Origin of the sequence: Butyrivibrio sp. ob235 (assembly GCF_900109475.1) — a bacterium.
Taxonomy (GTDB): Bacteria; Bacillota; Clostridia; order Lachnospirales; family Lachnospiraceae; genus Butyrivibrio.
On record NZ_FOBE01000023.1, the window covers coordinates 1 to 57,671 of the forward strand.

Consider the following 57,671-nt stretch of genomic DNA (forward strand, 5'->3'; position numbering starts at 1 on the left):
CATATCCATACTTTTAGCAATAACCGGTGTTTTCCTGTTAACAACACATGGTGATCTAAAGCACATCTCATTACCACTTCCTGCACTTATTGCCGGTATCGGCAGTGCTTTCTGCGTAATGATATACAACGTACTTGCACCGAAGATTACAAATATCATTCCTGTCATCGTGGCTCAGGGATGGTCATTTTTACTTGGCGGTGCACTCTTGGGGATAGCTTTTAGAACCTGGAAAATACACTACATTCCAAACCTTATGGGAATATTGGGAATACTCTTTGTTGTCGTTATCGGTAATATTTGTGCATTTACCCTATACATAAGCGGAGTCTCAAAGATCGGTCCGCAAAAGGCTATTCTTTACAGTTTTGCTGAACCAATAACAGCCGCCCTTATCTCAACATTTGTTTTAAAGAGTAGATTCACCATCTACGATGCCATAGGTTTTGGACTCATCTTTATGATGTTATTCTTCATTACCTTTGGTTCAAAAGAAAATACCGTTACATCAAAAGAGACTGCGAAGAATGCTGTATAAGCATTCTTCACAGTCTTTCTTTAAATTCCGGTATAATGTTCATTCCAACAAACTGGAACTGTTAGCACTCTGTCTTATTGCACCGGAGGCATAAAGCATAAAATGCAATCGCCAGAAACTGTGATACCACAGACACAGTGACAAGATACACAGGATTCAAATCATACAGGGCACCGAGAAGCCAACTTCCCAGAAACCACGCAATACCAAATCCTGTCTCAAATATTCCGAAACCGGTGCTTCGCATGGAACGCGGGACGATTCCGCTGACAGCTGCTTTCATAATACTTTCCTGCGCACCCATTCCAATCCCCCACAGAATTATCCCAGCTCCGATCAACCAGGCATTTCCAGTCATAAAAACAAAACATGAGAAGAATGTGCTGCATAGTGTGGAAATGATCAGAGCCTTCAGCCCGACCTTATCATAAAGCCAGCCAAAGAATAGTGCAGCAAAGGCATCCACAGCCATTGCCCCAGCATATAGCAGGCTGAGCATGGATTCATTAAATGCTCCGGTATTAGCCGAATGAAGTGTGATCAGGGTGAAGTCTGCAAAGCCAAAAGCAAAAAAGCAGATGGCCGCCATGAACAGAACAAATGACTTCCTGAATTCAAAGCTTGCCGGTTTATCTTCCTGCTTTTCAAAGATCTCCGGATCAGGGTATCTTATCTTTGCTGTCAAAACAAGAGCTATGGTGATCATTGCAGGAACAAGCAGTATCGCAAAAGAGATCCTATATGTTGTAAAAAGGTCGTCTGTACCTTTTACAAGAGCTGTTACAAAAAGCAGTACCGGTCCGAGAAACGCGCCAAGCTGATCCAGAAACTCCTGATAGGCAAAGCCTTTTCCGGTTCCGATCTCGCTTGCCGCAAAGCTTACCAATGTGTTTTTGGCAGGCTTTTTTATCGCTTTTCCGATACGCTCCAGGATCACAAGACCGCAGGCCCAAACCCAGCCATGTTCAGGTACGATTGCCAGTGCAGGAATCGCCAGAACCTGTATTACATAGCCTGTGATAACAAATGTCCAGTATTTCTTCGTTTTATCTGCTATAAATCCGGATATGAGCCTTAGTGAATACCCACACAATTCTCCTATACCGGACACAAATCCGATGGTTGCAGCGGATGCCCCTGCGAGGTTCAGATATTCGCCCAATATGCTTCTGGCGCCTTCATGAGTCATGTCCGAAAACAGACTTACGATTCCCATCAGGGTTATAAATGTTATGGCGCCAGACAAAGCCCTTTTTTTATCCATGTTCTACTCCACTAATCCCGATTTGCTTATTTCATTATCCTGAAATTCAAAGTTTTATTATCGTCGCAAGTTTCTTCCCGCATAGAATTCCAAATATGCAGCAACAACAACTCAGTGCCACATATAATCCGCCATTCATATATTGTTTCTTCTCAAACAAATTAAAAGCTTCAAGGGAAAATGTAGAGAATGTGGTAAACCCTCCACACACCCCTGTCTTCCAGAAAAGAATGGTATTATCAGATACACTTTCTCGGTTACTGGTAATTCCAACAACGAATCCAATTAGTATGGCACCGAGGATATTTGTAATCAGAGTTAATATCGGAAAATAAGTCTTAACAGGAATCAGACTTATTGCATATCGCGCTACTGCACCCAAGGCACCACCAAGTGCTACAAATAGAAAATTCATATCAACCTCTCTATTGTCATATATCCTACTGGAATTTTATCGTAATACTATCGCTTTTCTTTGTGCGCAGTTATAATTGTGTAACTGCTGGCATTCACAGTAATAATACAGCCTTCGACACAAATGTACCAATTCTTTCCCTGCCTACTTATCTCTGCCTTTTCCGACATTATTTTAGATTTACACCAATCTACAACATCAACTTCATCGAGCGAAAGATTTTTCTTTATACGGTCCGCTCCCATGTCAGTTGTATGTATCCTATCCATGTTATCAAAAAGAATCTGCTTATCCATTTTGTTCCTCGACATACTGTAAAAATTCAGGTGTTTTTGACCAGTACTTAATACCCCAGTTTTCGAAATTCCATTCTTCCATGTAGTCATTACACTCATAGTCGATATAGAAAATCTCGCCATCATTAACAACAAAATTTGTTGGAAAATAGTCGATATTGGTCTTTGCCGGATACAGTAATTTACACATTGCTTTTACCTGTTCCAAATAGTCCGCTTGCATCTTGTCCTGAAGAACAAGGTCATAAATAGTATCCCCATCAACAAACTCTTTAACGATACGTTCATTTTCAATATCCACATCCAGCATGATAGGCATCTTGATTCCTATAGCAGACAATCTCTTATAGTCGTTTATTTCAGACTGAATCTTGTTTCCAAACTGATAATACGAACATGGTTCATGATGAATCTGCTTCAACACATATTGCCTGCCATCTTTTTCTGCCAAATAAGAATAACCACCTTTGCCCTTTCCCAAGAGCTTCCTGATTTCATATTCTGTTCCATTTACGCTTAGCTTTTGTATTTTAGTATTCCCCATTGATATCAATCTCCTTAGGAACCATTACAGAAATCCATTCTTATAAGTGCCTTCCCGTTTGGCAATTTCTCTTCCAAACGCAAGATTTCTTTATACCCGATTCCCTTCATGGCTATAGCTAATTCAGCTTCTTCCATCTGATGATGGATACTATCAAGACCATCAAATGCATGAATGTATGGTGAATCCGAAACCCACTGCCTATCATCTGTATTAATCTGGATGACGCATGATACAAACTTAGGTTTTACATGGCATATCGACCTTTGAAAAGCCTGATATCCAATGTATTCAATCAGCAGATTTGCTATTATCAGCTCTGTCTTAGGCAATCTATCTACTTCTGTGAGCAAATCTATTCGCACAAATTGTAATACTTCAGATAACTTTGCATATCGTTCTGAAGCTGCTTTTAGGTATCCTTCATTTATATCTATACCATAAACTGCCTGATACTTTTCTTGTCTCACATGTTCAAGGCCATTTCCTCCGGCAACACCAAATACCATTGCTGTTTTTACCGGATATGCCTCAAACTGCTCTTTCATGATCTTGTTCATAGCCTGAAGTTGTCTTACAGAATCTAGCTTCATATGATTCTCATAGTCTTCAAGGCTTATCTCTTCCCACGGATTATTCATTTGAAATAGTTCTCCATCAGTCTTTCAACAATTCTATTACCCATTCCTAATCCCCAAACATGTTCGCTAAAACCTGATATTATTATAACTTCAAAGAACCATTCTTGTTCCTCATACACTTATTTTATCCCATTATTCACATATATATGTAAAAAACGCAGGTACCATATGTCGGTATCTGCGCTCTATATGTGAGAAAAATGAAGAATTCTTAGGCTCCTCTTTCCTGCCTTCTTTCAAGGATCTGCTTCCTCTTATCTGCCTTTTCAAACTCGGTAATTTCCTTCATGTTTGAAGTAAGCACCTTATATATAGGATTTGGCGTTACTCCATCCTTTTGGTATTTGGGGAATGTACTTGCAAAAGGAACACAATTTGATCCTGTAAATATAAGCCCCTGTCCTGCAGGAGCAGATGTTATCACATCTATCTGCGAGGCTGAAAGATTAAGCAGATCCGCTAGCTTCTCCCTGTCATTTGGTGCCTGATTAAGCATCATTACAAAATTACAGTTAGAAAGCATCTTTCTTGCGGTATCTGACTCCAAAAGATCTTCTACGTTCTGAGTAAGACCAGTCGGGACTCCGCCATACTTTCTTGCTCTTTTATACAGCATATTTAAAAATGCTGCACTTCGCTCATCCGCAAACAAAAGATAAATCTCATCTACCCAGAACCAAGTGTTTTTACCTTTTCTTCTGTTCTCCATGAGCCTGTTAAGAATACTGTCAAGGATAATGAGCATCGCTATCGGCTTTAGTTTATCTCCGATATCCTTTATGTTATAAACGATGAATCTGTCATGAAGATTTACGTTTGACCTAAATCCAAAGGTATTTAGTGATCCTTTTCCTGTATACAGCTTTAAGGCAATGGCAAGCTCCTTTGCTTCCATTTCCGGTCTTTCTGCAAGTGCTATCTGAAGATCAGTAAGTGTAGGCATATCTTCAGGTGGAATTTTCATGAGCCTTCCCCTGCTGTCGATGAAGGGTTCATATAGCTTATGGACGCATTCATCGATTATGGTCTCCTGTACAGAATTCATTCCAAATGGTGATTTTACAATAACTTCCATCAGCTTCAGAATGAAATCCGCCTTTGCTAATATAGGATTTGTCTCCTCTGTATCATCCTCATTAGTCCACTGATAAGATGAGTTTATTTCCATGGGATTGATATGCCATCTGCCGCCCGGCTCAATTTTAATAGTCTCTCCGCCTACAAGCTTTGAAAGAGCAAGGTATTCCGCTTCTGGATCTATTACTATAAGGTCGGAATTACTACCCAATAGGACATTAAGCATCTCAACCTTTGCCTGAAGACTCTTTCCGGATCCCGGTGTTCCCAAAATGAACCCGTTGTAGTTCTGTGTAAGAAGTCTATTATAAAGGATAAGACTTCTTGTATGCAGATTTTGGGAATAATTTATGCCGTCCTTATCATTTAGTTCGAGATTCGAAAATGGCAGCGCCATTGTTGCAACAGAAGTGGATTTTAACGTCCTTCTTCTGTGATAAGGAATCTCGACATCAAGAAGTGGCATTGTTGTATTAAATCCCTCTTCCTGATAGTCATACATTATCTCGCAGCCTACTACATCACCTTGACAATTGGATATTATCTCTTCTGTATACTGTGAAAGTTCTTCCATTGAGTCAGCATAAAACATGAGCGTATAGGTAGTTTTGAAGAGTTTTTCATCTTCGTTGATCATGTCGGACCTAAGATCCATAGCCCTGTCTACCTGTTCCCTGATCCCAAGAGGAACAAATTCTTCTGACAAGTTCTCACCTGCAAGTGCCTTAAGGGAATCTCTTTTTGCACTCTGTGCAAGAGTTAGGTTCTTTGTCACAAGGGCACTTGCTTCCTTGTTCTGCATTGGTCTTATGTTTATGGTAGTAACCATGTTGAAGCTTACATCTGTAAGCCGTACAAAAAACTCATCAGAGAGCATGTTTGGAAGTTCTGAGATTCTCATTACTCTTACATACTTCCTGCCAAGTCTCATGTATTTAGGAAAAAACTGCATAGATGAAGGTGCTATCAGGTCCTTAATTCCTATTCCCATGCCACGTATGTTTTCAAAATCAATGCTAAGCGACCGATTTTCATCTGCCCCAAAGGATCTTCTCCTTTTTGAAAGAAGCTGACCCTGCTTCCCGGGATTATACATATCAAACAGGATGGAAAGTCTTTCTCCTATAGGTGTTACCCTTGCATCAGACTGTATCTTTCGCATTCCTTGTGATATTTCCCTATCGAGACGGTTAAAAGAAGCGAAGGCCTTGGAAAGATCCTTGGTGTGAAGACCCACGGTCATATATTTCTTTTTCTCAATACCATTTTTACCTTCCTGAATCCTGTCAATAGTAATGCCATTTAGCTCACTTCTAAGATAGTCCAGGCTGTCACCCATCTCCTTTTTCAGGACACTCTCCCTGAAATCCGCCATATTTATATTCTTGTTGTGTATGGTAATGGCAAATTCGCAGTTTGTGCCTATGGAGTTTATAAAGCTCCTCCATTTTTTAAGCATGCTATCCTGCAACTCCATGGTCTCTGTCTGATAGTTGTTCTCGGTTATATAGTATTGTCTTGTAAAAAATCCCGGATATGTCTCTATGAGATTTTCCTTTTCATGAACAGCAAAGATTGGTACAGAATCCTGCGCTGTTATCTTGCAGGAACTGACCTTCGCTGCATAAGGATCATTTTTGATGATCCCATTTAATATTTTTAAAGATGTCCCTTCTTTTTTCTGTTTCATCCCACTTTTTCCACTTTAAAATTGAAGACGATTCTGCCTTCATAATTTCCATCCCCAGGAATAGTAATCCTTGCCGTTCCTGTTGCTCCAGAATATGTGCCATTACCTATAGGAAGTGCATCCCTGTAAATGCTGTATGGAATACCGGCTTCTTTATGAGATACGCTTTTATCGGCCCATAAATCGCCTTTTTGTGATACATAACCATTAATTTTTCTGTTCCCGGAAGCCACTAAGAACTGTTTATCCGGTCTTACCTTTACCACATAACCCTTGGCAAGTTTCCCATCAACACTTACATTGTACTTTCCCTCATAATTGTTTTTTCCAATCCATTCAAGTGTTAAATAAGGGTCAAGCACCACTTTATAGTCAGTGGTTATTATTCTCTCCCCTTCAACTTTTGCTGGAATTGTAGCATAGCCATCTCCCATATACTCTTTGGCACTAACACTCGTAGGGATGATAAGTGCAGCTGCAAAAACTGCACATAATCCCAATAATCTTTTTTTCATCAGATATCCTTATCATCAACAAGCTTAAATGTATATAAAACTGTTCCTTCGTAAGCAGCTGGCTCATTAACCCGTACAGAAAGTATCGCTTTTGTATTAGATCCCTGTTCAGAGAGAGTCATTTCGCCAAGCTCAGACGCTCTTGAATTGTACGGAGATTTAAAGCTTACTGCGTACTGAGATATTTTCCCCTTTACTGTCTTATTTGGATTCTCAGTATTTCTAAACTGAATGTCGCAAGTATACTCATCAGTATCTAAAGTTTTCAAATATCCGTTCTGAATACTTTCCACCATTTCATCAGCTTGTGCTTTAGCTTCATCTGTTAATATGCCATTCTTCATCTCTCCATCAGTCGGAACAACAAGCAGTCTTTTATTCCCAGGTATATTTCCACTTGCTCCTACCCATGCTTCTGCCTTAAAGGTGTTATCTCCGGCATCCTCAAGCGAAAGAGCCGCCGGAAGCTTTACTGTATAATTACTATCAACCTGGCATGTGACCTTGATAGCCGCAACGCCATCCTGTGTAAACTCCTGATCTGCAGCAAATGTCGTGATAGGCATAGAAAGTGCCATAACCATTGCCATTAATCCTGTAAAAACTCTCTTTTTCATTGTATTTTGTTCTCCTCTTCCTTATAAAACTGTAAATACTACTTCATTATTTGCCTGTGTCAGCTGCACATATCCTGTCTCAGACTCATCCCATTTAAAATATGGTGTCTCATTGAAAATAAGTGTATGCTCACCCTTTGGAAGGATAAGTGAAGGTTCCCACTCTACATGTTCTCCAGCAGGAATAAGATCTGTGACCTCATAAATATCACCGGTCTCCTTATCAATGATCTTATAAACCATGTAGATATCCTCATTTTCCGGTGCATTCTCAAGATAAACTACTGTGTTTTCATTTACGCTTGAATCTTCGATTCCGGAAAAATAAACCTGTCTGTCCTTTAAGACTTCATTAAGTGATGTCCTGTCTTTGGACGTTGTCGCTCTCGTATCAAGATTTAAATAGCTTGCTGCTTCAGTCTGCTTTTCCAGACTTTTCTTTGCTGCATGTTCGCATGCAAACAGTATTACATTCGCAAGTATTGCTATAACAACCGCTACAAAAATCCTCTTTTTTGACATTACATTCTTCATTTGTTCTGCTCCTTTTTGTCCGTTTCAATCTTCCATATATGAAATACCAACGTATTTCTGTTTTTTAAAAATTTTGAAAATTATTTTATGGATTTTTTGTCACTAAGATTTTTTCTCTTGTTTACTGCCCTCTGGTCCCGGATCCTTTTTAGTGAAAATCCCTGTTTTGACCCTTTTCTCAAATCCGCATAGCCTCTGTTAAGAAGGGCTACATACCTGTTCTTTGTCCTTATTGTCCTTTTGTCATTTTTATAAACTGATCTTTCAAGTCTTTTTTTCAGGATTTCCTCCGCTGGTCTTCCATAATCATCCTTTCGTGACATGTAGCCAAGGATCGTAGCAAAGGGTAGTGAAAAGATCACCATGAGCATCACATCTCTGAAGAAGATGTACATGCAAAGCGCTATAGTTCCTCCTATCAGAAGACACACAAGCTGCCTCATGTTGAAATCCCTGAATACCTTATGTTCTACTTCAATTTCACTCTCTATCGGATTACTAAGCATACTTCCACCTCTATAAACACAATTTATATCTACTTAATACGGTCGGATGCGGATACCGTAACCGACCAAAATACGGTCGCTAACGGTAACCAGCTTCTTTTAGATACTGCAGACAATGCTTCTTGCTATCTGCTGCGATCTGGTTACCAGCGCCACCCTTGCAAACGAAACAACTACCATGCCGAAAATTGAATCCGTGATCTGTTTCATTGTGCTGCTTTGTCCTACCACGATATTTGAAAACAGATTCAGTATTATCTGATTTGTAGCAAGCATGGAAAATACTATGATTGCCCCCGATATGGAAAGCGCCACCATGTTTTTAATAAAATGTAGTCCTGCACCGGATACTGGATTATTTACATCCGGTGTTTCAGCAAATCCAAGCGGCGAAAATGCTGCAAGTATCATCACTTCTAAGGCTCTTCCCCAGATAACTATTGAAACCACGAGCCTTGCAATCTTTAATAACAGCCATGGAAAAATAAGCTCAGCCATGTAGGACATGCTCATTCCAATGTTTTCCATCTGGGTTTCAAACCAGTCGAATCCTCCTGTAAAACCGTCGCCTCCATGATCGTAATTTGCTATATGTGTGTCATCCCATATCTTGGACTGTATCTTGTCCACTATATCTGCATTCGTTGCATTCTGAATGCCGGTTCCAACATTTGCGATCTTCCCCGCCATTTGCGATCCAATATTTGCAATAGTAAAACACCAGGTCATAGCATAAAAAATGCACACCATACCGAAAATGAACATGATAAACCGCCTAAGCAGTTCTTCATCCATCTGTTCCCTAGCCCTTATGGATAAAAGCCCAAGAAGAAATGTTATTATGAGGAACAGCAGCGCAAGTCCCTTACACATATCGTTTACTGATTTGATCACTACTCCAAGATTCTGGATATTCTGACCGCCAATCTTTATGTTACTTGCGGTATTGTCATACGTTACCTGTACCTGCTTAGCTACTTCCCCTGTATCATCTCCTCTGAATATGTCATTTATCATAGAAAAGGTGACATTGTTGATATGCCCGGGACTTTCTTTCCAGTCAGATGGTTTTGTTTTTGGAGCCTTTGCAAATACCGATATCCCTGTAAACAAGATCACTGTGATAGCGAAAAGCACCATATATAATTTTCTGTTATACCTGATGGCTGCCCCGGTATTCTTTATTGCATCCATAAACAGATTTTCTTCTGATTTCTTAATAGGCATGAAAGCCTCCTTCTAAATAATGGGCAGCTCTTCGCTGCCCATGACTAATGTATTTTTAAGGAGAGTATTTGTTTTTAGAAAAATGATCCTACAAATGTTGATGGTGTCTGTCCTGTAAGAACCTTAAATACCGGTACAGGTGCCATCATGATAATTCCAGCAATAAGCTGTCCCTTTCCTTTTGAAACTGCTTGTGAATCCGGTCCTGATCCATCGTCCTGGACTCCTTTGGCAATACCTCTGATTCCTGTAATTGCTCCGATTACTCCACCGAATACCAAAACGCCAAACACAAGATTAAGGGCATTGGTGATTACCGTCTTTATATCAAGATCTGTTCCGGCTGCGTAACATGTACTTGTCATTGCATATGTGCATCCAACATACGCTGTAGCTAAAGCTACATCCTTTTTTTCTTTTAACTTTTTAATTAGTGTCATTGTTATATACTCCTCCGTTTTATCTTTTTCTCTCCTTCACATATGAAATACCACCAGATTTCAGTATTTCTAAAATCTGGTGGTATTTTTTCCAAGTTTTATTGATGTCCTGATAAGATATTCAGAACCAGTTCTCCTTCATATGTATCCAGGTTGTCAAAGCTATCCGGGTAAGCTATAAGATTTATTTCTCCTGTGGAATCATCTCCGCTGTACCATCTCTCTTTATCCTTATTAACAATCACACTAATTGTGTCACCTGCGCCATTTAGCTCCATGTCATATCCCGTAGTAACAAACACAACATCTCCTTCTACAAAGTTAGTTGTATCAACCCTTATCGGGATTGTTCCTTCCAAATATGAGTCTTTATAGTCTAGTGATACCATGGCCGGTACCACTACCTTAAATGATCCAACTATAGGCAGCATTCTTTGACTATTTCTCCAATCATATGTCTTAAAGACTTCATTACTGCTCTCTACATATGTCTTAATTGGTATAGCCGAATATGCTATGGTTGCGAAAAATGCATTATCATCCAAGTCAGTGATATTATCTCCACCTGTTATGGTCGTAAGATCATTACAATTCTGAAAAGCTGTACTTCTTACAATCTTCAGACTGTCAGGGAAATGAATGCTTGTTATCTTTTTACATCCGCTAAAAGCCTGGGTGTATATCGCAGTTACTCCCTCCGGGATTTCAGTAATCTCAATATTTTCACAATCTGTAAAGGCTCCAAAACCAACTTCCGTTAGGTTACTGGGCAGATCCTTTAAACGGAGATTCTTACAATTAAAGAATGTATACATCTCTATCTCTTTCAAGCTATCTGGGAGATGCTCAAGCTGCATATTGTAGCAGTCATAAAAGGCATTATATTTTATAGTTGTTATTGAATCCGGAAGGCTCTTTGTTGTAAGTCCGGTACAGTATTCAAATGCGTGATATTTGATAACCGTTAGGTCACTTCCAAATTCAGGATCTATAGATGCACACCCTGAGAATGCATAATCACCGACTGTAGTGAGACTTTCAGGGAGTTTTTTGCAGGTCATTTTTGCACAGTCTTTGAATAGTCTTTCTCCAAAGCTTGTAATTCCATCGCTCATAATAAGCTCGAATGATTTATTACCATAGTTTTCTGTAATAGGTGATTTCTCACTGTAAAGGTAACTATTGGTATCTCCTTTACCAATAACAATAAGCTTATCTCCCTCTGCAGAATCCTCAAGATAATATGCAAGCACGGATTTATCCTGTGACTTTGAGATATCAATCGGGGTTATTCCTGTAAGATCATATCCACTGTCATTAACAGCAACCTCAGCGAGTTTTCGGTTATCAGATGCCCAATCATAATTAAGTAATGCCTCTGACTGTGAATTAAGGATAACTGGTTTTTCACCCCAGGATGTTGTATAAAATGCCCTATTACCAATTTCAGTTATTCCATCTCCGCCATTTATCTCTATGCGGTTACTGATGTAGTCAAATGCTCTTTCTCCTATACTTTTTACTGATCCCCCAAAAGTTATTTTCTCAAGCGCTGAACATGATGAAAAAGCTTCCTTACCAATAGATTCGATTCCGTCATGAATCTCTATCTCTTTAATGTTCTCACAGTTTTCAAAGGTCTTACTTTCTATTACTGTCATTCCGGCAGGCAACTGCGTTATTTCCATCGTCGAATATGAGAATGCTGCTTTCCCAATCTGTGTTATATTGTCTGGTAATTTGGATATAGCTGTTCCACTGCAAACGAAAAACGCATAATCACCTATAACCTCAAGGTTTTCCGGAAGCTCTGTTATTGATAACGCGTCACAATTATAAAAAGCATACTTACCTATTTCTCTAAGATTCTGAGGAAGACTGGTAATTGTAGCTTTCTCGCAGTCCTTAAATAAATATGCACCAATCTTTGTTATATCATCTGATAAAACAACATCATATGTTTCGTTTTTCAGATTTGTAGCTATCGGCGATTTGGGTCCGCTATATGAGTCATTAAAATCCTTCATATCTCCACTACCACTAATTACGAGCTTTGCATCGTCTTCGTAGTAATATGCCATTATGGATCCATCTCCTGCAGCAGAAAGGTCATAAGTCATCGTGGCAGCATCGCTGTCATAAGATGTTCCGCCAATAGTAAATACCGTGAAATGCTCCGTAGTGAATGTAAGAGTATCTTCTGTGATCTCGTAGCTTAAATCAGTAACAGACTCGTTATCATCTTCTACTCTCTGGACCTTTATCTCTTCTGCTTCATCAGGGATTTCAATGCCAGTTATCTCAATATCAACTGTGCTTTCATGTTCTACTGGCTGCCAGGTAATGCCATCCACTAAAATCTCAATGTCATAGGCATCATAGATTGTGAAGCTAGCGTCCATATCATTTAGATTAGATACATTTTCTTCTATCTCTTCGAGATAGGTGATCTCTTTTACAGCCAGCTGTGCATTTTCAGGGAATGTTCCAACTACAGTGATTCTATGGTTTTCAGTCTCCTCTGTAAGTTCTCTTTCTACAGACTCATCAACACTTTCCTCGGACTGCTCCTTTTTTTCTGCTTCTTCTGTTTCAGCATCATCAATAGAGACTTCAGCTTCATCCTCTTGAGGAACATCCTTAGAAATATCTTCTTCAGTGCCATCTTCGGTAACAGTATCATCAGGCTCAATTACCTGTTCCTTTTCTGTTCCTGATGCATCCTCCTCTACAGAATCAGCTTCCAAAGCTTCTTCAGCCGGTTCCTCGCTATTATCTTCTAAGCTCTCATTATCAGAATCATCATTGTCTTCAGCAAGCTCATCAAAAAGATTCTCTGCATCGTTATCTTCTGCAGTATTAGCCGTTTTTGATTCATCCAGCATTGTAGTATCAGCTTCTGAACCGCTATTAGCATCTCTAACTCTAAGCTCTATTGTCTCTGCAGAATCCTCTTCTCCAGAAATTTCTTCTACTCCTGTATCATCTACAGTATCTGTTATTTCCGTGATTTCCTCAGCTGCATGCACATACGGATAATTAGTCGTAAACAGCATGATTGCTGGAAGCATCATTGATAATATTCTAGATAGCTTTTTTCTAAACATAAAAAAATCTCTCCTTGTAACGGTCTTTTTCCAAATATGAAATACCACCACAATTTGAGATTTTAAAAAAATTTTAAAATAATGTTCTGGCATTTACCAGAAATGTCATTTAGAAAAGCTCCACATAATTTCAAAATTGTAATTCCTGTTGTTACTTGTCAATAGTTTCTTGCACTTTTTCTTGTAGAAGTGCTTAAACCCCGCTCAAAATATAGGCATGAAAAAAGATCGGATTTATTTTTTCCGATCCTTTAACAGCATCATTTTTGCTCCCTAACTCATATTTTTTTGAGGTTACGGAGCATTTTCATTTAAACAAGTCATCTAGAACAACCTCATAAGCCACAATATCGCTATTAGGATTCCGCTTAATACCATAGGTTGTAACAAAAGTGCACCTTAGATCCTTCTTGATTTTCTCAGATGCTCTGAACATTGCCATTCTGTCTTTAACATCCTTAGCATACTTAGGCGTGATGATGTACTCATCCGACGAATATTTCATTTCACAGGTATTCATAACATCATCATTTCTATCTATAATCAGATCTATCTGACCACCATCCCATTCTGTTCCATCAGAATCTGTGAATGCCTTTCTACTCCATGCATAGGAATTGCTAAGAATGCCCGTTATTCCAAGCTTCGCCTTTATCTGTGGAATATGATTTAAGCATACCTGCTCAAAAGCATACCCAGACCATGCATTCTTTTTTCCTGTTTTTCCCAAGTTTGTCCAATAATGCTCGTCAGTGCCTGAGCTTCTCCCAACAAATCTCAGATAAAAAAGAGAAAACATATCCGTAAGCTGATAAACCTTAGCTCTTTGCTTCTTTCCAGGAGACATATAACATCTGATAAAATCACATGCAACAAGGTTATTGAGTATCTTCGTAAGCTCTCCACCAGTCAACTTGCAATTATCTGATATATCTTCTCTGGTAAGTCCAATCATCTTTGTTGATAAGTACTCTATAACACGTCTATAATTCAAACTATCCTTAAAGAGCGACCGAAAGAGAAAATCAAACTCCGGCTTTAATGGAGCATTGTTTGAAAAGAACAAAGTGTCAACATTTTCCGATAACGGCTTCTTGTTATTAAGCATATCAAGATAAAATGGAATGCCTCCAAATATCATGTATGTATCAAGGACAAGCTTTCTGCCATATTTCATTTTCTTGATATCATTCAGATACTGCTCCGTTTCTAACAATGTGAATGGAGCAAGATAAATAGGTCTACTGACACGACCATACAATCCACCTTTATCCCCAATAAATTTATCAACCATCCAAGTAGTTGCCGAGCCACAAACATACAGCTTTAGAAGTGTTTTCTTGCTCCTCCAACCATTCCAAAATGCCGAAAGCGCTGCCAGAAAATTGCTTTTAGCAGTATCCATCCAAGGAAGCTCATCAAGGAAAACAACTACTTTATCCTTTTTCAGTCCAAGCAGATACTCCTTCAAATTGTCAAAAGCCTCGAACCAATCCTTTGCCTCACCAGACTTATCCTTGGTATGTCTGTTAAGTTCCTTTTGAAATTCTGCTATTTGAACTTTGGCAGCAACCTTATGTTTTCCTGTATATTCAAAGTCAAAACGTTCTTCCAAAGTCTCACATATCAAATATGTTTTTCCAACACGGCGTCTTCCATAAACAGCAACAAGCTCTGATTTATTAGAATTGTAGTATTCTTCAAGCAGTGCGATCTCTTCAGTTCTTCCAATAAGATTCTTACTACGCATTTGTTTGTCTCCTCAAAACCTGTATTTCACGAAAAAATTATACAAATTTCAAGTCGGACATTCAAGTTATTTTTGCTCCCTAACTATTAAAAAAATTAAGTTAGGGAGCAAAAATGTTTTACATCAACTTGCGCAATCAGCCTTCAGCACCCTTTTCAGTTTCTATGAAAAGATCTGCCTTTAGAGGGCTTATCAAGATTGATACAAAAATTCTTATCACCAACGATGACATTGATTATTTAACAAGTATGTTAAACACATAAAATTTAGGATTTTCTATTAATGGAGAATCATGAGAAATAGCCGATAAATAACCTACCCCTCCAGACTTTCCGTAATTTAAAAAGAACCTCTGTAGCGGAAATACCACTACAGGGTCATAACATGTATGTCTCCATTCTATATTTCCATATCGAATTCCGAATATGGATTATAACCTTTAAGCACCTTCACAGCTTCATTTGATTTTTCCATGTCCATATTAAGGACTTTTAGGAGCTCTTCCGGTGGCATATTTATCCTTTTTTCATTAAGCACGTCTTCTATATCCTCACTATTTTCTTTATTCTCTACGGATTCTGAACCAGCAAAATCATCGCTATCCGCATCCCATTCATCCTGATATTTATCCATATATTTGGGATGAACATATTCTTCCTCATCACACCGGTATACCTCAAGACTCTTAAGAACCCCTCTTTTTAGGCGGATCATCCTCCTTGGAATATAAAGGTTTTTGTCACTATAATCCCCGGACTTTTTATAATTGGGATGCTTCTCCAGTGGATATTTTTTATCCATAAAAGGCTTCATAGATCTTATGAATACGATACAGTTTTCATTCTTCATCTGCTCAATCTCTGTTGTAGTCATAAGGTTTCTTCCAAGAGCCTGTGTAGTAACAGTATTTGAAGATGCCCTTCCCTTAGTATTTGATACATATCTGGTGGTTATTGTTTCTTTACCAAGCCGTTCAGATATCAGCTTAACTGTAGAAGGGTCAATCCCTCCAAGAAATAGCATTGTCTCGCAGTTTCCGACAAGTATTTCCCATTTCTTTTCAAACAGGCTCTCTATCTGGGCCTTGTTCTGATAAATAAGAGAGATTGCTATATTGTATTTTCTGCAGGTCGATATAATATTTTCAAGATGCGGTATGGTTCCCACATTACCAGCTTCATCTATGAGCATCCTGACATTCTGCTTTATTTCTACGTTTGTAGTGCCTTCCTTCTTTGCATTTGCATGGCCCTGCTTATAAAGGATGTCGAATAGCTGGGTATAGAGCTCTGCTGCTAAGAAATTATAGGTTGTACTTCCCTGGGGCGTAATGATAAAAAGAGCACATTTTTTCTGCCCTATCTCTTCTAGGTTCAGCTCATCCTTATATGTAAGATTCGAGATCTTACCAAGCTTGAAGAACCTTGAAAAAATAGCAAGGGTAGATATGATGATGTTCTGGGCTGTTGTACCCCTTCCGGCAGACTTAATAACTTTGTAGTTTGATACCGCATAGGAATCAGGATCTGCTTCCTCAAGATCTGCAAATAGCTTATCAAGCTCATCCATCTCAACGGTGTCTTCATCAACAACGTTCATGATCTCCATGAGCTTTACCACATTTGTGAAATTTCTTTTTTCCATGGGCTGAGTCTCAAAAAGATAACCGCAGATTGCTATTACAAGAGTTCTTGATGTTTCATCCCAGAATTTCGAATCTCCTCCCTTGGACTTCACTGGTCCTTCAATGTTTGATATAAGAGCATCCACCATAAGAGGGATATCTGCATCCTCATGGATATAATTAAACGGATTATATCTCATGGAATTGCTCATATCCTCGATATTAAGGTATTTAATCACGTATCCCTCATCCTCAAGCATCTTCCCGCAGCTCCTTAGAAGTTCCCCTGAAGGATCTGTTACAACAAACGACGAATTTGACTGCAAAAGGTTTGGTTTTACATAATACCTTGATTTACCGGTTCCTGAACCTCCAAGCACTATGGAGTTAAGGTTTAGCTGTGTAAATCTCGTATCTAGTGAAAGCGCAACCCTTTGGGAATAAAGCTGCGTGTTCATCCTTGCATAGGCTTTTTCGCTTGTATTAAAATTCTTTATCTTACATGTCTTTTTTCCATATCCGTTATTCTGCGTCCTGTATCTGTATTCAGAAAAAGCCATAAGCTCTTCCTTACTCAGATACTCCGCATAATTCCTCTTCTTAAGCATTCTTTGTTCCTGTTTTCCTTAGTATTCTGTATCGTATTACAAACTTTATGTAATCAGACAGCCCGATCTCGATTTTTCCCTCATCAAATCCCTGTCGCAAAATCTTTGGTGACATAATGAAATTCTTTGTAAGTCCCTCATAATTGGTGTTAAATGAACTCGAACCATACTCCTCCCCGGTTCTTGTCTTTTTCTTTGACATATATTTTGTATATTCATTTAACGAGTAGATTGCTCCAATAAGCCCTGCTACAAATACCATCCCCATGTCTGTTGGAAATATGCATAGTGCTCCCGGAATTTCAATGCTTATTTTTATAATCGGAATACATATGCTTCTGTTTGTATAAGCATCCTGCATCACATCTGCTATGTTACTTAAGAGATCCTTTCCCATGGATTCATAGTCTAGCCTCTCAGCGCCAATAAACGCCCCTAAATAAAGAGAAACGAGCATGACCCATAGAATCTTCCTTTTTAGTTCTTTTTTCGCTCTTTCGTCCTTTAATGGATCCGTAGCCATGTTTTTACCTCTCCCTTGTTATTCCTTTTTCCTTCTCCTTTTTCTTCTTTTCCTCTTTGGCCTGCGTTTTATCTCTCTCAGACTTTTGTTTTTGGATTTTATCCTCTTTGATATCCTGAGCTTCCTTTTCTTTTCTGGTCTTCTTACGATCTTTTTTATTCTCAGGTGTTTCAGGGTTTCTAATATCTTTATTATGTGCTTCCGACTCCCTCTTTCTTTCCATGTTCTTTTCAAGAAGTTCTTTTACAAGAGACTCATATTCTCTATCAACGCCTATTACGCTATTTCCGTTTTCTGCTTCATAGCTTTGATAAGGGATTTCCAACTCTTTAAGACTTTTCTTTATCTTTCCTGAATAAGCCCTTTCAACACTTATTAGAACTGTGTTTTCCTGAAGGTCATCATACAGGGCTTCTTTTTGTTTGTTTCTGTCAGTTACTTTTCTATACGCCTTTAAGACTTTATATGAATCATCCGGTATATCCGGATCATTGTTTTCTGATCTCCCCCTTGTAAGATATACAAACTCAGACTTTTCACCCGTTCCCTTTATCTGCATTTTGGCATAAGGTACTCTCATTTCCCTAAGCTGCTTTTCAAATGTATCTGCTTCGTAGTCCTTCATGAGCGATCCTTTTATCTGACCGCCTTTTTTCGCATGCGATAAAATAAGCTTCATACCAGAATCTATTTTCTTATCGTTAAATCTTTTGTCTTTACCCTGGGTAATGGTTTTTAAGACTTCAACCAGTGCTTTCATGGTCTCAGTTGCTGTCCTATTGTAAAGATCCATCTCCCTTAGTCCTATATCTTTTGTCTCCGCCATCTCTACTCTCCATACACTCTATTTTCGATATTTTCTTTTTCCTTAATCTGCTCAATCACAGCTGCGCTTCCTGCAGATACTCCCTTAAGTACAGCCGGATAAATAACTGTCGATGAAATAATCCCCATAAAAATTGAGCACAGAAGGCATAGCACCGATACCTTTGCCTTCGTGATCTTCTTTAGGTAAACAATGTCTGTTATCTTATCTCCGTTCTCCGTATAGGTATTCTTTTTATATAAATATTCCCCGGAAATTAGACTTATTACATCAATCACCGGAAGGATGCCTGCTCCCCCAAAGGTTAAAAGGTAGATAATTCCTTCAAGGATATGTCCCACTATAAATTTATGTATTCCAAGGACTCCAAAAAGAGCTGTCTTAATTGCATACGTATCAGGATCCATATTTGACTGTCTGTACCATTCTTTTTCTCCTGTAAGGCCCGTATCTATTCCAAATATCTTTTCTCTCCTGTACTTTCTGACATATGTATTACCATCCGTGTCTGTATAAGTGTTCTTATCCCCTGCTGGAATGCCTCTTTCTTCAAAAGCTTTAGTCAGCGCATATATCCTTGTAAGCAGATCATCATCTACCCTGTATCTTGGAATATCCTTAAAGCTAAGTTCTTCGCACTGGTCATCTTCTAGCACATAGGTTATTCCTTCATAACTGTATTCTTTTTCTTCACTGCTTTTCTTTACATCTACAATGCTTGTTTCTGCCTTAAGAAAATCAATCGCATCTAAGCAAAATGAAAATGCATCCTCAATATCAGATTTCTCTATTAATCCTTCGCTATATACTGCACCACTCTCACTAACAACTATTATTGCCTGGCTTCGATTAAATCCAAAATTTTTCTTTATTTCTGAAACAGGATCCTTTACTTTATCTGCTTTTCCTACAACCAGCACACCTTCGTTTGAATATAGGATTAGCTCAATATAAATATTCTTGCTTATATAAAAATCCGTGCTGTATAAGTTATCCTTTCCCCATTCATCAATCAGGATATCTTTATCAATCTCATCAAGAAGGTTTACCTTCATGGAAATATTTTTATTTTGTATTAGACTGTTTATTTTCATATGCATCCCTAGACAGCTCTATATATCCTTTGTTTATCTGTGCTCCGATATCCTCTGTTCCGTTCTCCTCATATAGCCTTATCATCTTCTGTGATGTATCTGGCTCTATCTCCTCTTCCTTCTTTTCTTTAATCCTTATTTCTATTCCGTCTTCCGAAATATCCTCTATCAGCTGCGCCGGCATTTCCTTAATTGTCTCATTTACTGCCTTTATATATTCCTCATCGATGTTCTCATCATAGGAGAGCCTTATCAGCTTATATTCAACATCCTTGTTCATTCTGTTTACTGAGAATATTTTGCTTCCCCCTGCCTTCTCGTAATTTGTCAGGATAACAATTACTATTAGCATTATGAGAACTGCTTTTATTCTGTTAGATCGCATTTGGTTACCGCCTTTTCTCTTTTTCTATATTTGAAATACCCCTAAATCCTATTTTTTTAAAAAACGCCATAAAAAAAGTGCACCTCCTTCAAAAGGAAATGCACTAACATTTTTTATATTTTAAATAGATATATTTTAAATAGATTTTATTCATCAACAATTTCGTATATCTTGTCAATTACTTCATCGATTGATATACCGCCCTGATCATAAGGGCATACAGCCAGGAACCTTTCTCCTTCATCTTCAAAAATAATAAAAGGAAAATCTGTTATTTCCTCGGAAAGCTTATCACCAATTTCTCCTGCATCCGCATCTGATGTTATATCAATAACAACGCAGTCCTCATTGTATTCAAAACTTCCGCCGCTGATCTTATTAAGTTCTATAGATATCCTTGATATTTCAACTGCAAAGTTTTCTGCTTTGGCATCATGTTCATAAAGAGGCTTTTTACAGATAGTCTCGTCAATATCAAAGGCATTACAATACTTTGTAGCCATGAATTTTAGTCCTCATTCTTAAAAAATTACATTTTATATTTATCACAAAATTTAATTCTATGATACTACTTTTTTTATATAGGCACTATATATAGTTACTATCGCATTGTGACAAATCTATTTATCATTTTTCTCAGAGGTGTTTTTATGGGCATGGTGTTTGATCCGCTCTGGGAAACTATGAAGAAAAAAGGTTTTTCCCAGTATCGATTGAAAAAAGAATATAATATCAGTCCTTCCGTATTTGAACGGTTTAAAAAGAACGAAAATGTAACCACAAATACTATTGCTATGTTTTGCCGGATTTTGGATTGTGAAGTTTCAGATATAGTTAAATACATTAAAGATTAAGGAGTATGCTTGTCCTTCCTGAATATGCATATTCCTATTTTATTGGTCTTTTGCTATTAAATATATTTTAAATATTCATATTTTAAATATATTTAATTATCCCATTTTTCATTTTTTTATTACATCATTTCTAAAATTAAAAATCTCAATTTGAAATATATCTATTTTAAATATATCTATTTCAAATAGATATATTTAATCCATTTAATATATACATATTTAAAATAGCTCTATTTATTATATTTTAGATATTTCTATTTTATATAGATATATTTTTTCTATTATAAATATTGATATTTTTAATAGATATATTTATAATATTCCTGAGGGCATTTTAAATATATCCATTTTTAATGTTTTAAATACATCTATTTTAAATATCTATATTTTATCTATTTTATATATACATATTTTAAATAGTTATATATTTAATATTTTAGATATTTATATTTTATATAGATATATTTTTTACATTATAAATATTGATATTTTTAATAGCCATATTTATAATATTTTAAATAGAGATATTTTATATACCGCTATTTTATATGTATTAAATATTTCTATTTTAAATATATCTATTTTTTATTATAAAAGTATTTTCACCCCGGCGTGAGAAAAGCAAATACAAATAGATATATTTTAAATATTTATATTTTTTATATACGTAATTGGGAGGACAGTATGGGAAAGACTTTAGGCGTAATAAATCAGAAGGGCGGCGTTGGTAAGACAACAACAACAATAGAGCTTGCCGCTGCTTTTGTTAATCAGAAAAAGAAGGTTCTTGTTATAGATCTCGATCAGCAGGGCAACCTTACAAAATATATCGATGCAGATCTTGAAACACCTACAATATTCGATGTTCTTCAGGCAGAATGCTCAACATTCGATGCGATCCAGACTTGTGGAAACTTCGATGTAATATCAAGCTCAAAGGAGCTTTCAAAGGCAGACAGAGCATTTACAGACTATCAGGATCTTTTCCTCTTAGAAGATGTAATAAAGCCGGTAAAGGACGAATATGATTTCATCCTCATAGATAACGGTCCTTCAAGATCAACACTTCTTACAATGACATATGTAGCTGCTGACGGACTTGTAATCCCCACAGAAGCAGATGATGGATCCCTTGATGGTATCTGGGAAGTACATAACGATCTGTCAAAGTACAGAGACGGTGATCACCCGGTATCACATGCAAAGATCGAAATGCTTATCCTTAACAAGTATGAAAACACTGTAATGCATTCAAATGCAAAGGAAGCACTTGAAGATATGTCTTCAGAGATATCTGATAAGCCGCTAATCGTAACAATAAGAAAAAGTATCATAGCAAGTGAGAGTAAGTCATTTAGACAGTCCATGCAGGAGTACAGTCCAAAGAACAACACAGCGGAAGATTTCAAGGATGCAGCAAAAAAACTGGTTAGGAGGTTAAAATAATGCCGTTATCAAAGAGAGAAAAGTTAAATCAGCTTAATGCAAAAAGAGCAAATGTAAGAAAAAATGCTCCCCAGGAAACTACTATCGTTGATGAAATGCTTGAAACCTATACCCAGACGAATGAGAAGAAAGAATCAAAGCCTGCTAAAGCAAAGAGCACTTCCAAGGCAGCTCCTAAAGAAGCTAAAAAGGAGCCTGTAAAGGAAGAGAAGAAAGCTCCTGTAGAAGAAGCTGCTCCCATCATGAATGAGCCTGTAGTAGCAGAAGTACCTGCAGAAACCGATAAAGCGGAAGAGGATAAGATCCCAGTAGTTGAAGAAAGCATTGTTGTTCCTCAGACACTTATAAATGTAACCGATAAATCAGCCGTTGGAAGACCAAAGAGACCTGGCGTTTACAAAATGGCTTCAATAAAGCTAAAAGAAGAGAATTATATCTACGGAAAAGCCATCGGCGGAGTATATGGTGGTCTGACAGGATATATTAACTATCTGATCGAACAGGACAGAAAAAATCATAAAGCAAATTAAGATAAATCAGGATACCGTTTGGTATCCTTTTTTTATTTTCATAAAAAGATGGTATTTCATATTTAGGAGTGATGATTTTTTATTGACTGATATGGTCATATATTAAAATGGATTTTCTGGTCCAGAAAGAAATGTATGTAGGAGGATAATTGATTTATTTATATATACTTAAAAATAATAATATTAATACTTTAATACTTAAGGAGAAAAAGAAGCAGCAATAGTGCGGGCTGCGAGGATTAATATGAACGTTTATACCAAAAAGATGAACATCTATACCAATTAAAGTGAACGTTTGAACCAAAGCAAAATGCACGTTTAGACCAATGCTGGCGCACGTTTCTACCAAGCAAAATGAACGTATTTACCAGTAAAATAGCGATTTAGCGCACGTCTGTACCAATATAGAGGCACCTATTATGAACGTATTTACCAATAAAAGCCCTTAAAATGAACGTTTCTACCAATGATTTTTGTGGATACTGTGGAAAAATCAATAAAGATGAACTTCTGTACCAATGTGTTTTAATGAACGTTTATACCAATATAAAAAAACACAATATTTTGTGATACAAAAAAATGAGATTACAATTATTTGTCTATTGACCGGTACGGTCACGGTCAATTAATTGGTATAAACGTTCATTTTAAATATATTTTGGTATAAACGTTCACTTTAAAACCCCCTAAAATGGCGCTTTCTTTAAAATTTCATTGGTACAAACGTTCATTTTGGACCCGGAGAGTACAATTAATTACTAATTATTGGTATAAATGTTCATTTTTGGGAGAATCTAACATTTCGATAAATCCTCACATTGGTAAATTCGTTCATTTTACGCCCGGATAATACCTGCATATACGCCTTCAATGGTATAAAAGTTCATTATAAAAAAAGAGAGTAGCCGCGCCACTCCCTGATATTAGCTATTTATTGGAACTACACCTATTGTACGTGTAGCTTTTTTCTGTTTTAAGACATCCTCATGAACATGCGTATTTATGTAGAAATCAAATCCAACGACCTCTCTGCCTTGTTTTACAGGTTTTACGCATTTCTCCGGATCATCAGATTCATATGGAATATAATACTCCGTCTTATCAGATATCTCATCACAGGCGATCTTAATGATTCTCTGTCTTAGCATTGATACGCTAGAATACTTTTCCATAGGCTTTTTATTCTCATCAAGAACAAGTTCGCCCCTGCGGTCTGTCTTATAAAGCATACATGCATCAATGATTGTTTGCTTATTAAGCGTGATTCTTGTACCATCTACAGGAAGGAGCTTAGTCTTAAGGCTTTCCTGGATAAGCTCAAATACGCGAAGAGCATATATTGAGTTCATCTGCAGGGTATTATCGAGTGAATACTGGGTATAATATCCCTTCTGTACAAGACCAAGGAGGAATGGAGCCAGCTTATCATTTAGCATGATAAGGATCTTCTTAGTCCTTGCATTGTATTCGCACTGTGAAACCCACTGGTATTTGATCCAGCTTCCATCATCAGATACGATTTCAAGCTGCTTTTTCATGATACCGTCGCAGATAGCTTTTGCGTTATGATACATATTGACAGAATCGGAGTTGCCGACAAGCTTTGCAAGTTCTCCCGGGGACAACGAATAAGGCTTAAATTCAAGGTCATTTCCTATGATCTGCATCATAATGATCCTGATAAGCTTTGCTTCTGTCAGAGAAAGGTCCTGCCTTCCCCTTATCATGGTATTGGATTGGACGACCTGATTGCGCACGTCCATCGAGATTTGTGAATAAGTTAACTGCCCCGTATCGTCTTCGTAAAACATACCTGCTCCCCTTTTCTTTATGTATTATAACAGATTAGAGTCGTGTACATTGGTATAAACGTTCATTTTCAAAAAATATTTTTTGGCTTGTTCATTTTAAAATGCTTAAACTATGCGGTTTTGAGTCTCTTTTAGAAAACCTTGTGCATTTACGTAATCCCCGTAGGAGTCACTTATAGACAGGTCTGTCCAGGGAAAAATCTTCTCGATTTCTTTTGAAAGAAGAGAAGATGTACCACCTATAAAAACAATCTTCATGTTTTCAATTGGCCATCCGTTTTTCTTACATTCATTTAAAATCCTAAGGACATGTTCTTCTTTACACTTTGAAATGATAGATGAGCTCTTTTCTGGATTACTGTGAATAAAGCCGTCTCTTAGGATCTTGTTCATAAGGATATCGTTTAGCTGTATATCGCAGCCTGATTCAAGCTCTGCCTTAATCCTGTTTGTAAGGATATGTCCGCCTTCATCAAGCGTAAACATGGAATTTACATCAGCCTTTGGGATCATGTTCTCATAGATGCAGCAGTTGGCGTTAAGTCCACCTATATCGATAACACCTATGGTGTCATTTCCATATTCCTCAGAGTTAAGATAAACTGCCCCTGATGATTCCGGGAACACAAATGATCTTTTTATGGTAAAGCTGGTAGGTTTTCTGTTAATTGTGATGCTTACCTGCTTTCCGTGCGGAACGATGAATTCCTTGTAAGCTTTTCTTGATTTTGGGTTCATATATATTGAAAGAGGGCATCCTATTCCTATGTTTACATGATCCCCATTTGCTACTAAGTTCCCGATTGCAGTATAAGTTGATACCCTGTGGATATCGGATTTCTTGGATCTGTTTGGATCCCAGGATGTTGCCTGCCTTCCTACAAGGTATTTTTTTCCTTCAAAAAGGACAGAGTAGGAGTCAAGATCTCCCAAGTTTTCCTTTCCTTCATCCATTCTTGTAAGAAACTTCATGGTAGATATATTACCCTGATTTCTTTCGATGCAGGCCTTGGTAGCATATTTTCCGCTATCAACGGCCAGAGTCTGTATAGTCATAGTTTCCTCCGGTTAATATCTTTTCTTTAATAAACTGTTCAAAATTGATGGTATCTTTGTTCTCGTAATCACCTTCATATAAAGTGATGACTTCTTCGTAAAGGGTGTCATAGTCACCTTCCATCTCAAGCTCTGTCCAATAGGAGTGCAGTGATTTCTTTTTACTGTCAGGGCAGAGGGATAGGATATAATCCCTTGCAAAATCGATCATCATCTTCTTTGTTATGTCCAAATCATCTAAAGCATATGTAGCTGCCGGTTCTTCCTTTATTTCTGGAAGGATCACTTCTGTTAAAACCGGTGATGTTTTCTTTACTGATTGGTCTAAAGGTTCATTTTTAGGAATTGAGTAAGGACTAGGAAGCCCAAGACAAGGGTCAGATGTCATGCAGGCTTCCTTTATTGTGTCAATAAATCTGTCGGCATTCCTTACATCCCAACCAGAGCCATACATCCGGGTCCAGAATGCAAAAAGCTCTGAAGTGACATAGGACTTTTTGTGTCCCAGTCGTTTCAGGAATTCATATGCTGTTTTCTGAGAAGGAACATCCATATTGAATGTTAGTGATACGCGCCTATGTTGTTCAGACATATCTAATTCCTTTCTGTATTTCCAAATATGAGATACCACCGGTTTTTTATTTTTTAAAAAGAAAATGTGAAAAAGTATCAGAAAAGTGAAAAAAGCATGGGAAAAGTGCAAAAAACAGTACTTTCTCACACTTTCCATAAGAAAAGTGCAAAAAGGGGCATTTTTTCACACTTTCTAGAACGATCTTTGGGAGAAGAGAGCTGCAACAGGGGAGAACACTGATAGATACGGGACTTTTGGGAAAGTTGCTAATGAAGGAAAGGTATCTATAAAAATATACTTTCCTTTACAAGCACAGGGTGACTTGTCAAAATTGACAACTCACCCGCTTGCTCAGGCTCTGCCCGAGACCCGGTAGGAAAAGCAGGAGCTTTTCCATGTCAGAAAAATCTGACATTCAAACGCAAAGCGTTTATTTTATGGGGTATTTCATATAGGGAGGAGTTTTTATGCTAAATACAATGAATATTGCTATAAGCGATGAAATGAAAGAACGAATTGAAAAAAGGGCAGCTGCCCTGGGGATATCGAGATCAGAGTATGTAAGAAGGTGTATAGCAAGTGACCTTGGGGAAGAACTTTTTACTGATGGACCTGAAGAACAGCCAAGAAACATGGTAAGGATATACCTTACTGATGAAAGGGAAGAAGTAATAAGTGACATGGCAAAAGAATATGGCATGAGCATAAGAGAGTACCTTACAAGAGTAGCTTCTTTATCAATGCCGCCAAGACCCCAGATCTGTATTGATGATCTTAACCTTCTTGGGAATGCTGTAAATGACTTTACGGAGAGCATAAGCATTACCTGCGGGGAAATCCTTAGAACCGGTGAAGCTAATAAGAAGGATATCGATGAAATAAGGAAAGTCTGCATGGAGGTAAGAAGTCTCTTTAATAAGAAGTTTGTCACAGAGCATGAAGACAGAAAAAGGCTTTATGCAGAGGTAAAAGGAAAGATCATAGCTGATGATGAACTTATAAGGAAGGGACTTAGAAGCTGATGGGAGTTTTAAGAGTTAAAAGCTATCATTCAGGAAAAGCTCTAAGTAATGGTCTTAATTATGCCCAGGATAAGGAAAAGACTAAATACAAGGATCTGGAAATAGAAAATGCCCTTTCCTATGCTGCTGATATAAATAAGACCATCTTGGAAAATGAGGACGGATCGGTGCACCTCGTATCAGGTCATAACTGCCAGCCGGAAAACGCAAAGAAGAGTTTTGATTTATGCAGGGAAAAATATCTTTCAAATGGCAATATGGAAACACCTAAGAAAATCACAACAAAGAGGCTCTTTAGGGCAAAGCTTGATGAAAAGGGTGAGATAGTAAGAGATCCTAGCGGGAACATGATATTTGATGAAAACGCACCTGTATATCATGACAAGGAGACAGGGAAAGCTGTTTATGAAAAGATAGAGACTCTAAGTAAGCCCCGCCTTGCCTACATGTGGATGATGAGTTTTCCGGGGAAGAAGGAGCTTGGGTATGAAATCTCTCCTGAAAAGGTCCATGAAATAGGGATAAAGTTTTGCAAGGAGTTTTTACCGGATTATGCAGCAACCATTTCAACCCATATAAATACGGAGCATTACCACAACCACATCGTAAGCTGTGCCTATGACATGGCTGGAACTAGAAAGTACGATGACTGCTTAAATAACCTTAACAGGGCTAGGAAGATCTGCGACGAATTATCCATAGAGTACGGACTTCCAATAATCCTTAATCCTTCAAAGGATAAGGACCTTAGCTGGAGTGAGTGGAAGAGCAGGAAGGATGGAATTAGCTGGAAGGATGATCTAAGAAGGGATATAAAGACTGCGGTTAGTTTGTCAGATAGTTTTTCTGAATATAAGGACATACTAAAAAGGGCAGGGTATGAGCTTAGGATCACAAAGAACTCTATTACATATCATGTGCCGGAAGCCCGGTTTGGGAAAAAGTATGCCTGCAGGGATAATAAGCTTTCTCTTTCAGATGATGACTTTGATTATTCAAAAAAGGGGATTGAAGAATACTTCCTTAGAAAAAGGGAAAAGGACCTCAAACCTGTAAGAAAAAGGGGACATCTGTACCATACAAATATCCAGAGATATAACCTTGATGAGAAAAGAAGGTCTGACCTTGAAATATGTTTTGTGGAAGGGCTTAAGGCAGTCAGCTTTGTAAGGAACAAAATAAAGGAGTTTTCTGTAGAAAAAGCTGGAAGGCCTATAGATGCAGATAAAAAGATGGACCTGAATACGGCCTTTAAAAAGCTTTCCCAATATGGGATTGATGATCCTGATAAACTCTATGAACTGTTAAATGCGAAGGAAAAAGAAAAGGAAGGCTTGCAGGAAGATCTTTATGACAGCCAGATATCATCAGCCTATGACCACAAGATCCTTAAAATAATAAATGAGATAAAAAGGTGCGAAGATGAGCTAAAAAAAGAGGGGATATCTACAGACAATCTTTACCTTCATGATTATGAGTTTTCTGAGATAAGAGACAGCAGCGCCTTATTTGATCCCATGAAGCCCTTTGAAAAGAAACTTCTATATAATGAGCTTTTAAAAAATCCAAATTTTAAACTCACCTTTTCCTTCGATAAGCTAACAAGGAAAGAGGGAAGGGACGCTTTAAGGTATCTTCAAAATAATAGCAGCGATAAGCCGGATATCCTTATTAACTCATATCTCGACAGAGATAAGAAGCTTAGACTTAAATATGAAAATATCTATAAAGCCTCAGATAAAAAACTTAAAAGGAAATCCGAAGGAAGAGCTGCTACAGCTCCCCAGGTAAAAATGATACGGGATCTTCTTAATGGAAGGAGTGTAAATCAGGATAAAAGGACTGAGATAGAAAGATCAGGAATTGACCTTTCTAACCTTTCTTTTTATGAGGCTCACAGGATAATAGGTTACCTTAAGGATGGCTTTAAAGCTTCAAATAAAAAGGAAGTGTTAGAAAAGCCAACGGCAAACCTTATAAAAGAAGTATCTGAGCTTTCAAAGATAAGAGGGTATAAAGGCGCATATGACGTTGGCTCTATGGATATGAAGACCATGATAAATCTAAGGACCTTTCTTTTATATAAGGACAAAAGACCTGAGTTTATAAAGAGTATTGCTGAAATAAAAAGAGGTGAGAAGGATGAACTCTTTGAATATTCCCTTTCTAAGGTTCCTGAAAGACATAGGGAAACAGTTAAAAGGAAGAGGGATCTTCTAAATAAGCTAAAGGGCATGGGGATAGAGAGGGATTCTTTTAATGATATAAGGGTAAGATCCATAGATAATGCTACAAAGGCGGAGGATCTAAAAGAAAAGCTTTCTGTTGTCTCCCGTGAGTATAAGGAATTAAAACAGATATCTAATCTTTATCATTCTCATGACAGATTTAAGGACCATGAAAAAGGACTTGATTACAAAAAGCGGGATGAAAAAGAGAAGATCAGACAAAATAAAGAAAATCTTAAGAAATCCAGGGAAGAAAAGAAGAGAGATGGAAGAAACGCAGATGTGACGCGGAGTTTCCGCTAACGTAATTGTTTACGATCAATCGCATGTAATCAAAATTACCCGTTTGTCAAGCAAAAAAATGAAAAAGTTTGATTATTTTCCTTGACACGGTCCCGCGTGTTGCCTTACTATGGGCATCGGGTCAAAAAAAGACCGCCATTATTAAATTATAGTTTTAAAATGAGGTCTTGTGGAAAAAGCCTTTTTGCGCTGTATTTCCGTTTTGTAACTGATAATTGATTTTTCTGAGGAAGAGTGTATGAAGAATAATGTGAGAAAGGAGGGTTTTGATGGCTGATTCAAATAAAAGCCATGATGATGAGAAAAGCGGTAGTAGCTGTGACAGGTATTCTTATGAAGAGAAGCTCGGTATCATAGCTGCTGTTGCCAAAGACACTGAATCCTTAGTGTGCTGTGAATTAATAGAGATGCTTTCACTTAGTCTTAAAGACGACAGAGTTGTAAGTTTTCTTAATGACAATGCAATTCAGGTTACCTACGAATCAATAGAGGATATTCCTGCAAAGACTAATCTTAGAAAAGACCAGGAATATGCTCTTGTTGCGGGATTACAGCTTGGAGTTAGGGCTGATTTCTGCATGAACCAGATAATAAAGCATTACCATAACCAGCAGGTTATGCAGATAAAGAACAAGATCCCTGCCAGCGAAATGGGTTATCTTAATGAGATAACCGATGAGATGGTTTGGGAGATGATCTACAGATATTTTGATCTTAAGACCAACAACAGTCTGGTTGCCATGCTAAACAATACGGTTCCCAGGAAGGTTCTGAGGGAATACATGTATGGCGAATTCGTAAACGGTATCAAGATACCTGAGAAGAGACGCATTCTCATGTCAAAGATAAAGAGATATTACGATGAGCGCGGGATTGATGTTGAGGCTATTTCAAATAAGGATATAAAGGAATGCCTTGCGTTCTTTACTGAAAGAGGCTACGACATAAACAGGCGCGATATCATGGAGATGACAAGGGAACTCTCCATAAGGAATATCCCTCTCTCATCCGAGGCATACAGTGATGTTCTCGATACTGCAAATGCAGGCGAGATCAAGCAGTCGACTATTTCCCTGCTTGATATGAACTCTGCTGAGGATACATTCCTTAAGTCCCAGAAGTTCGTTATTCTTAATGAGATCCTGAATAATGAGCTTTCAAGCATGGAGAAGGCAGTAATCTATATTTATCATGGATTTGTTTCTGATAAGAAGATATCCAGAAAGGATCTTGCAAGCTATCTTGGCGTTGAGCTTAATGAAGTAATGGCAATTGAGAGAAAGGCGCTTAAGAAGATTAGGAATAAGATCCTTGATCAGGCTCCGGAACTTGCGGAGTTTAATTACACGTAAAAAGACAAGAAAAATCGTAAAAAGGCATGTAAAAAAGCATGTAGAAATCGGACTTTGTTTCCTGTTCCGTTTTCTGCATGCTTTTTATTTTAAATATTTTAAATAGATATATTTAAAATATTTATTCTATTTATTTCTAATACCATATGACCTTATATCTGATGGAGTCTGCCTTTACCGGCGGATCTTTTTCTTTGTTGTTATCGCCCTTAAAGGTGTAGGCATCAGTTTTTTCATCGATTTTAATTATCCTGTGGACTATTAGTTTTTTGTTATCCTTATATACTGCTATGTCGCCTTCTTTTAAGGCTTTTAAGTCTGTCTTTTTCCCAAGTGCAAAGGAGCCTCTTTGTATAGTGGACTCCATGCTCTTTGTTGGGATATATAGGATCCGGTAGCCAAGAAGGGTAAATATAAGGGTAAACAGTATTGGTAATAGCGGGAGTATTTTTAATATCTTTTTCATCAGCCGGCCTCTTCATCTGGTGGAAGCATAAATCCCGGGTCAATTGTATGGATGTGCCATACGCTGTCATCGGGAAGCTTTGACTTCATGTATATGACAAGGCCCCATGCTGAAATGATGCTGATTAGGATAAGGGAAGCGCCAAGAACTATAGCCTTTGTATAGCTCTTTTTGTAGGGATAAGATCTGTAGGTGTCGCCTTCCTTTAGTTCATAGATATCTGACTTTGGGAAGGATATCTTAAAGCCCAGGTCCTTAAAGGAGAGGGCATCTTTTGGTGCAAATCTCTCTTCCATGAAGGTCTTTCCGCCGTCTAAGGATATCTCTATTACGGCTTCGCCGCTTGTTCCCTTTTTTAATACCTTTACATAGAGATCTATGTTGCTTTTTTGAAGGATCTCGTACAGGTCTTCCTTTTCGTTAATGGATTCTACTTCCATCTCTACGCCGGAATCTCCTGTGTGTTCGTATATAACAGAGGTTTTTGGATCTTCAACGTATGAGTAGTAGGTGTCTCCCTGCTTAAAGGGAACTGAGTCCGTTGCATTATCTGTTATAAAGGTTGCAGTAAGGCCTGTTTCAACGTTTTCTCCATCCTTTGTTTTTTCGTAAAGAGGGATTGATCCGTGGAGGGGAACCTTCTTTTCGTCTGACCAGTTTTTTCCATCAAGGGTGTAGCGGATTGATAAGCCGCCTGGAACTCCTGATGATTCAATGCTTATTGAAATGTCATACTTATTATTCTGGGTTCCGTTTATCGTTATTTCTCCTTCGCCTTCACCCTCGTGATAGACTTTAAAGTCAGATGAGATTTCTGTCTTTTTAGGCGTTATGGATATTTCTTCATCTTTTTTTGATTCTTCCTTGGTATTTAGTGATGTTTCAAGGTCTATTGTTTCACCAGCTTTTATCGTAAAATCATCAGGGTATGTAAAGCTGTATAGCCCTGATGAATCCTCATAGGATGATATCTCAAGGACCTTGTAGGTTCCTTCTTCCAAGAAGCATTTATCCATGTAGGAGTTATCCTTATAAAGGGATAGTCTGTAGATGTTTCCGGTATCTGTGTTTTCTATTTCTGCATATACGGAGAGGGAGAAGGTATCCTCTGCGTTTAGTTTGAAGTTTACCTGGCAGGGGGAGGTTTCTGACTGAACCGTATTTATGGAATTTGTTACTTCTATTTCATCTCCAGCTTCCATTGCATAGGCTTTTGCAGGAAATGAGAGGGCTGCGACCATGCACAGCATTATAAATAATCTCTTTTTCATTTCTTTGTCCTTTCGCTTATCTCTATATAGGAAATACCCTCACTTCTTAGTTTTTTGGATTTTCTGTTTTTCTTTTCTTCCCCAAAATCTATAATTGTCTTATGCATTTTTGTTGGAGGAAGGTATGGGAAAAATATTGGTGACGGGGTTTGAACCCTTTGACGGAGGATCCTTTAATCCGTCTTTGGAAGCCGCTATGGCGCTTCCAGATAAGATTGACGGAGTAGATATCATAAAGCTGCAGCTCCCTGTTGTTTTTAAAAAGGCTGCAGATATGGTTTTAGATGTGATAGGAAGCGAAAAGCCATCCGCGGTAGTTATGCTCGGGGTTGCAGGAAAGAGAGATAAGATTACGCCAGAAGTTATCGCTGTAAATATTGATGATGCAAGGATAGCTGATAATGAGGGGAATAAGCCTTTATTTCAAAGGATAGAGGAAGGTGGTCCTGATGGGATATTTTCTAGTCTTCCTGTAAAAAAGATGGTAGATACCTTAAATGATAAGGGGTTTTTATCTGAGCTTTCGTATTCAGCTGGAAGTTATGTATGTAACGATCTGTTCTACAGAGTTCTTTTTTCGCTAAAGGAAGATAATAACCTGATACCGACAGGATTTATCCATGTACCTATGCCGGATGCTGATGGAGAATCAGGCCTTTTAATGGATGATATTTGTAAGGGGATAGAGGTCTGCGTAAAGACTGTTATAGATGATTTTTAAGAAAGGGAAAAGTTTTGTATGGGAAAGAAGAGAGTACTTTGTTTTGGGGATTCACTTACCTGGGGATTTGATCCCTATAAGAAGGTGAGGATGGAAGATGGAGACAGATGGACTGGTGTTTTGCAAAAGCATCTTGGAAGCGACTATCTTGTAATAGAAGAGGGGCACAACGGAAGGACTATTGCAACAGATGATCCTGCTGAAGGGGAAAAGAATGGTTTAAAATATGTCATTCCCTGTATAGAGAGTCAGTCGCCTCTTGATCTCATGATCATCCTTCTTGGGGCTAATGACTTAAAGAGGAAGTTTCAGTATACGAGTATGGATATAGCAGGGGAGATGCAGATTTTCCTTGAAAAGGTGCAGTCACATAATAGGTTCAGGATGGAGGATTCCATGAAGGTTTTACTTATTTCTCCTCCGATAATAGGTGCCTGCGGTGAAGGTTCTTGGCTTTCTGACTGCTTTGATTTTGAGCGGTGTTCTAAGGTTTCTTTGGAATTATCTAACTGGTATAAGCAGCTTTCTGAGATGTACGGCTGTATGTTCCTTGATGCTGCAAAGGTGTGCGCTGTAAGCAGCGCAGACGGAGTGCATCTTGATATCAAGAATCAGAGGTATCTTGGGGAAGCTGTGTATAGAAAGCTAAAGGATGAAGGATTTTGCTAAGTGGGGGGCAACAAAGGTATGGATAGTATTACAAATGTGGTTGTTCCGCAGGCTATAACTTACCTTATGAAGAGAGAAGGGGTGTCCTTTGATGAGCTTAAGGAAAGAAGCGGTATTGATGAAAAATATTTAAGAAAGATTCTTTACGGGGAAGCAGAGGATGTCGGAGTAGATGACATCATGGATATAGGAGAAAGTCTTGGCATAGGAAGGCTTGGTGTTTTTAGATTTATAGATATATTTGCCAGTATGCCGGAGGATGAGAAGCTTTTACTTTTCTGGTTTGATGAGCTTCCTGAGATGGAAAAGGTAAGGGTCTTGGAAAAGATGAAAAGGCTTGCAGAGGCTGAGTCTCAGGGGAATGGAAAAGAGTAGTTTTGGATATGCCAAAAGGCGGAAAATGCATTGATAGTACACGAATAAAGCTTAATGAAAACTATTCGCAATTTTGATAATTTTGTTGTGAAATAGAGATTGACGGTTTATAATAAATGTGTAACCTAAAAACCACATATTTGTTACATATACATCTGCCAGAGAGTGCTGACCCCATCAGCACTTTCTGTGCGTTTAGGGGTATTTTTGTACCATTCCCATCGCCGCCTTTGGCGGTGGTCTGCCCGTCTCCCAGACCACAATGCCGCGGGGGAGGTTATGGAAGGATATAGGTTTTAGCGCGGCATTGAAAGGTATGATTTTAGTCCCCTTTCTCCAACGGTTTCCCCAGGGAAACCCCTTTGAGTAATTTAAGCTTTTCCTTAAAGGAAAAAAGCTAGAGCCTTAGTTATCTTCTAGCGTGAAGCATCTCTTTCTATGTTAGAATGGTTTTATTGGGGGATTTTTCTTTAGTACTTACTGGATAAACCAGTTTGATACATCGGGAGGAATTGAAGAGTTTGGCAACATATGCAATATCAGACCTGCACGGGCAGTACAATATGTTCTTAAAGCTCCTTGAGAAGGTGGAGTTTTCAGATAAGGATGAGCTTTATATGCTAGGAGATGCCATTGACAGAGGACCAGATGGGATAAAGATCCTTAAGCATGTGATGAATGCTAAAAATATGCATTTCCTTTTGGGAAATCATGAGTTCATGATGCTAAATGGTGTTGCCCCTGATGGGAGTGCGACCGCAGACTATGGGAAGCTCCCAGGGAAAGATTCTGACCTTTGGGTATTTCGAAATGGCGGAAATAAGACATATTTTAAGTATAAGCTCCTTAAAAAGGATGAGCGCATAGAGCTTCTTACCTGGCTAAGGTCATGTCCTCTTTCAACGAAGGTCACGGTAAATGGTACAACGTATATTCTTACGCATTCATTTTTCAAAGAAGACAAGATAGATGTTCCTTATAGTGAAATTGATTATCAGACTGCATGGGATATAGTGTGGCAGTCGCCTTTTCGCTGGGATGTGTATATGGATAATAAGGAGTACACGGCATATGAGCCATGGATTTTCATTATAGGACATGTGCCAACCTGTCATGCTGACGAAGCGGAAGGATGGAGACCTTTAGGAATATACCGGGAGGACAATATCATCGACATTGATGGTTGCTGTGCCCACTACGACAACAACGATAAGTACTATAAGGGTGGGATATTGCTAAGGCTTGATGATTTAAAGGCATTTACAATTACTTTTGATGAGCTTGAAAAAATGGGGTAAAGATGACAGAAGAAGAGATAATAGGCGGGGCTGACGGGCCAACTACCATATTTTTGTTGGATAAGTTGAAAGAACCGACATTTAGGCAAAGGCTTCAGCGTCGTATAACAAGAATAAAGAGATATTTTATTGCAAAAAGAATTCATCCAGGGACACATAGCCTGCAGGAACTTGGAGAGTATCTTGTTTCAAAGTATGGATTTGTTGAAGCAAGTATGTCAGATCCTCAAGTTATTGAAGAATATGAGCAGCTTAGAGTATCGCTTTTGTTTGAACACAGACCGGATTTGGTAGGAGAGCCGTGCTTTCCTTCTATTGATGATATTGAAGACACTGAAGCCGTTATAAGAATGATGGATGTGGCAACTAAGAAAAATCAGGAGAAAGCTGACTCTATAGCAAGAGAAGTCTTTGATCTTGATTTCCATAAATATGTGAAAACAGATGAAAATGCTGAAAATATGATGGATGTAACCATTGAAAGAAATACCGGTTACATAGGCGATGGAGCAAGCGGCAGTAAGTCCTTTATCCGAAAGAGTAATAAGATCATGAAAGATGCATATCTTTATTACGGTGTTTCAGAGGAAGATATAAGGACCAACTCCCAGAGATATAAGGATTTGTTGGTACAGCTTAGTATGTAAACGATAAGATGGATAACCATAAGGAGAGAGATGGAAAAAGTACTTGGATTATTTAAGGAACTCTTACAGTTCTTTAAAAACTACGGCGACAGCAGGATAACGCCTCAATATAAATCCCTTCAGGGAGCGATTGAATATCTGGAGTCGGATGCATTAGAGGAAGATAAAGTTGACTGTATCGAGGCTTGTTATAGATCATTGTACCCTCCGAGGGAAGGGCTATCTGAATTCTATGTATTTAACAAGGATGCAGACAGAATGAATGAGATAAACAGTGAGCTTGAACGAATAAAAGGCGAGCTTGGAAGAGCAGTTGCAGCGGTGTTGGACCAATGAATAAATCAGCAGAGATTAGTCTGTAAGTAAGAGGTGTCATGGAAAGAGCAGAGTATTTAAAACAGAAATACAATTTGGAAAAACATCCTGAAGGAGGATGTTTTGCAGAGGCTTACACAGCACCTTTTTCGCATGAAGGTCGGTCACTTATGGGAAGTATCTATTTTCTGCTTGAAGGAGATGATATTTCGCATTTTCATCAGATTGACTGTGATGAGATCTGGTACCACCATGAGGGCTGCGGGCTGAAGATTACCATGATAATAGATGGAATCGTATCAGAGGTTGTAATTGGACCTGGGGATGATCAGAAGGCTATGGCAGTAATACCTAAAGGAGCCATTTTTGCTGCAGAAAACCTTGATAAAAGCAGCTATTGTTTCATGTCATGTGCCACTACTCCTAAGTTTACTTACGATGGATTTAGGCTTGTCTCGAATAAAGAGATAAGGGACATCTGTTCTGCAGATTATGAGAAGATAAAGCATCTTGCTTATTCGGAGGATATGATCAGATGAAATTAAAGAAGCTTCGAAGCGCTGAGATAACAACCATATATCAGGAACGGCTGGTCCACGATTTTATCAAGGATGAGCTTAAAAAGCTTCCGGTAATCCTAAAAGCTGTTGAAGATGGAGTATATGAGTGCCTGGGATTATTTGATGATTCTGAGATAATCGGGTACACGTTTCTTGTAAAGCAGGGAATGAACTTTCTTGTGGACTATCTTGCAGTGTTCCCTAAGTATAGGAATAAAGGGCTTGGCAGTGAAATAATTAAACTGCTTCGTAAATATATGTCAGGAGCAGGGCTTATTATCTTAGAGGTAGAAGATCCTGCTTATACTAAAGAACGCGACCTTAAGGAGCTTCAGGCAAGGCGCATCGGGTTTTATGAAAGAAACGGCTGCATTGATACTGGGCTAAGGGTAAGATGCTTTGGAGTTCCATTCATAATACTTGTGCTGGAAAATAGCAGTATCAGGTCCAAAGAAAAGCTGTGGGAGATGTACCGATCCTTTTACGGTGCAGTTTTTTCAAGGGATATAGTGGAAAAAAATATAGAATACTTGGAGGATTAAGATATTAGTGGACGGAATAATTAAACTAAGACCGCATCACTTATTGTGTACACAAGGGTATAGCGGAAAAGGATATTCGGAAGGCTTTGTCTCCAATATGGATATAGTTACAAAGCGCCTTCGCAATAATCCGGATGAGAAGGTGGAAATCATTTTTACAACGGACTGCTTATGTAGTGACTGCCCATCAAAGGTGGCGGAAGGCGTATGTAAAACAGATGAAAAGGTGCAGCGTTTTGATAAAGGTGTAATAGACGCACTTGGACTTAAAGAAGGAGTTTACTCATATCAGGAGCTTATCACCAAACTTGATGAACAGCTGGGGGCTGGAAAAGAAGATGAGAGGCTTAAAGCTATCTGCGGAGATTGTGAATGGTATCCGGTAAGTGCATGCTGGAGAAATATCAGGGATAAAAAATATGTTTTATGACGGGTATAAGGTGTACATGGAATGGTAGGTTCTGTGTACATCTTTTTTGATAGAGTAAAGCTTAAGTATTTATAAATTATCTGCCTAGGATATTGAACGTGATAATGCGAAATGATATATTCAAGACAAATAAGAAACCTATGAAGAGTGCGCGAGGGACAAGCCCTATGACCGCACGACAACCTGCCATTATAAGGATGGTAAGGTGCCAAAGCTTGATCGATGGGTGCGGACTATTTTGTAGTTTAGGCTCATCGAGACGATGGGTCTTTTTTGTTGGATTATTCAACGGAAAAGATGTCTTTTGCTGCCTCTTCTAGTAGAAAAGGAGATTCGTTATGAGTAATGAGAGAAAACTTAAAGAAGGTGCGGCAACATTTTATATCTATGATAAGAATTTACATCATAAGGATAATGATCCGTTTTTGCTTTGGCTTAAAGATGAAGGCTTTAAGGTGGAGTTATTTGGACATAGTAATGTTGATAATGCGATATACGTGAATATCAATTCAAAGGTTTATACCTGGGGAATGGCAGGCGTTGGTTTGTGCCCTGTTGTGGGAAATCATGCTATACATATCGATGAGTTCAAGCAGATATATGGCATCTTCAAAAAGTACAGTAACTTTGTATTCTCCATATACACAGAAGAAGAGCAGAAGAAATATGATGAGTACATGGCTATGATTCCGATATGGGAAGAACAGGCAAAAAGGGCAAAAGAAGAATACTTTGCTCTAAATCCCACCTTTGAAAAATGGATTAGTGACGTGGCTGATTGCATAGTTAATGATCCCTGGTATAAAGAGCACAGACCAGACTATTCAAAGGAAGAGATTCTTAAGGTTGCAGAGGATCCATGGTATAAGAAACTGTTAGTAGGTTACTTTAGGGAGCAGGATATGCCTGCAAATATCGCATCTGAATGGGACATAATAACGATGTAAGGAAATATGAATAAAGTGCTTTGATGAGGTTGCCGTTTTCTTATGCTGCTATGCCAAAAGTTTTAATAAGTCGCCAGAAGTATGAATCGCTTTTCTTTTCTTCATCAACGCTGATGGTTTTCCTGTTTCTCATTTGGTATTCGTCATGGCTTACAATGTAGAGGATAGTATCGTAGAGAGTGCCGAGATCAGTCTGATAGTGGTATTCCTCTTCGATATGATGCTTGTGGTAAAAGGTATAGCCCCCATATTCATAGACAAGCTTCCAGCAGTGACCAGTATTGTTGGACTGAAGTTCCATGTTCCTGCCATCTCTGTATAGAACAGTGAAGTACTGCTTCTCAGGATCATAGTTGATCTTACCGGATTTGAGATTGTGTTTTGAAAATGGGACAAAAAATGTGTACTGCATTGCCTGCAGATCTTCGAATGTAAACATAGATATTCCTTTCATGAAAAAATATTGTGACTGTGTGTTCGTGTGTGGAATAAAGATTATTATGACTGTAATAACCGCGCCTGTGAATTGACGCAGAAACTAATTTATCAAAAGAAGAAAGCGATGTAAATACTATTTCGATAAAAAATATTGGATATTGAAATAATTATTCTGAAAAAATATTAGTGCAGTGAAATTTTATAACGAATTACTGCTTGGTACTAAGATTACACGAGTTGATATATTGTGTATGAATCGGTAAAAGATGCGATAAATGCTTTAAAAGAAAAATAGATATGCCGTTTTTGCCTAAATGAACATTTATTGGTAGGGCAAATAATCCTAGAATAATCTCATAAACAATGAGTTGCTTCAAAGGAAGCGAGGGAAAGGTTATGAGAGAAAGAAGACTTAGGAAAAGTGCAGATCAGAAGGTTTGTGGTGTATGCGGTGGCTTAGGTGAGTATTTTGGGATTGACCCTACAATTATTAGAGTCATCTATTTAATCCTTTTATTTACTACTGGCATAGGAATCCTTCCTTATATCATCCTTGCTATTGTAATGGATGACGCACCAGAGGGTGTAAAGACCACTGGTTACCAGAAGAAAGAAAACAGTTACTCGGCAAATGACTATTATGAGACAAGCGAACCCGTTGGTTTTAAGCCTTTTACAGATAATTCTGAGATCAGAGGCTTTAGCATCTAAGGAAGAAAAGGGGGACTACAGATGAACAAGGGACTTAAAATACTTCTTGCGATTCTTTTGGGAGCATATATCATATCTCCCGTGGATCTGGTATCTGCCTGCCCTATAGATGACATAATAATACTTCTTATCGCAGTAGCATCAAGCAGAAAGCTTTCACAGAATCAAAGAAGAGAACTGATTGAAGATAAGGATGTAAATGTAATAGATCAGTATCCGTCATGAGCGGTTATTTGATAAAGCAAGATAAAAGAGGAGTATCCGGATATCCTTTTGGATATGCAGGGCTGTTCTACAAAGCAGGATAATCTCTTTCTACTGACACAGTTGTGACTTGAAGAAAAAGGAGATTAATGTTTATGAAATTGACATCAAGATCAGAAGTAGTTATGGGAATAGTGTTCGGAATGAGTGGAATCATTTATCTCGTAACGGGTAAAGCAATGCTATCAGGGATATGGCTTTTCTGCTCAGCTATTCACTTTGTTGAAGCTTACAGGCTTCATTGCAAGGAAAAGGAAGAAATCTGATTGATGTGATGGATGTTATCGGAATAAAGCAATACAAATAATTGCAATAATGATTATTACTAAATGTTACATCTAGCGAAGCGAGTCGACCCCATCGGCTCGTTTCGTGATTAATGATTTTTTTATGCAAAGCGAATCCCCAGGGCTATGCTCAGGGGATTCAGTGTAAAGAGAATTATAGCAGAAAGAAGGTAATTAGCATGCAAATTGGGTCTTTAACCTGTCATACTCATTTGACATACGGATGAAATCCTCAGGATTACCACCATTATCGGGGTGGAGCTCCTTAACCCATTTTCTATAAGCCCTAATAAGTTCAGATCTGTTAGTGCAGTTTTGGAAGTAAGAGATATTTGATGTGGCTCTCTCTTCGTGGACAGTTTGTTCACGGTTTGTCTGTTCCTTCCGGTAGCGGTATTCTTGCTCCCGGTGAGACTGTTCATAGTGATTATCTGTAGAATCATCCTTATTTGCTTGACCATGAAAGAGTTTTTTTACGGTTGCAAATAATCTTTTTATCAGAACAAAGCAGTTCCTGATAGCATTAGATATGGATTTAAAGATGGCTCTAATCATATAAAACGGAAAGAGAATTACAGTGAGAATGATTTTAAATAAGTCAGAAATATCTACTACATCCCCATTGATATTATCATCGAATATTTCGCGGTTCATTATCATGTAGATCACGAAGAGTATTAACGCACAGGTCCATGTGTAAATACTTTTGTGGCTTCTGGGAGATACATGTTCCATGGCAATTACTATAGACATAAACCCACCCTGGAGAGTAATGAGAATTGTGCCCAGGTATTTTAGCTTCTGTGATAAGACAAGAATGAGGGCTGCAGCAGCTCCAGCTACAAGCGCCTCTGTTATACCTTGTTCACTGAAACAAACAAAGGCTATGAAAAATGCCATAAACACGTCTACTGCAAACATACAAACCTCCCATTTTGGATGACTGAATTTGTGCTATTTTTTGCTACAAATTTTCTATGCATCCTACTGTATCACATGGTATGGTATTTTTATTGGACAGCAATTTGGTTATTTTATCATTAATAGATTCCTAGATTAATTAGCTTGTTGCAAAAGTAAATGTTAGAAAATAATTGAGGAAAGTCGCAGATATGATTAACCAGGAAGAAAATGTAAAGAGATTCGAAGAACTTATGGGCAGCGTGGAGAGAGATGGTGTAAAGGAACTAATGGACTACATCAGGAACAAGACAGATTTCTACAATGCTCCAGCATCTACCCAGTTTCATCTGGCATGTGACGGGGGACTTTTGCAGCATAGCCTTAATGTGTATGACTGCCTTGTAGCGAAAAAGCAGTCGCCTGTATGGAAAAATATAATTGAGGCAATACCGGAAGAAAGTCTTGTAATAATGGCTCTTTTACATGACCTGTGTAAGGTGAACTTTTATGTGAAAGGGACAAAGAATCAGAAAACTTATGATCCTGAAAAGGTTGCTGCAGCTGAGAATTGGCAGGTTAAACATGACGATAAGGGTAATTATATCTGGGAGACCGTCCTTCGCTATGAGATAAATGATACTATGCCCTTAGGACATGGCGAGAAATCTGTGATGCTGATCAACTGTTTTATGAAGCTTAAGACTCCTGAGATATTTGCAATCAGATGGCATATGGGCTTTTCTGAGGAAAAAAGCCAGTATAAGGCGGTGGGAGATGCCATGGAGAAATATCCTATAGTGCTGGCCCTGCATGAAGCAGATCTTGAAGCATCTAAGCTTTTGGAAGATGTGGCAGGAAACAAGGAAACTTAAATATGGTGATACATATAATTGATTTGGTCGGAACAGACCAGGAAAGAAGCTACTATGATGGGACCTTATGATAGCGTATTTGGAAATTCACCCTTTGATCTGGATCACGACGGGCATATTGATGCAGGAGAAGCGTCCTTAATAGAAGACACCGTTTTCTCAAATCATGATGACGACGATACAGATTTTGATGACTTTGATGATTCTGATAGTGGCGATGATTTCTAAGTCTGATTAGTGTTTTACAATTTAATATTCAATAATATGCCAGGCTCCAATGCACCTATCTGGTGCGCTGGAGCTTATTTTTGTCTTTATTATTCAGATTTATAAATGAAAAAAGCTCTTATGTATCGCTTTAGGTATCTAACGATGATGTAGAAACCGTTTCAACCACTACATATTGTATCAAATGGGCGAATACTTCGGTAATAATGCAAGATATAGCTGTCATTTTTATAGGACTTTGAAAATTTTATACTAGAGTTACAAAGAAACCATGAAGCCAAGAAGAGTGTAAGTAAACAGCTGCACATAAATGAAGGAGGCGATTTATATGATGATACTCTTATGCATAATAGCTTTTCCATTTGCAGTTCTTGCAGAACTTATGAAGATGAATAAGTGAGGTGCTGATATGGAGAGACTTATTTATTGGATAAAGAAATGCGTTTATAAGAACAAGGGTTACTGTAAACATTTCTGTGTTACGTGCGAATTCTATAATTTTTGCAAGCGTGACGGAGATCTGGAGGATAGGTGATGAGTATGATGATGAGAATTTTGTTGGGGTTTGGAGCTATGCTACTAACATTAATGTTTTGCCCGCTGTAAAGACGGGGTTCATGTACTCCACCACCCTTTACTGAACCTGAAATAAGCCCTGTGGGCAGGTGCCGACGGTGACAAACTCAGGAACAATCTGCATTGTCTTATACCGTCGGTTCCTTATTGTATGGCTTATTTCAGAACCCGTAAAGGGCAAGCCCTTCGGGTGGTTCATTTATGCCTCTGGCTCAAAATCTAGGAACAATCTGGGTGTACTGTCGACAGTAGTTTGCTTTGATGGAATTGCTACATGGGAAAGGAGCCATATGGGTAGTGGTTTTAAATGCTTTTGTGATAAATGCGGATATAGTCTTGATACGATGCTTGGATGCGGTATGCAAGGTCATTTGGTTAATGAGGAAGAAACAAAGAGAATGAAAGCGGGTAAATATGGAGAGCAGGGAAAAAGGTTCTTCACAGATCACCCGGATGGAACAGTTTCTACTAATTATGTGGTTGTAAAATGTAATTCTTGCGGAGAACTCTATAATGTTTATGATTTCAACCTTCAGATTCCAGAAGCCGAGTGGGAAAAAGCTAAGAAGAAATTAAGAGATGCCTCGGCCAGAAGCGACTCTAAAGCGTGTAAGCTTCAAAAGGAACAGGTTGAGCAGGTTCTTAATAAAACTTATCTCGTAACTTTAGAAAAATATGAGCATAAATGCAAAAAGTGCGGGGGAAATGCGGAAATCATCGAAAATTTTCACAATCTGGCACAAGCTAGTAAGATTGATTGCCCCCGTTGTGGGAATAAGCTTTCTACAAAGGGATATATCCTGTGGGATTAAATACGCTATATTTGAGCATAATGGGAACTAACATAGAAAGTCAGCGCATTTATAATAGAGGGGATGTTTAATAATAAAAATAGTAATATAAGTGAAAAATAGTATTTGAGCAAATATTGCCAAGAACGTGCTAATTCTGCATCAAACGAGCGAGTGTTATGCTATAATAGTTACATCTGTTGTTTGAGTCTAACTTATCATTATTTCAGAATAGGAGCGTACTTATGGCAGTATCATACAAAAAATTATTCAAGCTGATGATTGATAGGGATATAAAGAAAAAAGACCTAAAAGTCATGACTGGGTTAAGCTATGGAACAATTGCTAAGCTTGAAAAAGGAAACAATGTTGAGATTAGTGTGCTTGATAAGATTTGCGTTGAGTTAAAGTGCCAGCTAAGTGATATTGCAGAAATAACGTTTGATGAATGAGGCTAATAATTGACATCTGTTTTAAAACTATCAATCATCAAGGAGAATAACCATGGTTTCTATAATGGGTGGTATGAAATTAATAGATAATGTGAATCAGACTTTGCGAGATGATTTAAGTAATGAGATTAAATCAGGCAGCAAGGTTTCTATAGCTGCGGCAAGTTTTTCAATATACGCATATCAGGAGTTAAAGAAAGAGTTGGAGCAATGTGATGAATTTAGATTTATATTCACAGCTCCTACTTTTGTTACAGAAAAGGCTAAGAAAGAAAAGAGAGAGTTCTATATTCCCAGGATGAACCGTGAGCAGAATCTTTACGGAACAGAATTTGAAATCAAGCTCCGTAATGAGATGACACAGAAGGCTATAGCCAAGGAATGTGCTGAGTGGATTAAAAGAAAAGGTGTATTTAAATCCAATGTCACACAGGAGAATATGCCTGGCTTTATCCATACATCAGGAAAATCCTATGCGCCTATCATGGAGTTCTCTACAGTAGACCTTGGATGTGAGAGAGGTAATAATGCATATTCCATGATTCAGAAAATGGATGCACCATTTTCGCAGGAGTACCTTAAGGTATTTGAAGAACTTTGGAATGATAACAAGAAACTTCAGGATGTTACAGATGTTGTATTGGAAAATATTACGACTGCGTATAATGAGAACTCTCCGGAATTTATATACTTCATGACACTCTATCATGTGTTCAGTGAGTTCCTTGAAGATATATCTGAAGATGTATTGCCAAATGAGGCAACCGGATTCAAACAGAGTAAAATCTGGAACCTTCTATATGATTTCCAGAAGGATGCTGTGCTGGCAATCATAAATAAACTTGAAAAATATAATGGATGCATACTTGCTGACAGTGTAGGTCTTGGTAAGACTTTCACTGCTCTTGCTGTAGTTAAGTATTATGAAAACAGAAATAAGACCGTATTGGTTCTCTGTCCAAAGAAACTTGCTGAGAACTGGAACACTTATAAAGATAACTATGTCAACAACCCTATAGCTGCTGACAGATTGAATTATGATGTTTTGTTCCACACAGACCTTTCAAGGAATGGTGGTTTCTCAAACGGACTTGACCTCGACAGACTTAACTGGGGCAACTATGACCTTGTTGTAATTGATGAGTCCCACAATTTTAGAAACGGAAGCGGAACACATAGTAACCAGGTTGAGAACAGATACAACAGATTGATGGATAGGATTATTCGTGCAGGTGTTAAGACAAAGGTACTTATGCTATCTGCAACTCCTGTTAATAACAGATTCAATGATCTGAAAAATCAGCTGGCACTTGCCTATGAAGGAGATTCCGATACTCTGAACGAAGCACTTGATACAAAGAAGCCACTTGAAGAAATATTCAGACAGGCTCAGAGATCTTTTAACGAGTGGAGTAAGCTTGATGCTGAAGATAGAACGACAGATGCTTTGCTTAGGAATCTGGACTTTGATTTCTTTGAAGTGCTTGACAGTGTAACTATAGCAAGATCAAGAAAACACATTGAAAAATATTACAACACTGCTGAGATAGGTAAATTTCCGGAGAGACTAAAACCAATTTCCCGTTCTCCGCAGCTTACTGATCTCAGCAACGCAATAAACTATAACGAAATATTTGAACAGCTCACTATGCTGTCTCTTTGCATATATACACCTTCCAATTACATCTTCCCAAGTAAGATGCAGAAGTATATTGATCTTACACATAACAAAGGACAGAGCCTTACACAGAAAGGTCGTGAGGAAGGTATCAGAAAGCTCATGAGTATCAATATGCTCAAACGATTGGAGAGCTCAGTTTACTCATTTCAGCTTACACTTACAAGAATAAAAGATCTTATAACCGGAACGATAGATGCCATCAATCATTACGAACAGTATGGAACTGCTAATCTCGATATGTATGAGATGGATGAAGATGAGCTCGACATTGAAGATGAAAACACAGATTTTCAAGTTGGTAAAAAAGTTAAGATTGACCTTGCTGACATGGATTATAAGAGCTGGCGTGAAGAACTTAAGGCAGATGCATATGTCCTGGAATTGCTGACTTCCATGGTGGCAGATATTACACCTGAGCATGATTCAAAATTGCAGGAGTTATTACATCTTATCGAAAACAAAATAGAGAATCCTATCAATGCAGGAAACAAAAAAATCATAGTATTCTCAGCTTTTTCAGATACAGCAGAATATCTGTATGACAATGTAAGCGCATTTGTAAAAAAGAAGTACGGTCTTGATACAGCGGTAATAACCGGAGCAATTGAAGGCAGAACTACAGTGAAAGGCATTAAGCCTACACTCAACAATGTTCTTACCTGTTTCTCACCTATATCCAAGAATAAGGATGTTCTAATGCCAAACAACCCGGCAGAGATAGATGTGCTTATAGCAACAGATTGTATCTCCGAAGGACAGAACTTACAGGATTGCGATTATTTGATTAACTATGATATTCATTGGAACCCTGTTCGTATTATTCAGAGATTTGGTCGAGTAGATCGTATCGGTAGTAGAAACCAATACATCCAGCTTGTGAATTTTTGGCCGGATATGGATCTTGATGAATATATAAATCTTAAGAGTAGAGTTGAGACCAGAATGAAAATCTCAGTCATGACATCTACAGGAGATGATAATCTTATCAGCCCGGAAGAGAAGGGAGATCTTGAATATCGTAGGGCACAACTTAAGAGATTGCAGGAAGAAGTTGTAGATATCGAAGATATGTCCACAGGAATTTCCATCATGGATCTGGGTCTCAACGAGTTTAGACTTGACCTTCTGGAATATGTTAAGACACATCAAGATTTAGAGAAAAAACCTAAAGGACTTCACGCTGTAGTAAGAGCTACAGAAGAAAACCCTGAAGGAATAATCTTTGTGCTGAGAAATGTAAATAACAGTGTGAATATAGACAATCAGAATCGTATTCATCCATTTTACATGGTATATATCAGCTCAGATGGAGAGGTTATATGTGATTACCTTAATCCTAAACATCTCTTGGATACCATGAGACTTTTGTGTAGAGGTGAATCAGAACCAATAAAGGAATTGTGTGCAAAGTTCAATGAAGAGACTAATGACGGAAAGGATATGGAAGAAATATCAGAGTTACTTAGCGATGCCATTACATCAATAATTGATGTAAAAGAAGAGAGCGATATAGATAGTCTCTTCAAAAAAGGCGGTACTTCAGCACTTATGTCAGAGGTATCAGGATTAGAAGATTTTGAATTAATTTGCTTTATGGCCGTAAGAGCGTAAAGGAGGGATTTCTGTGATTGGATTACCACAGTCTACAGAATTTAATAAACGTATACCGAAGCAGAAGTTTTATGAAAACCTTACTGTCAGTGCGACGCTTAAGCAATCATTTGTGGATCAGATAAAAACTATCTATTGGAGAAACAAGATTGCTGCAAGTACTGTAAACATCGCTGAAGGTAACGATGTAGAAGAGATAGAGATTTTTGAAATAAAGCTTACTGGAGAGAGTATTGACGAAGGAATCCTAAGGCAGATGGATAAGGAGATTCCTTATCACATATTGTTTCTGCTGGAGTATGAAGGAAAGTATCAGGCATGGATTGGCTATAAAGAAGAAGCTCAGTCCGGAAGTGTTGCGTTTAAGGTAAACAGTTACTATCACACAGACTGGCTACAGACAGATGACCTTCCTGTGCAGATGGAAGGCTTATCCATAGATGCTGTTTATGAAAACTTTGTAAGGCAGATCGCAGGAGATTCATTAAAAGTAACAAATCAGGAATCATTGAAGGAGTCTGTAGATAGAGACAATAGACGGCAACAATTACAGAAACAAATAGATAAGTTGCAACAGAAAGTTCGTAAAGAGAAGCAGCTTAACAAACAGATTGAGTTGAATAATGAATTAAAGAAGTTACGAAAAGAGCTGGTAGAATTATAAAGGGCTTTTTAGAGCGGATAGATAATGCACTATAGGAGAATTATCAATGGAAAAGATGAAAATGGAAACAGAGAATATTGCAAAAAAAAATATTGAGAAAATTGCTTCATTGTTTCCGGGATGTGTGAAAGAGTATAGAAATGCTAATGGCGATATAGAAAAGCAGATTGATTATGATCAATTAAAAATACTTTTAGGTGATTATGGAACAGACTTGGAAGAAAAGTTTGAGTTTTCTTGGGTTGGAAAACGCTCTGCCATAAAGGATGCAAATTCACCCATTAGAAAGACACTAAGACCATGTGTTGATAAGAGTATTGATTGGAATACAACAGAAAATATATATATTGAAGGGGACAATCTCGAAACATTAAAGCTTCTTCAAGAAGGTTATTTAGAGAGAGTTAAGCTTATATATATAGACCCACCATACAACACTGGAAATGATTTTGTGTATGCGGATGATTATAGTCTTTCAAAAGAAGAATACGAAATACAAAAAGGAGATATTACAGATCAAGGAGTTAGACTGGTCAGAAATACTGATTCTAATGGCCGTTTTCATTCGGATTGGTGTAGCATGATGTATCCTAGGCTAATGCTTGCACGAAATCTATTAGCTCCTGATGGCGCAATCTTTATTTCTATTGATGACCATGAAGCAGATAATTTAAAAAAGATTTGTGATGAGGTTTTTGGAGAGGAACAGTTTGTTGCTAACATTTCATGGCAACGAACATATTCTATGCGAAACGATTCAAAAGGAATTCCTTCCGAAGCAGAACATATCCTTGTGTATTCAAAACAAGCCGAATGGATGCCAAATAGATTAGCTAGAACTGAAGAAATGGATGAAAAGTATACGAGTATAGACGGAGATCCACGGAGATGGTCTTCAGTAACATTGAATGCACCAGGAGCTGCTACGCATCAAGGTATGGTATATGCTATACAACAGCCTATTACAGGTGAGCTGATGTATCCACCAACGGGGAGGTGCTGGAGTTTGGGCCAACAGCAGATGCTAGAGGGGATGAGTGAATGGTGTTCTTATGAATTGAAAAGTATTGATGATTATGAGAAAAGATGCGAGATCTGTGGTAGTGAAAAAGGCGTTTCTCCAGACACGAAAGCGATAATGATAAGCGGAGATTTTGAAGAAGAACAAAGAAAAGCAAAGCAAATATATGATGAAGGCGAGATGATGAAAAAGCCTTGGCCATCGTTTATTTTTTCATCAAAAGGAAAAGGTGGACTTAGAAGGAAACAGTACTTGGATGTTAGCGCTGGACGAGTGGCGACTAATCTTTGGATGTATGATGAAGTAGGTCATACAGGCGAGGCATATAAAGAATTGAGCAATTTGTTTGGTGGAAAATCACCATTTGATACTCCTAAACCAGTCAGACTGCTAGAAAGAATAATAGATATTGCTACAGATGAAAACTCAATTATTATGGATTTCTTTTCTGGGTCAGGCACAACTGCTCATGCTGTGATGAAAGCTAACAGTAAGGATGGAGGGCATAGAAAGTTTATACTAGTTCAAATACCGGAAGAATACAGATTTGATGGCTACAATAATCTATGTGAGATAGGTGAAAAACGCATTCAACTTGCAGCAGAGAATATATCATCTAATCTATCTAGCATAGATATAGGCATGCGAGTATTTAGAGTGGATGAGGGCAATATGAATGATATTTATTATAGTGCAGATAGATACTCACAAGGTATAGTTGCAGCTATGGAATCCAATATTAAGCCGGATAGAACAGATTTGGATTTATTATTCGGATGCATCATTGATTGGGGATTACCACTTTCATTGCCGTATACATCTGAGGAAATATTTGGCGTCAGAGTACATACATATAATAATGGCGACTTGATTGCTTGCTTTGATGAAAATGTACCAGAAGCTGTAGTGAAAGAAATTGCTAAGAGGCAACCTATTAGAGTTGTGTTTAGGGACAGTAGCTTTTTGAATAGTCCATCCAAAATAAATGTTGGGGAGATATTCAAATTATTGGCTCCAGATACTGCAGTAAAAGTGATTTAAGGAGAAAAAGTTAATGGAAAAAATGAAAATGGAAACAGTAAATGGAGTAATTCAAAACATAGATAAGATAGCTGAGATATTTCCCAATTGCGTTACAGAGATTCTTGATGAAGAAAAAAGTACAAAAGACAAAAAATGCTACAAGAGGGCTGTGAATTTTGAATTACTTAAACAAATGCTATCAGATATAACGCTTGAAGGTGATGAAGCGTATGAGTTTACTTGGGTCGGAAAAAAAGCAGCTATAGTTGAAGCCAATAAGCCTATTAGAAAAACTCTTAGACCGTGTATTGATAAGAGCATCGATTGGGATAAGACAGAGCATATCTATATTGAAGGAGATAATCTTTTCGCACTGAAATTGCTTCAAGAAAGCTATTTGGGTGCTATCAAGCTCATTTATATAGATCCGCCATATAATACTGGCCATGATTTTATTTATCCAGATTCATATATGATGGACGAGGATGAGTATGATGATGGGACAGGATATTTTGATGAGAATAATAATGTGAATTATTCTAGAGAAAATAGCACTAGCGAAGGAAGGTATCATTCTGATTGGTGCTCAATAATATATTCAAGGCTATTGCTGGCTAAGAATCTTTTAACACAGGATGGTTTTATCTTTATATCAATTGATGATAATGAAGTAAGTAATTTGAGAAAAATATGTGATGAAGTATTTGGAAGTACAAATTTTAGAGGCCAAATAACAAGGGCAACAGGCACACCAACAGGTCAGGGTAACGACAAATTGGTCTCAGAAGTTGACTATATATTAATATATTCTAAATCTAATGAATGTGTTCTAAATGGTTTGCCGTTTTCAGAGGAAGATGAAAAAATCTATAATTTGGAAGATGAATATGGACGTTATCTAAATAGACCATTACGTAAAACGGGTGGAGAGGACAGGCGGGAAGATAGACCGAGTATGTACTATCCGATTTATAGTCCAGATGGAACTGAGGTATATCCTATTGCACCCGCTGGATATGAAAGCAGATGGAGATGTGCTGAATCGAGATATAAAGAACTTGTTGACGAGCATAGAATAGATTGGAAAAACGAAAACGGAACATGGAAAGTATATCAGAAGTTTTATCTTGAAGGCAGGACAAAACAGGCATCTAACTTATGGACAGGTATAGAGGGAAATAAAAAAGCAACAATAACTGTAAAAAACATATTTGGTAAGAACGTATTTGATTTTCCTAAGCCAATAGAGTTACTAAAGAGAATTATTAAAATAGCTACAAACGATGGGGATATAATAATGGATTTCTATAGTGGCTCGGCATCGACTGCGCAAGCTGTACTTGAGATAAATAAGGAATGTAAAGGCAATCGAAAATACATTTTAGTTCAGTTAGAAGAGCCATGTAAAGAAGGGACAGAAGCCAAAAGAGCTGGCTATGAGACTATATGTGATATAGGCGAGGACCGTATTAGAAAAGTTTCAAATGAGATTTCTAATAGTAATGACAATAGTATTGATACGGGAGTTAGGATATATAGAGTGGATGAAGGTAACATGAATGATATTTATTATAGCGCAGATAAATATTCGCAAGGAATGGTGGCTGCCATGGAGTCGAATATTAAAGCGGATAGATCAGACCTAGATTTGTTATTTGGCTGTGTGCTTGAATGGGGACTTCCTTTGTCACTTCCGTATTTCTCTGAAGTTTTATCCGGGGTGAAGGTGCATACATATAACAATGGCGACTTGATTGCTTGCTTTGACGAAAATGTACCGGAAGATGTCGTGAAGGAAATCGCAAAGAGACAGCCGCTTAGGGCTGTATTCAGAGATAGCAGCTTTTCAAGCAGTCCTGCAAAGATAAATGTAGGTGAGATATTCAAGGCTATCACACCAGACACAAGTGTAAAAGTAATTTAAGGAGTGATCCGAGATGAAGATACAATACAAACATCAGAAATTTCAGAGGGATGCTGCTCAAGCGGTTGTAGATGTATTTGCTGGTCAGCCTTATGGCACACCAACGTATATGATGGATAGAGGTTCTGGATATATACAGCAGAGCATTACTGATGATGTTGATTTCACTGGTTGGAATAATATGAAGGTTATTCCAGAGCTTACTGATAGCGTTATACTAGAGCAGATTCAGAAGATTCAGCGTACTAATCAGATTAAGCAGTCGGACAAGCTTGAAGGTAAGTATAATCTTACAATTGAGATGGAGACTGGTGTAGGCAAGACATATACATACATTAAGACTATGTATGAGCTTAATAAGCATTATGGCTGGAGTAAATTCATCGTAGTTGTTCCAAGCATCGCTATTCGTGAAGGCGTTTACAAGTCATTCCAAATGACGCGGGAACATTTTACAGAGGAATACGGAAAGAAAATTAGATTTTTTATCTATAATTCTGCTCAGCTAACAGAAATTGATAGGTTTGCATCTGACAGCTCTATAAATGTAATGATCATAAATTCGCAGGCATTCAATGCCAAGGGAAAGGATGCTCGTCGTATTTACATGAAGCTGGATGAGTTCAGAAGCCGTAGACCTATTGATATTATTGCGAAGACAAATCCTATCGTAATTATAGATGAGCCTCAGTCTGTAGAAGGTAAGCAGACGAAGAAGAATCTCGAAGAGTTCAATCCTTTGATGACTCTTCGCTATTCCGCAACTCATAAGGCAGACAGCATTTATAACATGGTTTATCGTCTGGATGCCATGGAAGCCTATAACAAGAAGCTTGTTAAGAAGATTTCTGTTAAAGGTATTACTGAGACCGGAAGTACAGCGACCACAGGATATGTATATTTGCAGAGTATAAACTTGTCAAAAGCAGATCCTACAGCAACTATCCAGTTTGATGTAAAGGGTGCGACAGGAATAAAGAAGGTTACAAAGACGGTAGGTATCGGTTTCAATTTGCACGATAATTCCGGGGAACTTCCAGAGTATGAAAACAACTACGTAATTAAGTCTATTGATGGCCGTGATGATTCTATTGAGTTTTTGAATGGAACAAAGCTTTTTGCCGGTGATGTTATAGGAAAATATGATGAAGACCAGCTTCGAAGAATACAGATTCGTGAGACTATTCTTTCTCATATTGAAAGAGAACGTCAGCTCTTCTCTAAAGGAATTAAGGTACTTTCACTCTTCTTTATTGATGAAGTAAAGAACTATCGTGAATATGATGAAGCAGGCAATCAGACAAACGGTAAGTATGCAGATATGTTTGAAGAGGAATACAAGGATGTCCTTGAAAACATGCAGCGTGAAATTGGAGATGAAGAGTACTTTAAGTATCTGGATTCAATTTCTGCTGAAAGTACACATGCCGGTTATTTCTCTATAGATAAGAAAGGGCGAATGACAGATTCTAAGCTATCTGATAAGAAAGAAAAGACATCTGACGATATAGATGCTTACGATCTGATTATGAAAAATAAGGAACTTCTTCTTGAAAGAGATCCTAAGAAGTCTCCTGTGAGATTTATATTTTCTCATTCTGCTCTTAGAGAAGGATGGGATAACCCTAACGTATTCCAGATTTGTACTTTGAAGCAGAGTGGAAGTGATGTACGTAAGCGTCAGGAAGTGGGGCGTGGTCTTCGTCTTTGTGTTAATCAGGACGGAGAAAGAATGGATGCAAATGTTCTTGGTGCAGATGTACATAACATCAATGTTCTTACTGTAATTGCCAGTGAAAGCTATGATCAGTTTGCTAAAGGCTTGCAGACAGAGATTGCTGAAGCTGTAGCAGACAGACCTAGAAAGGTTGAAAAGAGCCTGTTTGTTGGCAGAACCATTGCAGATAACAATGGTGTAGATTACATAATTGATGATGATATGGCTGATGATATCCAGTACAGCCTTATTGTAGAAAAGTATATTGATAGCAAGGGACAAATTACAGAGAAGTTTTATGAAGATGAAAAAACAGATAATCTTAAGTTCTCAGATACTGTAGTTGCATACGCAAAAGGAATCGCGCAGATACTTAAATCTGTATATGACGCTAAGGCTATGATGCCTGAGGATGCTCGCAAGAACAACATAGAGCTTCATGTTGATCAGAACAAGATGGCAATGCCTGAGTTTAAGGAACTTTGGAACAGAATCAACTCCAAGTCGGTATACGTAGTTGATTTTAATTCTGATGAGCTTGTAAAAAAAGCAATTGCAGAGCTTGATTCTAAGCTTCGCGTGGCAAAAATCAGAATTACCGTTCAGTCAGGTAGTATGGAGAAGATTGATTCCAAGGCTCAGATTGCAAGCGGTGATGCAATGAAGCTTGAAAAGACCAAGGAATATGATTCTACGGCTGCTGTGAGCAGTTCTGTTAAATATGATCTTGTAGGTAAGCTTGTAGAAGCAACCGGTCTTACAAGAAAAGACATAGTTCGTATTTTGACAGGAATACAGCCGTCTGTATTTGACCAGTTCAAGTACAATCCGGAAGAGTTCATTATTAAGGCAGGAAATTTGATCAATGATCAGAAGGCTACTGCGATTATTGAGCATATTACATACAATGTGGTTGACGAAAAATATGATACAGATATCTTCACAGAGCCTACTATTAAGGGCAAACTTGGAACAAATGCAATGAAAGCCAATCGTCATTTGTATGATCACATTATTTATGATTCAACGAATGAGAAGGAGTTTGCCGAAAAACTTGATACCTGCGAGGATGTAGCTGTATATGTGAAGTTGCCGAATGGATTCTATATCAATACGCCTGTAGGACATTATAATCCTGACTGGGCTATTTCCTTCAAGAAGGGAACAGTAAAGCACATTTACTTTATTGCAGAGACCAAGGGTTCAATGGATACCATGCAGCTTAAGGAGATGGAAAGTTCAAAGATTCACTGTGCTAGAGAGCACTTTAAAGCAATCAGTAGTGATTCAGTAAAGTATGATGTGGTTCATACTTATGAGGATCTTATGGGCTTGCTTAAATAAATGGGAGGAATAATATGGCTGATTTTCAGTATGAGATAGTAGAGGAACTGGGAGTCCTTTCAACCAGTGCAAAAGGATGGACTAAAGAATTGAATAAAGTATCATGGAATGGTGGAGCGCCAAAGTATGATATTCGTGATTGGGCACCGGAGCATGAAAAGATGGGAAAAGGTGTAACTCTCAATGATGAAGAGTTTGCTGCACTTAAGGAATTGATGAGTAAATAATATGGAGGAGCGGTGCAAGAATGATTAACCATGAGAAATTAAAAGAGAGCCTTGTAAAGTATAAGGCAGCATTTGAAAATAGATGGCCGGATGAACGCTATAAGTGGGAAGCGGTCAAGTGGTTCCAGGAACACTGGGACATTAATGCTGACAATTTCTATGAGATGTTTACTGTTGCGACAGATAAAACATTTAATCTTCTTGCATCCATGAACAATTTCCCGCGCGGAATGATTCAGGTATATGCTGAGCAAGATAAAGAAGCGGTAAGGGAAATGTTCATCGACTTGTATGATGAAACAAAGCCTGTAACAGACCGTATTGCCAGATTTCAGGTAAGTGCTCAGAGCCTGTGTGACAGGTTATCTCCAGGCAAACAACACTATCAGAGACCTATGGCTATCACTGTATATCTTTGGCTGAAATATCCTTCAAAATACGATGTTTTCAAGTACTCTGTCTGCAAGGGTACAAGCCAGTATCTTGAAAATACATTCGTGCCAAAGAAGGGGAATGTCCCTGCAAATATAAAAGGAAACATGGAGCTTATCGATGAAATCCTTACAGAAGTTGTAAAGGATGAAGAGCTCCTGAAAATGTATAAAGGAAAGCTGGATGAAAAATGTTACTACGACCAGACTTATCGTACATTGGCTTTTGATATTTCTTTTTATATTGCAAATTACCTTAATGATTCAGGAGAGAAAAAAGAAGAATGGCTGGCAGCTGATTATAATCCAGGGATTAGTAAGGAACAGTGGATTAAGCTTCTAAATGATGATGATGTCTTTACTGATCAGGCTTTGGAAATAGTTACTCGTATGAGAGATTATGGTGGGCAGGCAACCTGTTCACAGTTATCTACAAAATACGGAGAGACAGCGAATTTCTATAACATGGGCTCTACTGCACTTGCTAAGAGAATTGCTTCTAAAACAAAGTGTGAATTAAGGATTGACGATGAAGGAATTACACGCTATTGGTCAGTTCTGTATGTAGGAAGATATGCAGATAAAGATGAGGAAGGTTCTTTTGTCTGGAAAATGAGAGATGAACTTGCTGAAGCTTTGGAGGAAGTCGATTTGTCGGAAGTGGCTCTATATGCTGAAGCAGTCGATGAAAAGCACTTTTGGTGGCTGAACGCAAACCCTAAGATTTGGAGTTTTGCAGATCTTAATGTGGGGGATGTACAAAGCTATACTTTATATAATGACAACGGTAATAAACGTAGGATTTTCCAAAATTTCCTTGATGCCAAGCCCGGAGATCTTGTAATCGGATATGAATCTAATCCGGTTA

Annotated in this window: 58 protein-coding genes and 1 riboswitch (1 of these 59 running past the window's edge); of the genes, 31 read left to right on the forward strand and 27 right to left on the reverse strand. The window is 38.0% G+C overall.

What is annotated here, in order from left to right:
* Positions 1 to 538, forward strand: a 538-nt coding sequence (locus BMW61_RS14580) for a DMT family transporter (RefSeq protein ID WP_175475232.1), incomplete at its 5' end; no start/stop codon positions are given.
* A gap of 61 nt (positions 539 to 599) precedes the next feature.
* Here BMW61_RS14580 and BMW61_RS14585 read toward each other — a convergent pair.
* The 20 genes from BMW61_RS14585 to BMW61_RS14680 all read right to left on the reverse strand — a co-directional run bounded on the left by BMW61_RS14585 (position 600) and on the right by BMW61_RS14680 (position 20,724).
* On the reverse strand, positions 600 to 1,802 hold the full coding sequence (locus BMW61_RS14585; RefSeq protein WP_091823344.1) for an MFS transporter: 1,203 nt from the start codon (positions 1,800 to 1,802) through the stop codon (positions 600 to 602).
* 46 nt (positions 1,803 to 1,848) lie between these two features.
* On the reverse strand, positions 1,849 to 2,217 hold the full coding sequence (gene crcB, locus BMW61_RS14590) for a fluoride efflux transporter CrcB (RefSeq protein WP_026497041.1): 369 nt from the start codon (positions 2,215 to 2,217) through the stop codon (positions 1,849 to 1,851).
* Between the two features lie 47 nt (positions 2,218 to 2,264).
* Positions 2,265 to 2,513 carry a DUF3781 domain-containing protein gene (locus BMW61_RS14595; protein WP_091823347.1) on the reverse strand — a complete coding sequence of 83 codons (249 nt, stop codon included), beginning with the start codon at positions 2,511 to 2,513 and terminating at the stop codon, positions 2,265 to 2,267.
* The gene (locus tag BMW61_RS14600) at positions 2,506 to 3,057 is read right to left on the reverse strand and encodes a BUD32 family EKC/KEOPS complex subunit (RefSeq protein ID WP_091823350.1); all 552 of its coding nucleotides are present in this window, start codon (positions 3,055 to 3,057) and stop codon (positions 2,506 to 2,508) included. The genes BMW61_RS14595 and BMW61_RS14600 overlap by 8 nt, the downstream gene beginning before the upstream one ends.
* 14 nt (positions 3,058 to 3,071) lie before the next feature.
* Positions 3,072 to 3,698 (reverse strand): class I SAM-dependent methyltransferase, encoded by a 627-nt coding sequence (locus tag BMW61_RS14605; protein WP_091823353.1) that lies wholly within the window; start codon positions 3,696 to 3,698, stop codon positions 3,072 to 3,074.
* A gap of 211 nt (positions 3,699 to 3,909) precedes the next feature.
* On the reverse strand, positions 3,910 to 6,465 hold the full coding sequence (locus tag BMW61_RS14610; RefSeq protein ID WP_091823356.1) for a VirB4-like conjugal transfer ATPase, CD1110 family: 2,556 nt from the start codon (positions 6,463 to 6,465) through the stop codon (positions 3,910 to 3,912).
* A complete protein-coding gene (locus tag BMW61_RS14615; protein ID WP_091823360.1) occupies positions 6,462 to 6,980 on the reverse strand; it encodes a hypothetical protein in 519 nt (172 codons plus the stop codon). The genes BMW61_RS14610 and BMW61_RS14615 overlap by 4 nt, the downstream gene beginning before the upstream one ends.
* Positions 6,980 to 7,597 carry a hypothetical protein gene (locus BMW61_RS14620; RefSeq protein WP_091823363.1) on the reverse strand — a complete coding sequence of 206 codons (618 nt, stop codon included), beginning with the start codon at positions 7,595 to 7,597 and terminating at the stop codon, positions 6,980 to 6,982. Before BMW61_RS14620 ends, BMW61_RS14615 begins: the two co-directional genes overlap by 1 nt.
* 21 nt (positions 7,598 to 7,618) lie before the next feature.
* Complete coding sequence (locus BMW61_RS14625; protein WP_091823366.1) at positions 7,619 to 8,131, reverse strand: hypothetical protein; 513 nt, start codon at positions 8,129 to 8,131, stop codon at positions 7,619 to 7,621.
* Positions 8,132 to 8,211: 80 nt separating this feature from the next.
* On the reverse strand, positions 8,212 to 8,637 hold the full coding sequence (locus BMW61_RS14630; protein ID WP_091823369.1) for a PrgI family protein: 426 nt from the start codon (positions 8,635 to 8,637) through the stop codon (positions 8,212 to 8,214).
* Between the two features lie 99 nt (positions 8,638 to 8,736).
* Positions 8,737 to 9,864, reverse strand: a complete 1,128-nt coding sequence (locus BMW61_RS14635; protein ID WP_091823373.1) for a hypothetical protein — start codon at positions 9,862 to 9,864, stop codon at positions 8,737 to 8,739.
* A gap of 74 nt (positions 9,865 to 9,938) precedes the next feature.
* A complete protein-coding gene (locus tag BMW61_RS14640) occupies positions 9,939 to 10,304 on the reverse strand; it encodes a hypothetical protein (RefSeq protein WP_091823376.1) in 366 nt (121 codons plus the stop codon).
* Between the two features lie 98 nt (positions 10,305 to 10,402).
* Complete coding sequence (locus BMW61_RS14645; protein WP_175475233.1) at positions 10,403 to 13,411, reverse strand: leucine-rich repeat domain-containing protein; 3,009 nt, start codon at positions 13,409 to 13,411, stop codon at positions 10,403 to 10,405.
* Between the two features lie 307 nt (positions 13,412 to 13,718).
* Positions 13,719 to 15,161: an AAA family ATPase gene (locus BMW61_RS14650; RefSeq protein ID WP_091823383.1), complete on the reverse strand. Its 1,443-nt coding sequence runs from the start codon at positions 15,159 to 15,161 to the stop codon at positions 13,719 to 13,721.
* A 399-nt stretch (positions 15,162 to 15,560) separates the two neighbouring features.
* The gene (locus BMW61_RS14655; protein ID WP_091823386.1) at positions 15,561 to 17,393 is read right to left on the reverse strand and encodes a VirD4-like conjugal transfer protein, CD1115 family; all 1,833 of its coding nucleotides are present in this window, start codon (positions 17,391 to 17,393) and stop codon (positions 15,561 to 15,563) included.
* Entirely contained in the window at positions 17,386 to 17,916 is a 531-nt protein-coding gene (locus BMW61_RS14660) for a hypothetical protein (RefSeq protein WP_091823389.1), read from the reverse strand. The genes BMW61_RS14655 and BMW61_RS14660 overlap by 8 nt, the downstream gene beginning before the upstream one ends.
* A gap of 4 nt (positions 17,917 to 17,920) precedes the next feature.
* Positions 17,921 to 18,742 (reverse strand): hypothetical protein, encoded by an 822-nt coding sequence (locus BMW61_RS14665; RefSeq protein WP_091823393.1) that lies wholly within the window; start codon positions 18,740 to 18,742, stop codon positions 17,921 to 17,923.
* A 2-nt stretch (positions 18,743 to 18,744) separates the two neighbouring features.
* The gene (locus tag BMW61_RS14670; protein ID WP_175475234.1) at positions 18,745 to 19,836 is read right to left on the reverse strand and encodes a TM2 domain-containing protein; all 1,092 of its coding nucleotides are present in this window, start codon (positions 19,834 to 19,836) and stop codon (positions 18,745 to 18,747) included.
* Complete coding sequence (locus tag BMW61_RS14675; RefSeq protein WP_091823399.1) at positions 19,808 to 20,221, reverse strand: hypothetical protein; 414 nt, start codon at positions 20,219 to 20,221, stop codon at positions 19,808 to 19,810. Before BMW61_RS14675 ends, BMW61_RS14670 begins: the two co-directional genes overlap by 29 nt.
* A 146-nt stretch (positions 20,222 to 20,367) precedes the next feature.
* Positions 20,368 to 20,724: a hypothetical protein gene (locus BMW61_RS14680; protein WP_091823402.1), complete on the reverse strand. Its 357-nt coding sequence runs from the start codon at positions 20,722 to 20,724 to the stop codon at positions 20,368 to 20,370.
* Between the two features lie 147 nt (positions 20,725 to 20,871).
* Here BMW61_RS14680 and BMW61_RS14685 point away from each other — a divergent pair, with 147 nt between their 5' ends.
* From BMW61_RS14685 to BMW61_RS14695, 3 genes are all read left to right on the forward strand, one after another.
* Positions 20,872 to 21,075 carry a helix-turn-helix domain-containing protein gene (locus BMW61_RS14685; protein ID WP_242876756.1) on the forward strand — a complete coding sequence of 68 codons (204 nt, stop codon included), beginning with the start codon at positions 20,872 to 20,874 and terminating at the stop codon, positions 21,073 to 21,075.
* 684 nt (positions 21,076 to 21,759) lie between these two features.
* Positions 21,760 to 22,521, forward strand: a complete 762-nt coding sequence (locus tag BMW61_RS14690) for a ParA family protein (RefSeq protein ID WP_091823404.1) — start codon at positions 21,760 to 21,762, stop codon at positions 22,519 to 22,521.
* Entirely contained in the window at positions 22,521 to 23,051 is a 531-nt protein-coding gene (locus BMW61_RS14695; RefSeq protein ID WP_091823407.1) for a hypothetical protein, read from the forward strand. The genes BMW61_RS14690 and BMW61_RS14695 overlap by 1 nt, the downstream gene beginning before the upstream one ends.
* Positions 23,052 to 23,974: 923 nt before the next feature.
* On the opposite strand, the gene BMW61_RS14700 is transcribed toward BMW61_RS14695, so the two are convergent.
* The 3 genes from BMW61_RS14700 to BMW61_RS14710 form a co-directional block, all read right to left on the reverse strand.
* Positions 23,975 to 24,862 (reverse strand): replication initiation protein, encoded by an 888-nt coding sequence (locus BMW61_RS14700; protein WP_091823410.1) that lies wholly within the window; start codon positions 24,860 to 24,862, stop codon positions 23,975 to 23,977.
* A gap of 105 nt (positions 24,863 to 24,967) precedes the next feature.
* Positions 24,968 to 25,918, reverse strand: a complete 951-nt coding sequence (locus BMW61_RS14705) for a ParM/StbA family protein (RefSeq protein WP_091823413.1) — start codon at positions 25,916 to 25,918, stop codon at positions 24,968 to 24,970.
* Positions 25,893 to 26,510 carry a hypothetical protein gene (locus tag BMW61_RS14710; protein ID WP_139176347.1) on the reverse strand — a complete coding sequence of 206 codons (618 nt, stop codon included), beginning with the start codon at positions 26,508 to 26,510 and terminating at the stop codon, positions 25,893 to 25,895. The genes BMW61_RS14705 and BMW61_RS14710 overlap by 26 nt, the downstream gene beginning before the upstream one ends.
* Positions 26,511 to 26,959: 449 nt before the next feature.
* Between BMW61_RS14710 and BMW61_RS14715 the strand changes: the two genes are divergently transcribed.
* From BMW61_RS14715 to BMW61_RS14725, 3 genes are all read left to right on the forward strand, one after another.
* On the forward strand, positions 26,960 to 27,514 hold the full coding sequence (locus BMW61_RS14715) for a ribbon-helix-helix domain-containing protein (protein ID WP_091823418.1): 555 nt from the start codon (positions 26,960 to 26,962) through the stop codon (positions 27,512 to 27,514).
* Entirely contained in the window at positions 27,514 to 30,045 is a 2,532-nt protein-coding gene (locus BMW61_RS14720) for a relaxase/mobilization nuclease domain-containing protein (RefSeq protein ID WP_091823421.1), read from the forward strand. The genes BMW61_RS14715 and BMW61_RS14720 overlap by 1 nt, the downstream gene beginning before the upstream one ends.
* Before the next feature lie 269 nt (positions 30,046 to 30,314).
* Positions 30,315 to 31,397: a hypothetical protein gene (locus tag BMW61_RS14725; protein ID WP_091823424.1), complete on the forward strand. Its 1,083-nt coding sequence runs from the start codon at positions 30,315 to 30,317 to the stop codon at positions 31,395 to 31,397.
* A gap of 136 nt (positions 31,398 to 31,533) precedes the next feature.
* On the opposite strand, the gene BMW61_RS14730 is transcribed toward BMW61_RS14725, so the two are convergent.
* Positions 31,534 to 31,863, reverse strand: a complete 330-nt coding sequence (locus BMW61_RS14730) for a signal peptidase I (RefSeq protein WP_091823427.1) — start codon at positions 31,861 to 31,863, stop codon at positions 31,534 to 31,536.
* Positions 31,863 to 33,134 carry a hypothetical protein gene (locus BMW61_RS14735; RefSeq protein WP_139176349.1) on the reverse strand — a complete coding sequence of 424 codons (1,272 nt, stop codon included), beginning with the start codon at positions 33,132 to 33,134 and terminating at the stop codon, positions 31,863 to 31,865. Before BMW61_RS14735 ends, BMW61_RS14730 begins: the two co-directional genes overlap by 1 nt.
* Before the next feature lie 124 nt (positions 33,135 to 33,258).
* Here BMW61_RS14735 and BMW61_RS14740 point away from each other — a divergent pair, with 124 nt between their 5' ends.
* The 10 genes from BMW61_RS14740 to BMW61_RS14785 all read left to right on the forward strand — a co-directional run bounded on the left by BMW61_RS14740 (position 33,259) and on the right by BMW61_RS14785 (position 39,638).
* Complete coding sequence (locus BMW61_RS14740; RefSeq protein WP_091823432.1) at positions 33,259 to 33,855, forward strand: pyroglutamyl-peptidase I; 597 nt, start codon at positions 33,259 to 33,261, stop codon at positions 33,853 to 33,855.
* Positions 33,856 to 33,873: 18 nt separating this feature from the next.
* A complete protein-coding gene (locus BMW61_RS14745; protein ID WP_091823435.1) occupies positions 33,874 to 34,524 on the forward strand; it encodes an SGNH/GDSL hydrolase family protein in 651 nt (216 codons plus the stop codon).
* Between the two features lie 18 nt (positions 34,525 to 34,542).
* Entirely contained in the window at positions 34,543 to 34,899 is a 357-nt protein-coding gene (locus BMW61_RS14750) for a hypothetical protein (protein ID WP_091823438.1), read from the forward strand.
* A 521-nt stretch (positions 34,900 to 35,420) separates the two neighbouring features.
* Entirely contained in the window at positions 35,421 to 36,197 is a 777-nt protein-coding gene (locus BMW61_RS14755; protein ID WP_091823441.1) for a metallophosphoesterase, read from the forward strand.
* 2 nt (positions 36,198 to 36,199) lie between these two features.
* Entirely contained in the window at positions 36,200 to 36,844 is a 645-nt protein-coding gene (locus tag BMW61_RS14760) for a hypothetical protein (RefSeq protein ID WP_091823443.1), read from the forward strand.
* Between the two features lie 30 nt (positions 36,845 to 36,874).
* Positions 36,875 to 37,180 (forward strand): hypothetical protein, encoded by a 306-nt coding sequence (locus BMW61_RS14765; RefSeq protein ID WP_091823446.1) that lies wholly within the window; start codon positions 36,875 to 36,877, stop codon positions 37,178 to 37,180.
* A 38-nt stretch (positions 37,181 to 37,218) separates the two neighbouring features.
* Positions 37,219 to 37,698: a cupin domain-containing protein gene (locus BMW61_RS14770; protein WP_091823449.1), complete on the forward strand. Its 480-nt coding sequence runs from the start codon at positions 37,219 to 37,221 to the stop codon at positions 37,696 to 37,698.
* Positions 37,695 to 38,261: a GNAT family N-acetyltransferase gene (locus tag BMW61_RS14775; RefSeq protein WP_091823452.1), complete on the forward strand. Its 567-nt coding sequence runs from the start codon at positions 37,695 to 37,697 to the stop codon at positions 38,259 to 38,261. Before BMW61_RS14770 ends, BMW61_RS14775 begins: the two co-directional genes overlap by 4 nt.
* A 7-nt stretch (positions 38,262 to 38,268) precedes the next feature.
* Positions 38,269 to 38,691, forward strand: a complete 423-nt coding sequence (locus BMW61_RS14780; protein WP_242876757.1) for a DUF1284 domain-containing protein — start codon at positions 38,269 to 38,271, stop codon at positions 38,689 to 38,691.
* A gap of 135 nt (positions 38,692 to 38,826) precedes the next feature.
* Positions 38,827 to 38,920: riboswitch (SAM riboswitch) on the forward strand.
* A gap of 109 nt (positions 38,921 to 39,029) precedes the next feature.
* Complete coding sequence (locus tag BMW61_RS14785) at positions 39,030 to 39,638, forward strand: hypothetical protein (protein ID WP_091823455.1); 609 nt, start codon at positions 39,030 to 39,032, stop codon at positions 39,636 to 39,638.
* A gap of 40 nt (positions 39,639 to 39,678) precedes the next feature.
* On the opposite strand, the gene BMW61_RS14790 is transcribed toward BMW61_RS14785, so the two are convergent.
* Entirely contained in the window at positions 39,679 to 40,077 is a 399-nt protein-coding gene (locus tag BMW61_RS14790; RefSeq protein WP_091823458.1) for a hypothetical protein, read from the reverse strand.
* A gap of 395 nt (positions 40,078 to 40,472) precedes the next feature.
* On the opposite strand from BMW61_RS14790, the gene BMW61_RS14795 reads away from it, so the two are divergent.
* The 3 genes from BMW61_RS14795 (at position 40,473) to BMW61_RS21995 (ending at position 41,317) form a co-directional block, all read left to right on the forward strand.
* Entirely contained in the window at positions 40,473 to 40,787 is a 315-nt protein-coding gene (locus tag BMW61_RS14795) for a PspC domain-containing protein (protein WP_091823461.1), read from the forward strand.
* A 21-nt stretch (positions 40,788 to 40,808) separates the two neighbouring features.
* Positions 40,809 to 41,012 (forward strand): hypothetical protein, encoded by a 204-nt coding sequence (locus BMW61_RS14800; RefSeq protein WP_091823465.1) that lies wholly within the window; start codon positions 40,809 to 40,811, stop codon positions 41,010 to 41,012.
* Between the two features lie 134 nt (positions 41,013 to 41,146).
* Positions 41,147 to 41,317, forward strand: a complete 171-nt coding sequence (locus tag BMW61_RS21995) for a hypothetical protein (protein ID WP_175475235.1) — start codon at positions 41,147 to 41,149, stop codon at positions 41,315 to 41,317.
* 195 nt (positions 41,318 to 41,512) lie between these two features.
* On the opposite strand, the gene BMW61_RS14805 is transcribed toward BMW61_RS21995, so the two are convergent.
* Positions 41,513 to 42,259, reverse strand: a complete 747-nt coding sequence (locus BMW61_RS14805; protein ID WP_091823468.1) for a J domain-containing protein — start codon at positions 42,257 to 42,259, stop codon at positions 41,513 to 41,515.
* Between the two features lie 191 nt (positions 42,260 to 42,450).
* Here BMW61_RS14805 and BMW61_RS14810 point away from each other — a divergent pair, with 191 nt between their 5' ends.
* From BMW61_RS14810 to BMW61_RS14855, 11 genes are all read left to right on the forward strand, one after another.
* Positions 42,451 to 43,113 (forward strand): hypothetical protein, encoded by a 663-nt coding sequence (locus BMW61_RS14810; RefSeq protein WP_091823471.1) that lies wholly within the window; start codon positions 42,451 to 42,453, stop codon positions 43,111 to 43,113.
* Positions 43,114 to 43,167: 54 nt separating this feature from the next.
* Positions 43,168 to 43,341, forward strand: a complete 174-nt coding sequence (locus tag BMW61_RS22000; RefSeq protein ID WP_175475236.1) for a hypothetical protein — start codon at positions 43,168 to 43,170, stop codon at positions 43,339 to 43,341.
* Positions 43,342 to 44,015: 674 nt separating this feature from the next.
* Complete coding sequence (locus tag BMW61_RS14815) at positions 44,016 to 44,729, forward strand: hypothetical protein (protein ID WP_139176351.1); 714 nt, start codon at positions 44,016 to 44,018, stop codon at positions 44,727 to 44,729.
* Between the two features lie 224 nt (positions 44,730 to 44,953).
* The gene (locus tag BMW61_RS14820; RefSeq protein ID WP_091823477.1) at positions 44,954 to 45,160 is read left to right on the forward strand and encodes a helix-turn-helix domain-containing protein; all 207 of its coding nucleotides are present in this window, start codon (positions 44,954 to 44,956) and stop codon (positions 45,158 to 45,160) included.
* Positions 45,161 to 45,212: 52 nt separating this feature from the next.
* Positions 45,213 to 48,452: a helicase-related protein gene (locus tag BMW61_RS14825; protein ID WP_330388534.1), complete on the forward strand. Its 3,240-nt coding sequence runs from the start codon at positions 45,213 to 45,215 to the stop codon at positions 48,450 to 48,452.
* Between the two features lie 13 nt (positions 48,453 to 48,465).
* The gene (locus BMW61_RS14830) at positions 48,466 to 49,116 is read left to right on the forward strand and encodes a DUF4391 domain-containing protein (protein ID WP_091823481.1); all 651 of its coding nucleotides are present in this window, start codon (positions 48,466 to 48,468) and stop codon (positions 49,114 to 49,116) included.
* Between the two features lie 46 nt (positions 49,117 to 49,162).
* Positions 49,163 to 51,178 carry a site-specific DNA-methyltransferase gene (locus BMW61_RS14835; RefSeq protein ID WP_091823483.1) on the forward strand — a complete coding sequence of 672 codons (2,016 nt, stop codon included), beginning with the start codon at positions 49,163 to 49,165 and terminating at the stop codon, positions 51,176 to 51,178.
* Positions 51,179 to 51,191: 13 nt separating this feature from the next.
* On the forward strand, positions 51,192 to 53,084 hold the full coding sequence (locus BMW61_RS14840) for a site-specific DNA-methyltransferase (protein ID WP_091823486.1): 1,893 nt from the start codon (positions 51,192 to 51,194) through the stop codon (positions 53,082 to 53,084).
* Between the two features lie 13 nt (positions 53,085 to 53,097).
* Complete coding sequence (locus tag BMW61_RS14845) at positions 53,098 to 56,145, forward strand: type III restriction-modification system endonuclease (RefSeq protein ID WP_091823489.1); 3,048 nt, start codon at positions 53,098 to 53,100, stop codon at positions 56,143 to 56,145.
* Between the two features lie 14 nt (positions 56,146 to 56,159).
* Entirely contained in the window at positions 56,160 to 56,372 is a 213-nt protein-coding gene (locus BMW61_RS14850) for a YdbC family protein (protein WP_091823491.1), read from the forward strand.
* Positions 56,373 to 56,392: 20 nt separating this feature from the next.
* Positions 56,393 to 57,671, forward strand: partial view of an AAA family ATPase gene (locus tag BMW61_RS14855; RefSeq protein ID WP_091823494.1) — the 5' portion only. The gene runs 1,112 nt beyond the window's last position; only the first 1,279 of its 2,391 coding nucleotides appear in the window; its start codon is at positions 56,393 to 56,395; the stop codon falls past the right edge of the window.

Bases quoted from the DNA above. Each gene is read 5' to 3' on its own strand.
- BMW61_RS14585 (WP_091823344.1), bottom strand. From the start codon at position 1,802: ATGGATAAAAAAAGGGCTTTGTCTGGCGCCATAACATTTATAACCCTG.
- crcB (WP_026497041.1), bottom strand. From the start codon at position 2,217: ATGAATTTTCTATTTGTAGCACTTGGTGGTGCCTTGGGTGCAGTAGCG.
- BMW61_RS14595 (WP_091823347.1), bottom strand. From the start codon at position 2,513: ATGGATAAGCAGATTCTTTTTGATAACATGGATAGGATACATACAACT.
- BMW61_RS14600 (WP_091823350.1), bottom strand. From the start codon at position 3,057: ATGGGGAATACTAAAATACAAAAGCTAAGCGTAAATGGAACAGAATAT.
- BMW61_RS14605 (WP_091823353.1), bottom strand. From the start codon at position 3,698: ATGAATAATCCGTGGGAAGAGATAAGCCTTGAAGACTATGAGAATCAT.
- BMW61_RS14610 (WP_091823356.1), bottom strand. From the start codon at position 6,465: ATGAAACAGAAAAAAGAAGGGACATCTTTAAAAATATTAAATGGGATC.
- BMW61_RS14615 (WP_091823360.1), bottom strand. From the start codon at position 6,980: ATGAAAAAAAGATTATTGGGATTATGTGCAGTTTTTGCAGCTGCACTT.
- BMW61_RS14620 (WP_091823363.1), bottom strand. From the start codon at position 7,597: ATGAAAAAGAGAGTTTTTACAGGATTAATGGCAATGGTTATGGCACTT.
- BMW61_RS14625 (WP_091823366.1), bottom strand. From the start codon at position 8,131: ATGAAGAATGTAATGTCAAAAAAGAGGATTTTTGTAGCGGTTGTTATA.
- BMW61_RS14630 (WP_091823369.1), bottom strand. From the start codon at position 8,637: ATGCTTAGTAATCCGATAGAGAGTGAAATTGAAGTAGAACATAAGGTA.
- BMW61_RS14635 (WP_091823373.1), bottom strand. From the start codon at position 9,864: ATGCCTATTAAGAAATCAGAAGAAAATCTGTTTATGGATGCAATAAAG.
- BMW61_RS14640 (WP_091823376.1), bottom strand. From the start codon at position 10,304: ATGACACTAATTAAAAAGTTAAAAGAAAAAAAGGATGTAGCTTTAGCT.
- BMW61_RS14645 (WP_175475233.1), bottom strand. From the start codon at position 13,411: ATGTTTAGAAAAAAGCTATCTAGAATATTATCAATGATGCTTCCAGCA.
- BMW61_RS14650 (WP_091823383.1), bottom strand. From the start codon at position 15,161: ATGCGTAGTAAGAATCTTATTGGAAGAACTGAAGAGATCGCACTGCTT.
- BMW61_RS14655 (WP_091823386.1), bottom strand. From the start codon at position 17,393: ATGCTTAAGAAGAGGAATTATGCGGAGTATCTGAGTAAGGAAGAGCTT.
- BMW61_RS14660 (WP_091823389.1), bottom strand. From the start codon at position 17,916: ATGGCTACGGATCCATTAAAGGACGAAAGAGCGAAAAAAGAACTAAAA.
- BMW61_RS14665 (WP_091823393.1), bottom strand. From the start codon at position 18,742: ATGGCGGAGACAAAAGATATAGGACTAAGGGAGATGGATCTTTACAAT.
- BMW61_RS14670 (WP_175475234.1), bottom strand. From the start codon at position 19,836: ATGAAAATAAACAGTCTAATACAAAATAAAAATATTTCCATGAAGGTA.
- BMW61_RS14675 (WP_091823399.1), bottom strand. From the start codon at position 20,221: ATGCGATCTAACAGAATAAAAGCAGTTCTCATAATGCTAATAGTAATT.
- BMW61_RS14680 (WP_091823402.1), bottom strand. From the start codon at position 20,724: ATGGCTACAAAGTATTGTAATGCCTTTGATATTGACGAGACTATCTGT.
- BMW61_RS14685 (WP_242876756.1), top strand. From the start codon at position 20,872: ATGGGCATGGTGTTTGATCCGCTCTGGGAAACTATGAAGAAAAAAGGT.
- BMW61_RS14690 (WP_091823404.1), top strand. From the start codon at position 21,760: ATGGGAAAGACTTTAGGCGTAATAAATCAGAAGGGCGGCGTTGGTAAG.
- BMW61_RS14695 (WP_091823407.1), top strand. From the start codon at position 22,521: ATGCCGTTATCAAAGAGAGAAAAGTTAAATCAGCTTAATGCAAAAAGA.
- BMW61_RS14700 (WP_091823410.1), bottom strand. From the start codon at position 24,862: ATGTTTTACGAAGACGATACGGGGCAGTTAACTTATTCACAAATCTCG.
- BMW61_RS14705 (WP_091823413.1), bottom strand. From the start codon at position 25,918: ATGACTATACAGACTCTGGCCGTTGATAGCGGAAAATATGCTACCAAG.
- BMW61_RS14710 (WP_139176347.1), bottom strand. From the start codon at position 26,510: ATGTCTGAACAACATAGGCGCGTATCACTAACATTCAATATGGATGTT.
- BMW61_RS14715 (WP_091823418.1), top strand. From the start codon at position 26,960: ATGCTAAATACAATGAATATTGCTATAAGCGATGAAATGAAAGAACGA.
- BMW61_RS14720 (WP_091823421.1), top strand. From the start codon at position 27,514: ATGGGAGTTTTAAGAGTTAAAAGCTATCATTCAGGAAAAGCTCTAAGT.
- BMW61_RS14725 (WP_091823424.1), top strand. From the start codon at position 30,315: ATGGCTGATTCAAATAAAAGCCATGATGATGAGAAAAGCGGTAGTAGC.
- BMW61_RS14730 (WP_091823427.1), bottom strand. From the start codon at position 31,863: ATGAAAAAGATATTAAAAATACTCCCGCTATTACCAATACTGTTTACC.
- BMW61_RS14735 (WP_139176349.1), bottom strand. From the start codon at position 33,134: ATGAAAAAGAGATTATTTATAATGCTGTGCATGGTCGCAGCCCTCTCA.
- BMW61_RS14740 (WP_091823432.1), top strand. From the start codon at position 33,259: ATGGGAAAAATATTGGTGACGGGGTTTGAACCCTTTGACGGAGGATCC.
- BMW61_RS14745 (WP_091823435.1), top strand. From the start codon at position 33,874: ATGGGAAAGAAGAGAGTACTTTGTTTTGGGGATTCACTTACCTGGGGA.
- BMW61_RS14750 (WP_091823438.1), top strand. From the start codon at position 34,543: ATGGATAGTATTACAAATGTGGTTGTTCCGCAGGCTATAACTTACCTT.
- BMW61_RS14760 (WP_091823443.1), top strand. From the start codon at position 36,200: ATGACAGAAGAAGAGATAATAGGCGGGGCTGACGGGCCAACTACCATA.
- BMW61_RS14765 (WP_091823446.1), top strand. From the start codon at position 36,875: ATGGAAAAAGTACTTGGATTATTTAAGGAACTCTTACAGTTCTTTAAA.
- BMW61_RS14770 (WP_091823449.1), top strand. From the start codon at position 37,219: ATGGAAAGAGCAGAGTATTTAAAACAGAAATACAATTTGGAAAAACAT.
- BMW61_RS14775 (WP_091823452.1), top strand. From the start codon at position 37,695: ATGAAATTAAAGAAGCTTCGAAGCGCTGAGATAACAACCATATATCAG.
- BMW61_RS14785 (WP_091823455.1), top strand. From the start codon at position 39,030: ATGAGTAATGAGAGAAAACTTAAAGAAGGTGCGGCAACATTTTATATC.
- BMW61_RS14790 (WP_091823458.1), bottom strand. From the start codon at position 40,077: ATGTTTACATTCGAAGATCTGCAGGCAATGCAGTACACATTTTTTGTC.
- BMW61_RS14795 (WP_091823461.1), top strand. From the start codon at position 40,473: ATGAGAGAAAGAAGACTTAGGAAAAGTGCAGATCAGAAGGTTTGTGGT.
- BMW61_RS14800 (WP_091823465.1), top strand. From the start codon at position 40,809: ATGAACAAGGGACTTAAAATACTTCTTGCGATTCTTTTGGGAGCATAT.
- BMW61_RS21995 (WP_175475235.1), top strand. From the start codon at position 41,147: ATGAAATTGACATCAAGATCAGAAGTAGTTATGGGAATAGTGTTCGGA.
- BMW61_RS14805 (WP_091823468.1), bottom strand. From the start codon at position 42,259: ATGTTTGCAGTAGACGTGTTTATGGCATTTTTCATAGCCTTTGTTTGT.
- BMW61_RS14810 (WP_091823471.1), top strand. From the start codon at position 42,451: ATGATTAACCAGGAAGAAAATGTAAAGAGATTCGAAGAACTTATGGGC.
- BMW61_RS22000 (WP_175475236.1), top strand. From the start codon at position 43,168: ATGATGGGACCTTATGATAGCGTATTTGGAAATTCACCCTTTGATCTG.
- BMW61_RS14820 (WP_091823477.1), top strand. From the start codon at position 44,954: ATGGCAGTATCATACAAAAAATTATTCAAGCTGATGATTGATAGGGAT.
- BMW61_RS14825 (WP_330388534.1), top strand. From the start codon at position 45,213: ATGGTTTCTATAATGGGTGGTATGAAATTAATAGATAATGTGAATCAG.
- BMW61_RS14835 (WP_091823483.1), top strand. From the start codon at position 49,163: ATGGAAAAGATGAAAATGGAAACAGAGAATATTGCAAAAAAAAATATT.
- BMW61_RS14840 (WP_091823486.1), top strand. From the start codon at position 51,192: ATGGAAAAAATGAAAATGGAAACAGTAAATGGAGTAATTCAAAACATA.
- BMW61_RS14845 (WP_091823489.1), top strand. From the start codon at position 53,098: ATGAAGATACAATACAAACATCAGAAATTTCAGAGGGATGCTGCTCAA.
- BMW61_RS14850 (WP_091823491.1), top strand. From the start codon at position 56,160: ATGGCTGATTTTCAGTATGAGATAGTAGAGGAACTGGGAGTCCTTTCA.